We start from the raw sequence: 52,234 nt of genomic DNA, 5'->3' as shown, positions 1-52,234 counted from the left end.
CAGGTATTGATCATTTCTCGCGCATCACTGCCCAACACGTGTCCTCCGAGGGGCGTTGCGAGGAATGCGGCGCCCTAGTCACGGCAGCTAAGCCTCTGTGCCCCCGAGCTGCGGCCGCGCTCCGCGAGCTAGCGCGGCGCGATGGAACTGCAGACACATCGTCGAGAACGATTCGCTTTTCGGTCGCGACGTTGCTGCGTTCGGCGAGCGCACACCGACCAACCCCTGAGGGGCGTTGCTTCCGGTGCGGCTTCGTCTACACCGCCAAATGCCAAGACTGCCCGCAGCTGCGGAGTATCCGCCGCGAGTTGGAAGCACGCGGAATGATCCCGTTGACCGCACCCGAGCCGGGTGTGGGCACGTGCGCGGGCAAGTCCGCTTCCTGGGAACTGACGGGGCAGAACTTGGCATCGTGGCAGCGTGCGATCGATTCGTGCCACGAATGCCCGATCCTCACCCAGTGCCGCACCACGCTGCGCAATCGAATCGCTGGGGGTGAACCGCCGCAGGATCAGATCGTGGCGGGCGCCGCGTTCGACTACTACGGCAATCATGTACCCGCCGATCGGCTCCGGACGTATGCAGTCCTGCGTTCGAGGACTCCCCGAGGTCCCGCCAACCACGTCGCCGCTGGTGGTGATGCCGCATGACCGCCCGCCGATCAGCCCCGACGGTCTTGCCCTGCTCGATTGACCCGCAGTCGTGGGACATCGATGAGGGTTCGTACCGCGCCGGCCGCGACGCGCAGCGGGAATGCTTCCAGTGCCCGCGGCTCGCCGCGTGCCGCGCCGAAGTCGCAAAGATGATCGCCGCGGGAGATCCGCCGCAGTCGATGATCTGGGCCGGTGTCGCGTATCGGCACGACGGAACGGCCGTCGCCACTGATCGTGAGCTGCGGGTGTATTACAACCGCGTCGAAGGGCAACGGGCAATCGAGCGGGGGTCGGCGGCATGATCAGTCTTTCCGACCGTGTCCTGCTCATGGCGACCGGCGAGATCGAGTGCCCCGGTACCGAAGGCCCCGGGTCTCTGCGTTGGGGATGGCTCGCTGATCTCTACTCCCACCCAGTGTGGGGTCTGGTCACTATTCCGGGCTTCTCCACGGCCGTGGGACATACCGTCGCCACGTTGTGCCGCGATATGCCGACCGGCACGGTCGACCCCCTCGCTGCCAGGTGGGATGCGGTGGACCGGCTCGCTGCGATCGGCGCCAGCCGCGCTCAGTACGCTGCCCTCTATGCCTGGTCCGCGATCGCTGACTCCTCAGTTGACGCCCACGACTACCTGGGCGGCCATCAGTTCAGTGGTGCGGAAGCTGTCGCCGCCGCGTTCTGGGCGCACCTAGCCGCGAAACCGGCGCCGGTCGCCGAGACGTGCGTCGCCGCGGCCATCGAGGCCTGGGCGTCATGGCTGCACTGCCCCTCGACGAGAGGGGCAATCGCATGACGGGCCTCACCGCCACCGACCACGACGGGCGCACGTGGGAACTCATCGCGATTGAGAGCGTCATCTGCGCGCTACTCGTCGCCGACGCGCGCACGCCGACCGTGATGTCCGCCGCACACCTCATCGAGACACACGGCCCAATCCGACTCTCACCGAGCGTGTCTCGCCTCAGCCTGGGAGCACGCGACGCGCTCGTCGACGTCGTCGACCTCGTCGCATCAGAGCCCGAGACAGCCACGATTGAGCAGATCCGCGAGGTCGCCGCCGCGGCACACCGATTACTCGGTGTGCAGCCGGCACCGCGGTCGGCGTAACCGAGGCGGCTGCGGCCACAACCAACCCTTCACCGATCCCTTTCAGCGGACACGCGCGAACCTCCACGGTTCGCGGTGACCGCGCTAGTTGATCGGCACCCACCCACGCCCAAAGCGAGGCGATGCCCCTGACCGCGTAACCATCGCGCTACCCCGATAACCCAAATTTTAAAGCGCAGACCTCAGAAACACGAAAAACCCCTTGGTGGGGGGTGGTTTCAGATTCACGAACCGCTCCGCGACATGTTGTTGAGGAGGACTTGCCGGTCCTCCTCAACCAAGAGGGTGAAGGCCTTGCCGAGCCGTCACATTCTCTGAGGGTGAGTGCCGGAAGTTACCCGCTTCCGACACTCGTACTGCATTCCCCGAAGGGACTTACCTGTGGAAGGTACGTCTGATGCTAACGCATGCGCTGAATCAGCAACTACACAACCCGTTTCGCCCACCAACATCCGGTCAACCGTCAACGGCGGTACGCACATTCCGCAGTCGGCAGAAGTCGACACCTGGGAAGCGTCCGTCCACGCCGCCACCCAAGCCATCAACAACCTCCACGAGTACAACCGCGACACCGGGCAACGCGGCCGATCCTTCACCCTCCCGATCACACCCGGATGCGAAGCCACCATCCCCGTATGGTCCGGGCGCAGCGAATGGTTACGCCAACTCCGCCACCACATCACCCACACCCCCACCGGCCAAGCCGCACTCACCACCCACAGCATCGGCATCGAACGCCTGATGGCCGTCGCCACAGCCCACGCCCGATTCGCGGACTCCACCACCGGCCGCGGTGTCACCGCGTCCCGGAATCTCATTGCACACCACGCCGTAGTCTCACTCTCCGTCGTCAACCGCGCCCGCCGCGTCCTCAAAACCCTCCAGATGGGTGTCGAAGTCGAACGTGGCCGAACCCTGCGCACCCGTGAATACATGGCCGCCGAACTCCACCACGGTGGCCAACAACACCAAGCCGCATCCGTCTGGGCACTCAGCTCCCCGAAACACATCGTCGACGCCACTCCCCCACCCCCACAACGACCACCGCGTTCGCGCCGCACCCGCGCCGCCCGACGTCTCGCACGCCACCGCACCCGGCCCCAGCAATCCACCACCGCGGCCAGCACAGCTCATCCCCAGGCCACCGGTGCTGACACCCTATCCCCCGGTACTTACGTTCCTTCACATACTCTTTCGTTACGAAGTACTCACCAACGCGCACACGCGCGGCCTACCACATCCATCCCACAACCCCGCCCCCTCCACCTCCAACGAGCCGCCGCCACCCTCATCGCCCGCTCCCCCGTTCTCGCCCGCGGCCATATCGGCAACATCTGCGACACCATCCAGGCCGCCGGCATCGACACCACCCGCTGGACCGGCGATGACATCGCACAGACCCTCGACCGCGACACCACCCAACGCGGGTGGACCTGGCCTACCGCAGACCGGATCAGCTCACCGGTCGCCCTCCTCCGCTGGCGCCTGACCCACATCGACTGGACCGGCCCCTCCCCTAGCCAGCACCGCACCGCAGCCAACGCCCGGCGCCGCCGCGAACAACACGCCCGCCGCACCGCGATCCACCATCGCAACGCCATGCAAGCAACCCCGGAGCAGCGGGAATCCGCCCTCGCACAGATCCGCCGGACCCTGCGTCACACCACACATCGTCGAGTCGATCTCCGATGAGCCATCCAGAGGGACGTTCACCAGTTTCGCGGGTAGCCCTCCACCATCATCGAGCCGCCGCACCTCGGGTGACCGACCGAGTCCTACTGCTGTGGAACAACACCGGATGCGACATGGGGAACATCTCGATCGCAGTTGCGGCAGCGGACCGCTGCCACGGTGGGGCGAGTTCCCGGAAGCCGGGCGAGTCTCACGGCGTCCGCCCACCATTGGAGCGCGTCAGCGAGGTGCCGCTCAGTGTCGATACGGTGTCAGCCATGACGGACTGGGTGCAGGAAGCGCAAGACCTCACCGACCAGGTGCTGCGGCCCGCTGCGGCAGAGGTCGACAGGTCGGGGAAGATCCCGCTATCGCACTTCGAAGCCTTACGCGACCGGGGCTTCTACGGCCTCGCCTTCGCGACCAAAGATCCCGTTAACACCCTCGCCGACGTCGGCGAAATACTCATCAGCGGCTGCCTGGCGACCGCATTCGTCTGGGCACAACACCACGGCACCCTCCTCCGAATGATGATGTCGAGGAACAACACCCTCAAAGCCCGCTATCTCGCCGACCTGCGCAGCGGCGCCGTCACCGCCGGGGTCTCCGGCAGCGGCTACGCGAACCCGGACAACCCCGTCATCGTCGCGACCGAAACAGACGATGGATACACCATTACCGGGCAGGCACCGTTCGTGACCGGATGGGGCCTAGTCGACGTCCTCGGTGTCACCGCATACGACACCCGAGCACAGAAAACCGTCACCTTCCTCATGGACGCAACCGACGGTCGAGGTGCCCACGCGAAACGAATCTGCCTGTCCGCGGCCGACGCATCCAACACCGTCGAACTGACCTTCAACGGATACGAAGTCCCCCACGCCTCGGTCATCCACGTCCGAAAGGCTCGTCGCGGCGGACTCAGCATCGCGGACCGCGCCATTCTCCGGATCAACGGCTCCCTCGCCCTCGGCGTGGCACGAGCGTGCCTGACCGAAGCCGACCGCATCGGACACCCCTGCCCGCAACTGTGGGAAACACACACCACGATCCGCACAGCACTCGACAACGCGGCCACAGGCGACGGAGACATCTACAACGCCCGCGCCCAGGCCAGCCAATTCGCCGGCACCGCCGCCACCTACGTCGCCACCGCCGCGGGGAGCCGATCGGTCACACGCGGTGAGCCCACCGAGCGGTTGGTCCGGGAAGCCGCCTTCAGTGCCGTCTGCACCACCACCCCGGAAATCAAGTCCCGCATCCTGACCGCACGCCACCCCTAGTGGAACCGCCGGACCGAGACGCATGACGGCGATCCCAGACCCCGACTTCCCGCACCCTCAGTCCCATCGCAAGCCTCCCCGTCTCACTCCACCGGAACCGGCGATCAGGCGGAGCGACCCACCCCTCTGATCAGTCAGAACAACGCCCGAACCAGAAGAATCGTCCGCCAGGTCGCCGCCCACCGTGATGCACGGTGCATCACCCAACCCCGCCGTGAGTCCCACCTACCCCGGGGCGACCACTTCGCGGTAAGGCGACTTGGCGAATCTCGGCCAGTTACCCTTGCGCCCTCGAACCATGTGTGCAGCACCGCGCTCAGGGATGGTTCGAGAGCGGCTCAGCTAGGCGACTCGCAGCGGAGGCAGGAGTCAGCAAAAACCCGGCGGGTCGTATCCCGGAATGCCAAGTCTCGAGCCGACGGGATACGGCCCGCACCCTCCACGTTAAACCGCCTCCGGAGTGACCTCAATGGCCAGTTGGGGGCGGCTTTTTGTCGTTTAGGGGGACCTTCACCGCACCCGGCGGCGTGGCCTCGAAGGAGGACCGGCGATCGTCGGCGGGATTCGGGCGGACCTCCCGACAACAGGAACCCGACAGCACCTGTAGCTATCAGCTACACTTGTAGCAACTAGCTACAACACCCGGGGGTGAAGTGATGCAAAGTACCGCGGACAAGGTCACCCGCCTGGCAGCGGACCTGGTGGCCAGCGCCATGGCCGAGGGAGAACGGCAACACCGCACCGGACGCCAGCAACTCGAACACTGGGCCCGGGTGGGACGTGCGGTCTCGAGCCGGCAGACCGCGGCCCGGCGCCGAGTAGAAGACGCCCTCGCCGGCCGGTTGCCGATCGGTGAACTCGGACCCGAAGAAGGCACAGTGTTCAACGCCGAGATCAACGCGGCGATCGAGGAACAACTGGCCACCACCGATTACGGTGCCGCGCTCGCGGTCCAGGGCATCACCACGGTCGCGCTGTCCGAGGACGGTCAGATCATCGAGTACCGTCCCGACGGCACGCGCACAGTCCTGCCCGAGTGAAACGACTCGACCTGGTGGTCGGTTGCAACGGCGCCGGCAAGTCCACCTTCGTGGCCTTCACCCTCGCTCCACTACTGCCGGCCAACCCGTTCGTCAATGCCGACGAGATCGCCAAACAACGGTGGCCGGCGAATCCGGTCGCACACTCCTATGAGGCGGCGGAGATCGCCGCGAAGACCCGGGCACACCTGCTGACCCTGGGGAAATCGTTTATCGCCGAGACGGTGTTCTCCCATCCGTCGAAGCTGGAGCTGATCGACGAAGCACGCACACACGACTACACCGTCATCTTGCATGTGGTGATGATTCCCGAGGAGCTAGCGGTCCAGCGTGTGCGCTACCGGGTGCAAGCCGGCGGACACGAAGTGCCCGAAGACAAGATCCGCCAGCGATACCAGAGAATATGGGGTCTGCTCGCTAAGGCGTTCCCACGGTGCGATCACGTGACCGTGTACGACAACAGCTCGAGCACCGGCCCGCGCATCGTCGCCCAGTTCACCGACGGACACCTCGTCGGCGAAGCCACCTGGCCCGCATGGACACCCGTAGAACTGACCTCGCACACCAGCCGCGGCGAGCAACCATAGGCGCAGTCAACAGCCTGGCGGATCCGAACACCCAGAACATGAGGAACCAACAGGCACGGCCACCGACCACGACGCACCGAAAGTCACCGACTCCGACGAGACGGACACCTCCCTCGAACAGCTCACCGCCAACAGGAAAAACACCCGGTCCCCGTCGTGGACGTCAAGGACACCGACACCGCGCTGGAATGGGGTCTGGTCGTCGAAACCAGCTAGACGACCCGGTCCCCCGCGTTGGCGGATTCACCCCACCAGTGGCCGGCCGGTCCTCAGGATTGATAGCCGACCGACCTGTGTTGCTGGATGTGATTGGCGGAGACGCGCACGGCCGCGGACATGCAATGGCCGCAGACGCAGTCGCAACTATCGACAAAGTCTGCGAGCATAACCAGAGAGGCTGTTGGTTGGAAGCCGCGCCAAGCGGGTCTCGGGTCGCGGTCTTGCTGGACATGAGACGGTCGCGCGCTACCGACGTTTGGTGGTGGTCGGTGCAGATCATTACTGGTGGGTGCAGAGCGTCATGAGGCGCGTTTTCATGCGGGTCTCAATGCGACTGGCATGCCCGGATACGACCACGCTCCAAGCGTCGGTACCGCCACCACCATCCACGCGGCCACGCTCCATTCACCGCGCGGGCCCACGCCCACCCGCGCTCCATCCACCATCCAACCGAGGAAGACTTTGGTCAGAGTGATATGACCGGGGCCTTCTTGATGGGTGACGAGATTCAACGACCACCGAGCCCGCGTGTCTACCGCAGTTTCAGGCAAGTTGCGCTACCACTGTCGAAATGACGGAGATCTATGAGGCTGGACTACAGCGGGGCCGCCAGATCGGCGAGCGGCGATCTGCCGCCGACGGGACATGTGCTCGCGAGACGATCAATTCGGCGATTCTTGACGGGGTTGTCGGCGGTTGACGTTCCCCGTGCAAGCTCGAACTAGGACCGGAGGACCTTGTCGGTGCCCCACGCAAGAATCTGACCATGACATCTGAAGCGTCTGTCTCGGCCTAGAATCGGACCAAAGCGAAAGTGAGTGCTGTGCGTAGGTGCATCCCGATCGTAGATCTACTGTTGGGCGGTGTGGTGCTGACCGCTTCCGCAATTCTGTCCACATCGTTCGCAGTCCGCGATGGACAGGCCTCGGAGCGTTGGATATTCACTGCAATGACGGTCGTCTCGGTACTGGCACTCGGCGGTGCTGTGGTGTTCTCCGAGAACGTGTGGGTTCGACGATCGTCAGTAGCAGCACTCGGTCTGATCGGAACACTCGGCGCGATCGCCAATAACTTGCTGCTGGAGCCGCGAGAGGACCTCGCCTCCCCGCACCCTGATGTCGTAGGTTGGATGATGTTCGGAACGATCGCGCTGGCTGGTCCGGCGACGGCCCAATTGGTCTCGCTGGTCTATCGCGCCACCAGTGAATCCACCACCGACCGAAACGGCACCACCCTTTCCGAGGGCGCGCCCTCCCGGTGAGCCACCGACTATCCTCGTTCGCACACGAGCGGTGGGCTGGTTGGTCGATGGCTCGTCTGCGACCGATACCGACTTCCTCATCGATCCGTACACTTCAGCCCAGGAGACAACGCTTAGTTTGCATCACCACGGCGGAGATCGAGTCTCGCATCGTCTACCGCACCCAATTCCTAGATGGACCTCCATGCCGAGTCACATGATCCGGCACCCACACTCCGACCGGGTCAGACCTTCCCGACAGTCGAAGCACGCTGCCTATGCACTGTCAGTCTCAACGCCGGCGCCTACTCCCCGACCCGCTAGTGACGTCACTCGCCACCTTCGGGTTGTGACCTGTACGACCGGAGGTTACCGACGGGCCGCTCGGTGTGCGTGCAGTAGTGGCGAGGCGTCACACAAAACCCTGGAAATGATGTCCTAGATCTACTCCCCGGCCAACCGCTTCTCCGATTGCCCGCAGCTGCGGGATCGCGCCGACACCATCGAGTTTGCGGATCTGTTCCTGTTCGCGAACAGATGTGATGCCAGCGCGGTGTAGGGCTTCGCTGGATAGATCTGCGTCGTACCGCAGGTAGGTGAACAAACTTTCTCCAGCTACACTGGCACAATTGAGCCTGTCACCCACCTCGCTATCTATCGGGCGACCAGTGAGGCACCGGCCTAGGGATCGGCAGATGAGGTCTTGGCCGACCGCGGCGCCACGCATCAACACTGCGGGAAGGTTTTTGGCGTTGAAAAGTAGGTGGACATTCTTTGCGCGAAGTCCAGTGTGGACTGCAGCGGCCGATCCGGTGCCGACTGACACGATCAGCATATTCTGTTGTCCAACTGGCCATTGCAATCCGTACTCCGGAAGGGTGGCCATTAAGAACATTAGTAGTGCCGGGTTGTTGAACGGCGTCAGGCCCCCGTCTTGGAACACGAAGTCATCTGTGCCGATCCGCAAACTTTCCGGCGAAAAATACACTGGTGCAGCAGCACTTCCGCGGATCAGCTTCGTGAGCGGGAGATCGAGATTTCGGTCGGGCGCTGGCTTGAGGTATCGCTCGGCGCGATTGTACCGCGCCTTGGAGCAGTTACTCAGTGGCCACGCCGAATCGGAGACAGTGTTATGGAGGACCACCAGCAATAGTGATCGGAACTCTGGGTCGCCCAGTGTGAGGCCAGCACCGAAGAAGTCGTCGAGTTCACTCGTCAGCCTGCTGTCGCGATAGATCGAGCGAAGCCACATCGGAAACAGCCTTCGCTTGAATACCTTTGAGCCGAGAGTTTCGTACTTATCTTGTATTTCGCTGACCGACTTGCCGCGCGCGAGCGCAGCGGCGATGATCGCACCCGTACTGGTGCCGCCGATGTAGTCGAAGTAGTCACTGAGCACGAGATTGCAACCCCGATGCTGACGAAGCTTAGTTTCGATACTTCTCAGTATCTCGAGGGTGAGTGTGCCGCGGATGCCGCCGCCGTCGAGGGCAAGAAGCCTCTTTGGACCGGGCATGGTCTGCCTAGCTTCGTAGCGGCGGGCCGTCGGATCGACGACTCGGACGCGGGGGTCAGGTCCGGTATACCCGAGTCGGTGGACAAAATCACGTGTGCCACCGCGGCCATCTCCGTGCTGGCCATCCCACACCAGAAGCGCGTGTGGCCGCGGATCGAGCATACGTGCCCGTTCAATGATCCGAATGTTGGTTGCGGCGTAAACGTCGTAGCCTTGTGGAATCCCGCCGAAGTTGACAACTTCGACATCAGCGCGTGCCAGAAGCGACCTGAACCGTTGTTGCCATTGGGTGTCAGGAATCGTGACGGAGTGTTGCTCAAATTCAGTCGCAGGTAGGGCGAGGCAGAGCACCAGATGAGCCCCGCGGGCGAGTCCTGCTTCCGCGGCAATGATGTCCGTGCCCCGCGCACCGCCAGTGATCACGGTGGTCGACGGCCCCACGCCCCACATTTCGAATGTGTCATCGACCTCAGCTGCGACTCGCTCAACCTCTTGAGGCGGAAATCGCGGTCGGGACCGATCTGGGGTGTCTACCATGTGGCCGCTGACAACTACCACAGTTGGCATGTCAGGCATCACGGTCCGTACTCATCGACGCGCCCGGATCCGCCGCGTGCTTGGCTACTGATGGTGGTCTGTCCATCGGTGTGGGTGGGGATATCAGTTCCACAAGTCGGTCGAGAACGGAGTTCAGCTCCGCACGAATCTCGGGATCGACTTGTTGAGCGGTATCGATCTGCAGATCGCCGATCGTCGCCTCCAATTGCCAAGCTCCGGGTCCGTCTGCTTCGAACTGCGACGTCAGCTTTCGTGCCCCGATGAGATCGCCATTAAAGAACGCGATACCCAACATCGCGGACTTGGTCCACTCGTCCTCTGCGCCCAATTTATCTGCGCGCCTGCATGCTTCGGTCGTGATTATTGCTGCTTCCTCGGCGCGTTTCAGATCGCCCTGCAGACCGCGCTCACGATATAGGCGTGGAAGATTGGATGCAGGGTAATAGTTGTTCAGGTCGAGCAACATGCCGTTTTCGTAACTATCAATAGCCTTGGCGAGATAGTGACGCCGATGCTTGGGTGTAACTGCTGCCCGCAAGAGCTGCTTGTATCGGCCGCCCAGGAGGCCGTAACGTTCCGAAGTGGCGCCGTGCGTGGAGATGAACTGCTCAATGGCGGCCGCGGCGGCCGACACATCGCCCTTTTTCGCAAGCGCAAGTGCGCGTTGCTCAGCGACTATCGGATGGTGGATAAGGCGAGCGGGCAAGTTCCTGATGTAATTCAGTTCAAATGCCCAGTCTTTTCGCTCCTGTGCGGTCTCACACAGCAGCCTCAACAGTTGGAGGGCAACAGCGTCGCGCACGGCTGGTTCGTAACCGTATCGCTCCGCGACTGCGCGTGCCGCCGCGGCACGATCCGGCGCCGGAAGGCTGCGGACCTCCCGCACGTCGGCATCGAAGGCGAACAGCTGATCGACTGTGGCACGAAAGGCGGACATCTGGCTTAGATTGATGTGGTCAGGATAGCCGGTGACTGCGTCGAACACGGGGGACGTACTGTCAACGAAGCGCTTGAGTTCCTTAATCAGCTTGGTCCGGGCTTCGTTGGCGACATGCTCGGGGATGGACCCGTCGGTGAGCGGGAAACGCAACTGAGTCATTTGTGCGAGGTCAAACATCGGCCTAGCCCAATCCGCCGCGAGGAGAACGCAACCGCGCTGCTGTGCTGCATGTCGCACACCCACCTCGTAGTAGACGTTGGCATTCGGAAGAGTGAGGTCAGCGACAACCAGATCGGCTATCGTGAGCCGCTGAATCATCTCGGTGATAATCAGTGCCCCCAGGTCGCGGTCCGCCCTTACCGCCTCGTAACCGATCTCTCCAAGTACCGGCAGATACACCCTCTCCCACAGTGCGTCGAAGTCCACTGAGCCGGGGACGTGCAGTTCGGCCCGATCAACTGACTTCACTCCGAAGGGCATCACCATGAACGCGATTGGTTTCGGCATCACCGACGCCTTTCAGGATTCCGCCACGGCTACCCGTAATTCTTCATCCAATCCTATATTCCAGAGTAGTTGGGGCGGCGGGCAAATGCCACTGGTCGACCCTCGTCCTACATCCCGTGCCGGGACTTACCCTCAAGGTGCTCTGGCGGACTGTCTTGCGCGCCTTGCGAACCATCTATGGTCTGTCTGCGCCCCCGGATACGAGTAGTCCCGTCGGAGTCATCATTCGTCGGGCGGGATTGGTAGACCGCGACAAACCTCTGCATAGTCAATGCTCGGAGAGACCCATTCGTCCCACTGCTGGCGGCTCATATTGCTATTGAGCTTCCCACACAGAGCTCCATTGACATCTGATGGTGTCGCCCAGAATCGCAGGAGTCCGTCCCAACTCGCAGAAACAATCTGTCGATCGTCGGGGCTAAACGAGACACTTCGGACCAAACCTTGAGCGCCCACAAACGGCTGACCCACCGCCTCGTAGGTGTCGGCATCCCAGAGCCGCACTTCATTGTCACTCCCCGATGCAATCCATCGGCCGTCGTGTGCGAAGGCGACGCTCCACACCATATTGTTATCACCTTCGATTTCAGCGACCTTCTGCTGGCTGTCTGCATCCCACACGCGGAGTGCTGAGTCATAGCTCCCGGAGACAATGCGATGGCCGTCGGGACTGAAAGCGACGCCATACACCTCATACATCCCTGACTCAGTCATTGGATTGCCGAATGAGGATAGGTTGTTTGCACTCCACATTTTGATAGAGAAATCCCAGCTGCCGGAAACTATCTGTTGGCCGTTCGGACTGAATGCAACACTCCTGACTACCCCCGCATGTCCGTATATCGCACCGATCGGCCGGCCGGTTACCTCCCACAGACGTATTGCGCCGTCGCTGCCGCCCGACACGATCCGGGAACCGTCGTCATTGAACGCGACACTTTGCACCCAGTGCGGTTCGGTGGGCGGCGGCGGTGGGCGCGTCGGCGGTGCGCCAACTGGGGGGACCATCGGCAACACCACTGCTTGGCGGGTAGTCACGTCCCACAACCTCACTGCACCATCTTTTCCGGCGGAGACGAGACGCTTCCCATCCGGGCTGTAAGAGACGCTGAGTACTGCGTTCTCGCCACCACTCGGATCCCCGAATGGTGAACCAATCGGTTTGGTGGACTTCGCATCCCACGTTCGCACCGTGCCGTCCTCGCCGGCCGAAGCGACTTGCTGACCATCCGGACCGTAGGCGACAGCGTGGATCGAGCCCTGGCTCGTCTGGATCGGTGTGGCGGCGATCGGGTCCCATATGTGCACCGTACCGTCCCTACTGCCTGACACGATCTGGCGGCTGTTCGGGCTGAACGCGACGCCCATCACCGCACCACTGTTGATGATTGTCGGATCCCCAATCTCTTGGCGCGTTGCTAGGTCCCATATCTGAACTGCGCTGGCGCCACCGCCGGAGATGATTTGGCTTCCATCGGGGCTGAACGCGATGCTGTTCAGCACGCCGCCTACCGTTGCAAACGTCTGGTCCACTGGAAGGCCGTTCGCATCCCATATCCGAATAGTGCCGTCGAGGTCGCCGGAGGCGATGCGATCACCGGCAGGGTTGTACGCGACGCTCAACACCTTCGTGCCGGTCCGTGCCTCACCGACCTGCCGACCGCTGGTGTCCCAGACCCGAAGATTGCCGTCTTCATCACCGGAAGCGATGCGATCACCGGCGGGGTTGAATGCGACGCTTCGGACAATTCCTCCGCCGTCCCTGATCGGTTCGATAGCCGGTCGGCCGCTCGACGTCTCCCACAGCCGAATTGTGGAATCCTCTCCGCCGGAGACAATGAGCCGACTGTCACTGCTGACATCGACGCTATGTACCGCCTCATCGTGCTTCATCGGCGCCCCGATCGGATCGCCAGTCTTGGCATCCCACAGCCGCACGTTCCGGTCCCCGCCGCCGGTTACAATCCACTTGCCGTTCGGGCTAAATGCAATGCCGCGCACCGGGTACTTCTCGTGGTGCAGCTCACCTACCTGCTGACCGCTGCCAGCATTCCAGAGGTACACAGTGGCGTTGTCGCTGCCCGAGGCGATCTGTTGACTATCGGGGCTTACAGCCACTGCATCAACGGGTGAAGGAGTCTCGATGACCCGGACTTGGTCACGCCGTCCATTCACCAGGTCATATGCTGCGCCGTCGATCCGAGCATTCACAAGAGCATCGCCATCTGCCTTCTCTCGCAGCTCCGTGGCTGCGAGAACTTGTTGCAGTGCCTGAACATCACTTCCCGACCGATCACCGGCGACAATCTGCTCGGCCTCGGAAATCAACCGCAGAGCGGTTGCCTGGTTTGTGCGCTCCTCAGCTTGGTTCCTCGCCTGTACAGCGCCTACCAACCCATACACGGCGACCAACGCAATTACCGCTGTGACCGCCAGTACAATTCTCAACGCTCGTGATCGCTTACGGAGAACCACCGCGTGGCGTTGCGCCTCGGTGGCGAGGGCTTTGGCGGCATGCTCCCGGTCCCGCGCGGCCTGCAGCTCCATCTCTTGTCGACGTTTTTCCTCTTTTTGCCGCGCATCTTCACGCTGTCGCGACGCGCTAAGGTACTCGCGCGTCGATCTCAATCTGTCCTCGAAACCCACATGAGTTGCGAGTCTCTCGAATTCGCTAAGACGTTCCCCTTCGAGTAGCCACGCATCATGGCGATGGTTCGTTCGCCAGTCCGCGGCGGCACGCTCGAGGATGTCAGCGTCCTTTAGGTTCCGGCTTTCGGTTTGTAGCCATTCGGCAAGTTCACGCCATTGACGAAGCAAACTTTCCAAGGCGACCTCGAACACAGGCTGTCCGTCGCGAATATCCCTGACCAGCAACCGTTTCTCGACGAACGCGTCGATCAGCGTGGAGCTAGCCGGCGGCAGGTCGGACCCGCGGGCGAGGCGTCTCATCGGCTGGTCGTTGTCTGGGTTGATTGTGGCCAGCCACGGGATGAACGCATCGTGCAAGGTGTCGAGTTGAGCCTTCCGGGCAGCAGGGTCGGGATTGAGCAGGAGGTCGATCTCGGTCTGCACCACTCGTGGCATTCCACCCATCGTCTCGTACTCGGCCACGGTCAGATTCCCGTCATCGCCGAAGTCACAGTAGAGACGCTGCAAGGTGAGGGCCAGCAGCGGCAGGGTGTCCGCCCCCTCGGAACTGTCTTTCAGCAGGCGGTCGACCAGCGCTGGTTCGATTGTCAATCTTCGTCCGGCCTCGGTCGCGCGCCGGGCCGGGCCGGTGATGACCTCCTTGAACTCGGCCGGTGGCATCGACTTGAGTTCGTCGAACACCACACTTTGTACCGCGGCCAACTCCGGTGCTGTTTGTAGCGGCTCGTAGCGGTCGGCGCGGATGGTAACCGCAACAATCAACCCGGGGGCAGCCTCGGCGTCTTGGCGTAATAGTGCTGCCAGGATCTGCAGGAATCGTGGGGCCTGCGGTCCCGAATCGGCGCTAAAGAGTTCCTCACCCTGGTCGAGCGGCAAGATCAGCGTCGGCGCCGGTGCTTCCGGGGGCGCATCGAGCAGACGGGCGCGTGCCGCCTGTCGGGCTTCGGCGAACCACGCAAGCAGCCGGTCGACGTCGGATTCGAGGCAGGCAGCCTTGATCTCCCCCAATTGCGGCTGTAACAGCCCCAGGCCGGCGCGAAGACTATAGAGGGAATGGGCGAGCCCGAGCTCACCGGTGAGTACGGCCCGTTCGGGGCGCACGATGTTCAGCGGCAAGAACGCGCGGTCGTCGCGACGCAGCCGCGGTAGCAAACCGGCCCGCAGAAACGACGACTTTCCAGTTCCCGAGGGGCCTAGAATTACCAGCAACGACTCCACACCGGAAACGCGCATACCCCGCACCGCATCCAATCCGCGCAGAATCTGACCGTCCCTCCCGAAAAAGACCGCAGCATCGGCCTCATCTAGTGGTTCCCAACCCCGGTACGGAGCCCGTTCCGGGTCCGCCGGCGGCGGCCACGGAAAATACTCTGCTCCGATCCCCAACGCACGCAGCCCGTCAAGCAACCGGTGCAGACCATCGACCGTGAGTACCACCGGGTCCCCACCATCAACGACAATCTCGATGGTGGGGCCATCGCCGAACAGGTCGCAACGCTGCCAGTCGCCGGTGATACCAGTGTCCGGAACCGGCTCGAGCCGGGCGCATACGATCGCCTTGTTCAACGCGTCCGCGTACCGGAACTCGTACGTGCATTCACGCGAGGAGTGCCAGCTCGCGGAGAGCAGGCATATCACCGCCTCGCAGCGGTTGCTCGCCCGCTGCAACGCCTGCTTCCAACGCTCACCCGGCCGGATCCCGGTGTGCGGATCCAAATCCAGAAAGATCTCGCCAGCCAAACCCGGTTCCTGCTCGATCAGCCACCTTTTCACCGCGATAGCGGCTCGCGAATCCCGGCTCGAATGACTCAGAAAGACGCGCGACATACCATCACCCGCCAAACCCAAATGAGGCTACAACTTCCTGCGGGATCAACTGTCTCGGCGAGCCGACCACGATTGACGATTCGGTGGGCCGATGCCTCCCGGGGCGGCGAAACCGTGCCGCCGTTGCTTTGAAGTAGTCGCAGACCATAACCAGTAGCGCACTACCAACCGTCCGATGACCTGACGCTGTACGGCAACGAGCCTGCCCGAACCTCAAAAGCCGTGTTGCCGTGCACAAAGGGATCACTACTCCAGCACTTCGCGCCCGCCCGCGCGCGGCGACGAAGCCTTCCACCAGGACACAGGAAGGCCATCCGCTGCTGGACGTGCTCGGTTCCGGCTGGGATCTCGCCCATCCGGATAGCACAAATTGTCAAAACCGGTTGGTTTCTAACTTGATCGTCCTCCCCCGCTCTGGCATTGTCACGGGTCCTTTGCAGCTCAAACCATATTTAAATGTCTACCGCGAGCGTCCATCACCGAATACCCCGACTCGGACACCGCTTCCCACAACTGCGGGAAGCATCTCTCTAACCGAGAGTTGTAGGCGCGGTCGGCGGTGAGATGGCGCGCCTTCCCGATGCTGTCGCCGAGTGCCTGGACTCCGGGCAGGCCGATGACTCCCTTGTTCGCCCCCGCCGGCGAGAGGTTCATCGCCCGGGACACGTGCACAACCGGGCCACGGCCGGGAGCGGACGGTACCTCCGTGATCACGTGCAGGTCGAAGCCGCAGAAGAATATAACTTCCTCGAACTCACCACTACGCCAGCCCATTCGGGCGTCTATACCGATCGTGTAGATGTAGCGGGCATCCGACCCGGCCGGGGCGTCCAGCAGGTGACACCACAACGTGGCATCGCGCAGGGCCTGCGCGACGGCGCGCTCGTCCCACTCCGGATGGCGCGGCGACCGGCACGCCTCCATCAACCGCCGCAACGCGTCGTTGACGCTCTTGGAGCTGATCTCGACGTGCGCGGGCAGTCCCACCTCCCGGCGTTGCGAGTTCGACCATCCCCGCACAACTTCCGCGACCTTCGTCTGATGCAAGGGCAACCCGAGCATCGGGGTCAGCAGGTATCCGGCCAGGAACGCATCCGCGTTGAACACTCTCTTGGCTCCGCGATGGTGGTCGAACACCTCCCGCACGAACTCACGCGCTTCACAGTGTTCGATCCCCACGATCACCCGATCGAACTGCCACGGCTCGGTCCGGTGAACAGTGGTGGACACCTCGTGCAATCGACGAACCCTGCCCTTCCCGCTCACCATGGCACCGCCTTCGCGAGGGCGTCGAGTTCGGCCGCCATCCACGACCGCCGCGGCCTGCGTTCCAGACTGCGCGAGAGCGCAACGATCTGACGTTCGCCGATCACCCCCGACAGATCCCGGAACACCGGCAGCGGCACCGTTTGCAGCATCACCAACACCCACGTGCACCGCAACCTCGACGAGGTCACCGGCCGCAGACCGGGCGGGAGATCACAATGCTCCAACACTTCCCCGACGAACTCGACCCGCGGCACCGGATCCCGGAACAGGTGCCCTCCGCCCGCATGCTCCGCGGACCCGAGCACCGCCTCGCGGTACGCCGGCCGGACCGGAACCTGCCGTGCCCGCCGCCCTGACACGGTGACAATCACATGTTCGCCGCGGACCCGCACATCCGCCGCACCGACATTGACCATCTCGGCGCCGGCCAGGCCGGCGGCGACACCGACGGCCACCGCCGCGGCCAGGCCCCGGCGACGGACCACACTCGCCTGCCGCGGCGCCCACCACAGCAACGTCTCCACCTGCTCGCTCGTGTATGGCCTCGACACCGGGCTGTGCGGCAACGCCTGACGGGGCGGCTCCCACGGCGCCACCCGCGTGATCCGCCGCGACAACGCTGTCAGCGCCGACCGGCGACAGGACCGTGTCGCGTCCGCCAACCCGGGGACGGTGACCGCGTACCGGTTCACCGTCGCCGGATGAAAGATCTGCTCGACCTCCAGCGGCAACCCCTGCTCGACCGCCCACGCCACCATCGACGTCACAGTCGAGATCCGGTTCAACCACTGCCGCGAGTTCCGGGACGGTGAGAACCCCCGCCGGACGACGTCACGCACGAACGCCGCGATCGCCTCCCATTCCTGCGCCGGCATCCGCGGGGTGTACTGCTCGATGATCTCCTCCGATGTCCGCGGCGCCATCACTGCCGCCCCCTCCCGCCAACCGCCGCCACCCAGGCGACCCGACCTCCGGCGCAGGAAGATACGGCCGAAGATCCGAGAAGGATTTCCCGCTCACGATCCCGGCGGCCGCGAAGATCTCCGCCACACCACAATCGGACAACACACCGGTCAGCCACGTCGACCGCAACCGCGCCACCGCCAACCGCGGCAACCCGGCCGGGTACTCGAACGAGGCAAGCAACGCCGCCGCCTGATCCCGGCCCGCCCGGTGCGAGGCCACCAACGGCCCCGCCCCGGCCCCGGCCGCGACCTTCTCCAGCCGATCCACCCACCCCGCCCTCACCGGAACCACCCGACCCGACGCCTCCGACCCGAGCCGCACCGCCACCACGCCGTCGACCCGGGTGACCTCCGATCTGGTCACCGCGAACAATTCGCCCGAGCGGGCACCCACCCCCACCGTCAACGCCAGAACCGCGGTCAACGCCTGCACCCGAAACGGCCCATTCTGCGACAGGGCGGCCGCCCAGTACGACTCGACCTGCTCGTGCATGTACGGCGCGGACAGGCCCTGCCGCGACCCGGGAGCGCCGGCTGCGGGCCACGGTGCCCGCCGCGTCACCGCCCGCGCCACCCTGCGCAGCCGCGAGACCTCCGCCGACCGCGAGGTCGGCGCCAACTCCCGCATCCCGGTCACCCGATACCGCTCGAGCACCTCCGGAACCAGCACCGTCTCCCGGTCGAGGTCGTACCCCACATCGATCGCCCACACCGCGAACCGCGACAGCGCCTTCAACGCGTTCGCCGCCTGACTATGCAACGCAGGGCCGAATAATTCGACGGTCTCACGCACCCACGGCGCCACCACCGACCACACGGCCGGGTCGACCGATCGTGGTTCAAAACACCGGATACGCGCTGCAATGACAGCGGCGTCATCAGCGCGCCGTTTGTAGGCCGTCATCGGTGATCACCCATTTTCTCGAACCGGTGACTTCCGAAAGCTCCGTCGCCGATCAAAGCGCAAGCGAGTATCGTCATGAGTGTCCACTCCTCATGAATCACATGGGGCCAGCTGCACCACAGCTGACGAATTCGAAAGACACCGACCGTTATTCGGTGTCTTTCGGTGCGTTGGTAAGAGTTGAGCGGATCACCTTCTTCCCACTTCGGGGATATGAAGTTGGATGTTCACGTTTGTGTGTGTGAAGGCAGATCCGATACCTTCACGCTAACGCAGCGACGCCACCCAGAAAAGCCTTGACCAGGGGAAACATACGCATCGCGAATTGATGGCCTCACCCTGAACCCGAGTAGCGTGAACAGCACACACAGGGGCTGACCAAGGAGATGTCAATGGTCAACACCAACCCCGCATCCGACACGGCAGCGCACACCCTCATCACCGAGCTGAGATCACTCCTCGGCACGAAACTCGTTGCATACCTTGCCGAAGCACCCGACACCGCCACCGTCCACGGATGGGTGGACGGCATCACCCCACTCCCGGACGCAGTGATCCTCAACCGACTCCACGTCGCCCTCGACGCCGCACGACGAATCAGCGCACGCGACACCCCCGCCGTCATCCAAACCTGGTTCCAAGGACGAAACCCCGCACTCGACAACCAACCACCCGCACAGCTACTACGCGAAGCGAACCTCGACAGTGTCCGCGACACCATCCGCGATGCCGCAACCGAATTCGCTACCCATGGCTCCTGACCACACGGCCGGTCACCAGAAACAAACGCACCCCCCAACAGCCCCCCATGAGACATCCCCGACTACGGGGTCGTGCGCCAGTCGCGCACCATGTGTGCGCGTCGCACACTGCGCCGGGCTCACCAGTGCGAAACTGAGATCTCGATTGCTGTGACTTCAGTCAGGCACTCAGTGGCCCGCGTCGAACATTCCCCCAAAATAAATTGCTAGACATACGTTCCCAAAGTTCGGATAACGGACCTTATGTCACTTAGAATGCCCCAGTTTCATGCCGAATGACCGACCCGTCCTGGGCGAGCGCGAGGGCGCCGGTCTACGCAGGGTGTCGACTTGGTGTGGTGGTCTGCGCTGGAGACGCGCGCGTAGCCGACCGGCATGTGTCGAAATGTCCCGGGCTGAGGTTTTTCGACATAGTTTCGACGCAGGTTACCGACGCTTTTCAGGCGATTTCCGCAGTTCGTAGCGGTTGTCGCATAACCATCGATTCTCGGCAGTGTCCTGCAGCGGTTAGCGATGGGACAGTTCTTCGTTAGGGCTTGGCGGGTGTCTCGAATGCTGTCCCAAGGGGCCGGTGACGTCGATGCATATGGGCGTGAATTGGTCCATGAGGGCACGTGCTGGGGGCGTGAGATGCGTTCGTCGGCAGACCGCGGCAGGGTCCGACGTCGCCAACGCCGTCCTCGACGGCGCCGACGCGGTGATGCTCTCCGGCGAAACCTCCATCGGCAAGTACCCGATCGAAACCGTGCGCACCATGGCCCGCATCCTCGGCGCCGTCGAACAGGAATCGACCACCGTTCCCGCCCTCACCCACGTACCTCGCACCAGGGGTGGCGTGCTGTCCTTCGCCGCCCGCGACATCGGGGAGCGGCTGAACGCGAAAGCCCTCGTCGCCTTCACCCAATCCGGCGAGACTGTGCGGCGCCTCGCCCGCCTACACACCCCGCTACCGTTGCTGGCCTTCACCCCCGTCGCCCAGGTCCGCAACGAACTCGCCCTCACCTGGGGCACCGAAATGGTCCTCGTCGACGCCGTCCACACCACCGACGACATGATCCGCCAAGTCGATGCCGCCCTCCTCCGGCTCGATCGATACCAGCGCGGCGATCTCGTCGTCATTGTCGCCGGCTCTCCACCAACACCGTCGGATCCACCAACCTCATCCACGTCCACCGCATCGGCGCCGACGACTACACCCACTGACACGGGCGACACCTCAAAGGGCCAGTGCGGAGCGTCACGTACTGGTGCCACCGGAGATCAGGGGTTCCAGACCATCGTTTTGCTGGTGCAGCCGCCGGCCGTTGTTGCGCAGGCCGAGCACCAGCGGGTCGGACCGAGTTCGTTGAATTCCATCCGCCGGAAGAGGGTCGGCAGCTTCCGCTTCTTTCTAGATGGGCAACGGTGGGAATGGTCCGACGCTGTCGCCCAGATGCACGGCTACCTGCGTGGCGAGGTGACACCCACGACCGAGCTGCTGCTGTCCCGCAAGCATCTCGAGGACCACCCGCACGTGGCGCGGGTCCTGGACCGGATGATCAGCGCCGCCGAACCGTTTAGCAGCACATACCGCATCCTCGACACCGCCGGCCGGCAGCCGCGGGAACCGCCGGAGGCGCATGAACCTGACAGCGGGTACGGATTCGCTCGGTGGTCTGTACCCGCTGGCCGGCCGTGTCATGGCCGCGTGGAGGGCATGGAGCCTTCGGCTGACAGGGGCGTGTTGTCCAGGAACCGCCTGATGACGTTCTCGGTCATGCGTGAGACGTTGTTGTCGTAGTCGTTGTGAGAGAGGCTGCCGCACCACGCGATCGAACTCGTCGAGAATACGGCGCCACCGTTGTGGGTGGGAAAGTAGACGATGTCGCCGCGGGCTTGGTAGTCCATCGTTGCGCCCATGTGCGGCATAGTGAACTGCACTTCTTCCGACACACGGGGGTAATTATCGGAGTGTCCTTCGCTGGTGGCCAGGAGCCGACTACCTGGAGGAGTTCCGAGCGTCAGATCGTAGCGGTCGAGTTCGAAGCCCGACGCGCCCCCGCCTTCCAAACCGAAGTCCCCGATCTTCTCGTCAGGCTTGATCCCGTCGACAATGAACGCGACAGCGGGTTCAGCGGCGTCCTCGGTTTGCACGAAATAGGACGAGTAATCGAATCCCTGCGTTGCGAATCCGACGCCGACCAACTTCTGCGGCGCACGGCCTCGCCAACGCCACAGACCGCCGCGCTCACCGTTTGTCTGCAGGTGAAGCTCGCCCGGCTGCGCCTGCCAGGCACGGATTCCGGACTCACCGCGCCTGACCTCGATCACGTGGGACTTCTCGGGGTGCCAGTTGGTGACCCAGTAGAAGCCATTTCCTCCGAGGTACAGTGCCCGACCACCCTGTGTGAGGTATTGCTCCCAGGCATCGAGTGTTTCGCGTGTGATGTATTCCGGGTGAGAGCCGGTGAGCACAACCTGATATTGGCTGAGCAGTTCAACGCCTTCCTGGTGGACCTCCAGGTCGGTTACGACGTCGAATTCGATGCCTTTCTCGGTGAGCCAGTCGACGAGGTGCAGATCCGCGGGGAACTGCCAGGGGCCGCCGAGTGATGTGCGCTTGTCTGGGCGCAGATTGACGATGGGCCGCCGCAAGGAGGAAAGGTGGACGCCACTTCCGTCAGAGTGGAGGTCGTACAGCGACAAGCCGAGCTCTGGGTGCTCGTGGAGGTAGAGGTCGGATGCTCCGAGGACGGGCGTCTGTCCGAAGATCGACTGCGCGAACGCCCCACCTGGGGCAAGGTGTTCGTTGGCGTATGCAAGGTAGCTTGCGGTCGGTATTACCAGGACAACATCTGCGGTCGCAGATCCGCGCGGAGGTAGAACGAAGAATGGCTGGCGGTCGACTTCGTCGTCCTGCGTTATCCGTAGTGCGTAGGCGCCGCTCGGAAGATCATCAGGGACCGTCCATGTGAGGTCGGTGTCCCAGCCGCAGTCCTCGAGGTCGTCGTCGTGGAAGTGGATGGCGGCGTATTCGCTAGGGACGAGTGTGAATCGCTCGTCGACGCCCAACCAGAGCCGACCGGTCATACCCCGGGCCGGACCTTGCTGACAGGTTCCGTGCAGTGCCCACGGGCCACGGTCGCGGACTCGGTCGGTTGTCACGCCGGTGCTGGTGATGTCGGCGGCGAAGTCCCACAGTGCGACCAAGTGCGTGCGAGTCTCGCTGCCGTCGCGTAGCGCACAGATTTCGTCGTCGGTCAGGACGCGGCTCCAGACTGCCGGGCGTTCGATTTTTCCGTTGAAGTGCGCTTCGAACCGGTTTCCGGCGTTGGCTGCGGCAATGAGGAACGGCGTCGGTGCTACGCCTAGTTCACGGTCGAGGGTGCCCTCGCTGTTGCCGGGGCCGCTGATCGGCACGGTGCTCGCCACCAGGCTGTTGGTCGAGGTGATTACCGACTCGGCCCAAACCCTGCCGATCCGGGTCTGGGGGTCGTAGGTGGCGCCCACCGAGTACCAACATGAGCCATAGAGCGGGTCACCCGTGGAGATCACCGACGAGCCGGTGCCGTCGCCGATGCGGAGGGTTACCCCTTCGGGACCGACCTCGAGGGCGTATCCGGTCTCGGTGTCGAGTGCGTAGCGACCGAGCACAACCTGCCGTGGCTGCTCGGCGGTTGTCGGAAACACGAACGCGTGCAGGGAGAATGCTCCTGTCAGTGAGAGTCGATCGCTGGGGTCGTCCACGCGGATGAAGGACCCGGGGTCGATGTCCTGGGCCCGGGCCGGGTATTGCCCACTAGCGACCGACTTGATGATGTGCTCGCGGAATCCGGGACCTTCGGGATTGCGGTCGCCATGCTGGAGTCGGACGATTTCGGCGGTGAATTCACCGGGGATCAGGCTGCTGACCTTGAACTCGATCGGTTCGCTCGGCGCGACGGATAGCCGGTCGGAGTAGGACAGTAGACGGGGCTGGCGGGCGTTGGTCATGGTAGGGCTCCAATGTCGTTCAGGCGGCGGAGAAAGATTGCGTGAAGGACGTCTTTCTCTGATGGGTAGACGTTGTCGAGCACGGTGATCGGTGTGCCGCGGTCGCCGTTCAGCATGCCGATGCGGTACGCCGAGAACGGTTCTGCGGCGACTACGATGTATTTTCCGGCGATCAGTCCGCGTCGAAAGTATGCGAGGACGCGCTGGAGGGCGTCACTGTGCATGCCGTTCGGATCGGCCGCGTGTTCTGCGATGATCTCGGGAGTTACCAGTGCTCTGATGCGCTCACGGCTCTGCGCGTCGAATTGGTGGTATACCAGGGCATCTCTGTCGATTGTCGTCATCTTCCTCTTCTTTCCTTACCGATTCGCAGGTGTGTTCACGGTGGTGTCCGTGACTCGTCGGCATCGTGTTCCACTAGGTGCGACCGGTGTCATCTGCGTCGGTGACCAGCGATGCATCTGAGGTCCGGGACCGAAGCTTGTGACTGCGCTTGCGGTATTGCTCCCGCTGGGCGCTGTGGCGAGATCAGCCATTTGCCAAGCCGCGAACGTTGTTGAATAGCTGGAGGACTCCCGTTTCGGCGAGATAATCGTTTCCAACTGTCTGCGTGCCGAACACGGTCTCTCCCTCAACTACAGGTACGAGAGGCGGAAGCTGGTAGGCATCCGGTTGTCCGTCGCGGTAATAGTCGGACAACGGTGCCACGATGCTGTCTTCGATGGCGAAGTCCTTGGTGAGCACTGCCTCCGGCGCGATTGTCTGGAACGGCAGCTCTTTGCCGTTCTTCTCGGCGGCTGCCATTGCCATCATGTACTGGCCCCAGTGTCCGAAGAAGAGGTCACCTTCGGCAACCCATGCTGGGTTGCTGCGCAGTTGTGTGAGGGCCTCGCCGGTGCCCCCGATGCCGGCGATCAGGGTGTCGTTTCCGCGCCCGGCCTGGTCAATGGCTTGCCATGCGCCGAGGGATGAATCGTCGGCGACGCTGTAGGTGATGAGGTTGCGGTCCGACGGGATGCCGGCGAGGGCGTTTTTGACCACGTCAAATGAGGGGCTGCGCTGGGCCTTACCGTCGACCTGCACCATGGAGTCACCGAGCTGTGTTGTGGTCACGGACAGGTCGGAGACGTCGCTGATGGTTCTCAAGCCTGGAACCCAGTTCGTGATTTCTTTGTAGAAGTAGCTGTTGCAGTTGTTGATCTGCTCACCGAAGCTGGGGGCGTTGACGAGAAGTACTGTGGTGTTCTCGCCGGTCCATCCCCGCTCGCGGGCGGCTTTGCCCACTGCCTTGGCAGTGTCGGTGCACAGTTGCGGGTTGCTGAGGTTGAGCCAGGAGCAGTAGCCGGGGTTGGGTTCGGTCACACTGGGTGTGTTGACAGCGATACAGGGGATGTCGGCGTTCTGGTAGATCTTCTCGACGGAGCCGTAGATTCCGGCGATCGGGTTGTACGAGAGTACGAAGTCAGGTTTGCTCTGCGCGACCAGTCGCGCGTTCGACGACACTGTCGACGCATCCAGGGCGTTGTCGTACGTCTCGAGCTTGACTCCCGATGTGCTGGCAGCAGCTTTCACACCGTCCTGGAGGAGGACGTAGAGGGGTGCGGCGTCTGTGGCGTTTGTGTACGCCATCGAGAGTCCGGCGATCGACGTTTCCGCGGCGGCACCGGAGACTGCGGGGGCGTCATCTGTCGCACACGACGCCGTGCTCGTGATGCCGAGGATGATTCCAATCGCGATCAAAGATCGGTGGGCGCGGTTCCATCGTGTGCGGTTCGGTCTTGTTGTCATCGGTTCCTCGCTTCGCGCGCGACGTGGGGTGGCGCATCTTCCGGCAGATGCGGACTCGGGGTGAATCTCTGTGTGGGCCTATGTTCAGGATGAGGCGGTCACTTGGGTCCGGAGGTTGCTGAGGCCGACCGCGGCCAAGAGGACGACCCCGGTGACGATCTGCTGGTAGAAGGCCGAGACATGGAGGAGGGTCAGTCCGTTGGCCAGGACACCGAGGACCAGAACGCCGGCCAGGGTTCCGAGGGCACCGCCCGAGCCTCCTTTCAACGAGCCGCCGCCCAGTACGACCGCGGCGACCGACAGCAGCGCTGCGGTTGTTCCGAGGTTGCCGTCGCCTGCGAGGAGTTGGCTGGCGAGGATGACTCCGCCGACTGCGGCCAAGGTGCCGCTGAATGCGTAGACGCTGATGGTGATCGCGTCGACTCGCATTCCCGCGAGCCAACTTGCTTCTCGATTGCCTCCGAGTGCGTACAGGGACCGACCATAGGTGGTGAAGCGCAACACCACGGTGATCGCAACGAATGCGCTACCCGTGAGCCACACCTGGTTCGGAACGAGCCCGATATCGGTGTCGGCGAGGAATCCGGCAGTGAGGTTGGCGATCGGGATACTCTGGCCCTCCGCGAGGGTGAATGCCAGACCTCCGGAGATCGAGAGCATCCCGAGGGTGGTGATCAGCGGGTTGATCTTCCCCTTGGTGACGATCACGCCGTTGATGACGCCGACCAGCACGCCCACCAGCACCGCTCCGAGGATCGACAGGAGAACGGATGTGCCGGTATTGACGAGTTCTGCGAAGACCACTGCGGCCAGCGGCGCAACCCCTGCGACGGAGAGGTCGAATCCCCCGGCGATGATCACCAGAGTCTGGCCGAGCGCGACAAGACCGATGAAGGAGATCCCGGTCAGAATCCCGATGGCATTGCCGCTGGAGATAAATGCCGGCGACAGCGAGGAGAAAACGCCGATCAGAATGACCAGGAACGCGGAGATACCCAACGACTGCACAAGGACATTGCGGGTTCTGGCACTCCGATGCCGTGCAATGGAGGGTGCAGTGCCCTCCTGACTTCCTGCCTCGCGAGTTGTAATGGCTGAGCGCACTGTTTCTCCTACATCATGCTGCCGCAAGGCGGACGACTTGTTCTTGTGTGATTGCATCCCCACCGAGTTCGGCGACGAGCGTTCCGTTTCGGATAATCAGCAGTCGGTCGCTGACATCGACGGCTTCTTCGACATCGGAGGTGATGACCAGGACGGCAACGCCGTCATCTGCGAGGGCGCGGAGCGTTTCGTGCATCTCGTGTCGGGCGCCGATGTCGACGCCTCGCGTCGGCTCGTGTACGACCAGCGCCGACGGCTCGGTTGCCAAGCGGCTCGCGAGCAGCACCTTTTGTTGGTTACCTCCGGAGAGCTCATTGACAGATTGATGCAGGGATGAGGCCTTGAGATGGAAGCGTTCCGCCCAATATGCCGCTAGATCGTCCTCGCGGCGGGCGGTGATGAATCCCGCGGTTGCCAGTCTTCGACGTATCAGCATGCTGATCGACCCGGACACGGACATCGGCAGAACCAGCCCCTCGTTCTTGCGGTCCGGGGGTAGGTAAGAGATCCCAGAAGACATCGCTTCTCTGGGAGTGCGGAAGATCCGCAGATCTTTTCCGCTGATAGTGAGCTTGCCGGCTATCTCGGGTCGCCGCCCGCCTAGTCCCTCGGCCACCAGTTCCGACCCGCCGCCACGGATTCCGTAGATTCCGACGACCTCACCCGCGTGCAGTGCGAAAGACACATCGGACAGTCCGGGTCTCCCGCCGACATTCCAGCTATCTACAGTGAGTACCCGCTCTCCCCCACCCGAGCGTTTTCGCCTCATCTCCAGGACGTGACTCGTGGCGCCGAGCATCTGCTCGATGAATGTGGTGCTGGACGTGGTGCGGGGACTTGCGGAAAACACTCGTTCACCATCACGGAAGACATCGATGCGATCCGCATGCTCACTGATCTGATCAAGATGGTGGGAGATGACAATGATGCCGATCCCTTGTTGCCGCAGGTCACGGAGGATGCCGTACAACTTGGCACTCTCGTCCGCGGTGAGTGCCGCGGTGGGCTCGTCGAGGATGAGGACCTTGGATTCGCGTCCGAGTGCCTTGACGATCTCTACGATTTGACGATCGGCGAGGCTGAGACTCGCCATCGTGCGATCAACCGCAACCTCGAGTCCGACGCGTTGCATGACGCCGAGCGCTTCGTTTCTGATCGCCTTGCGGGTCGTGAAGCCCTTCCGACTGGGCAGCCGGTTCAGCATGACGTTCTCGGCAACCGCCAAGTCCGGAACATATGCCAGCTCTTGCGGGATGAGCGCGATCCCGTGGTTCAGCGCTTCGCGCGGAGATCCGAAGCTAGACTCAATGCCGCCGAGCTGCAGAGTCCCCGTGTCCGATCGCTCGGCTCCGGTGAGAATCTTGGCGAAAGTCGATTTGCCCGCCCCGTTCTCCCCGATGATCGCCACACATTCCCCGGCCGCCAGCTCGAAGTCGGTAGGTTTCAGCGCCTGGTTTCCACCGAACTTCTTGCTGATACCGATCGCACGTAAGGCCATCTCAGTCGGGTCGGCGTTCGCGACCGACCGCCCATCCATATCACTCGTGCTGGTCATTCAGGACGCCTCCGCGCCGGGTCGCCCACCGCGGGTGAGCGGGGTCAGTCGTGCTCGCCGCGATCCGGGAGCGAGTCTGTAGGGATGCATGCTGTGTTCCTTCCGCGACTTCGGGTCGAGGCGTGAGATCCACTTCGAGATGCCACCGTCAGCTGATTCGGCGGTCGACGCTCGGCCCGGTGCAGCAAGCGTATGGACCGTTTGTACCTGGGGGAATCCGCATATTTACGTATTGACCAGCCGGAAGAATTAACACAAAAGGTAGTGTGGTCGAGACAATAGACCCTTATGCTGTATGGCATGGATCACACACTCTGGAGTGTCGTGCTGAGTCAATCGGCCACCACTCCCGTCGCAGACCGATGCCGTAGCGTCGTGGACCTGGTCATCCGCACAACTCAGGCCACCTCCGTGACGGTCTGCGCGGTGTCACCTCACGACAGCACTCATCATGCTCTGCTGAATGTCGGATACCCGGACGACGTCCTCGAATACATTCTGGCCCCCCGGTTCACGGAGGGATGTCCTGGATTTCGCAGCGTACGGAACAATCCTGACGTCATCTACAGCTGGGACGACCTACCGAACTTCCGCGACACCTACACGGCAGTCGGTGTATTCCAACCATCGGGTTTCAACAACGGCGTATCAGTGATGCTGCGAGACAACACCGGCCGCACGATAGGCGTCGTCCACGCCAGCGTCCATGACAGCGACTTCCAACCCGACACCAAGGAAACGCTCGCCTCCATACGTCCTCTACTGACGGAATGGACGGCCTTGATATCCAGGTTCGCGGATGCACACCTGTCCCCCCGAGAACACGAAGTGCTGTCACTCATGCGCGATGGCCTTTCCAACGCAGAGATCGCCAAAGCGTTGACACTCGCCCCACGCACCGTCTCCACCCATGTCGAGCGCGTGCTGCACAAACTCCGGACCACCAATCGCACCGAGGCTGCCGTCCTCGCGGAACGCGCCGGCCTCCCCCGTTCGGCGCATGTCCGGCGACAGCCGGCTGGCTACGCTCTCGGCCTCCCCGCAGGGCAACCGCGGGACCACCTCGCGCTGACCTCGGCGAGTCGTTGAGGCGCACCTGGGCATCCCGCGAACATCCGGACACCATGGTCGCCCTGGAAATCCACCCGTTCGTCCGTGCGAAACCCCCGCCCACTCGGCCGACGGCGACCCTCCAGCCTGCTCACGCAGATCGCGTCGCCACATTCTCCAACGCACCTCCGCCCGCGAACCTTCGTGTGAGTGCCCGCCCCGGTCGACTCGAGTCACACTAATGGTCGAAAAAGTACGCCAAAAGGTGTAGCGTTCCGTTTTGAACCGCCTAATTACCTGCTCAACAGTAGGTTTCGATGTAATGCTGCGATCGCCCGAGGAGGGCTGTAGCTTCCGCGCGGCCCGGATCAGCGGTCGAAATTCGTATCACCATACGCCGCGGAGGCGGCATCTCAACTCTCACGAGAGGACGACACCGTGTCAGACCATGAGGATCCACCAACGGATGGCTTGCGCCCCAATGCTGTACGGCACTGTCGGTATCGTGTTCTTCGTGCTCGCGTTTGCAGCACCATTGGCCGCGATCGCCGGCGTAGCTCCCATCGTTTTCGGAACCGCGGGCAGTGTCGGCGCCCCCGGCATCTATGCAGTGTGCACTCTTGTGCTGCTGGTGTTTTCAGTGGGCTTCGCTGCAATGAGTCGGCGGCATTCCGGACCGGGGGGTTTCGCTGTCTACGTGGCGAAGGCGTTCGGCTCGAGACCCGGTTTCAGTGCGTCCTTCGTGGCTATTCTCGGATACAACGCCTTCCTGAGCGGCAACTTGGGCTTGTTCGGGTACATGATGTCGCAATTGTGCGAGCGCAAGCTGTCGGTGGACGTCCCTTGGTGGGTATTTGCCCTCGCGGCAGTTGCCTTGATGTGTGTGCTTGGCTATCGCGAGATTGATCTGAGCGTCAAGGTGCTCGGTGTGCTGCTGATCGTCGAAATGGCCATCATCCTGGTCCTGGATGTCGCGACGTTGCTCCGCGGTGGCTACGACGGCATCAATTTCGACGGGTTCACGATTCGTGCGATGTCGAGTGGTGCACCGGGCATCGTGTTCCTGGTGGCATTTGCGTGCTTCGTCGGGTTCGAGGCGACGACTCTCTACGGTGAAGAGGCGCGTGACAGGCGGCGCACCATCCCCCGGGCCACTTACATCGCGGTGCTCGTGGTCGGTGTCTTCTACACGTTGGTGATGTGGATATTCCAGATTGGCTATGGAAACGAGGAAGCCGCGCAGGTGGCGACCGAGGACCCCGGTAACTTCTTGTTCGCGATCAACACCCACTATGTGGGCAGCTGGTCGACCGATGCCATGGAGTGGCTCCTTGCCACCAGCATTTTTGCGGCGGTCTTGTCCATGCACAATGCGCTGTCACGGTACCTCTTCGCGTTAGGCAGGGATGGAGCGTTACCGTCGCCGGTCGGCAGACCTCACCCTCGGTACCGCTCACCGCACCGGGCGAACCTGATCCAGACGGCCGTGACTTTGTCGATCGTCAGCGTCTTTGCGCTCTTCGGAGCCGACCCGTACGTGCAGCTGTACTCGTGGCTCGTAGGCGTCGGTTCGGTCTCGATCCTGGTGCTCTACATGGCCTCGTCGCTTGCGGTGTGCTTCGTGCTTCGCTCCACCCGCGATGAGAACCGGCTATGGGTGACAACGATCGCCCCCGTCATCGCTTTCGTGGCGATCGGGTTCTTCCTGTGGCTCGCCATCGACAACTACGAGTCCCTGACCGGTTCGAATTCCGCGCTCGTGAACCATCTCTGGCTTCTCATTCCGCTATTCGCCGTAATCGGGGCAGCGGTGACCCGCAACATCACATTCGGTGCCGATACCCCAATCGAACAGAAGGAAACAGCATGACCGAGTATGTCGAAACACCTCGCGGCCGCTTCGGCGTCGAGTTCAGTGGTGATCGTTCGGGACCGACCCTGATGTTCGTCGCAGGACTCGGTGACGACATGTCGTCCTGGGCGACCGTGATCGATGCCTTTGCCGACTACCACTGCGTGGTCTACGACAACCGCGGTATCGGGACCAGCCCCATTACCGAAGGCCCCTATCGCATCGAACAACTGGCGGACGATGCCCACGCCATTCACAGCTCCCTCGACCTGGGCCCGGTTGTCGCGATCGGATCGTCGATGGGTGGTGCCATCTGCCAGGAGTGGGCACTCAAGTACCCCGACGACCTCACCGGTCTGGTACTGACGAACACGTGGTCCGAGCAGCAGGTGTTCTGTGATGTCATCTTCGAACATTGGCAGGCACTGGCCGCCAAGGGGCTCGCGACCGAACTCATCGATTCGTTGCTGCTGTTCTGCCTCTCCGCCCCTTTTCTGCAGGCCCACCCGGAGGCGGCCCGAGAGTTCCGCCAGATGCCCGTCCCGGACCTCGGAGGGTTCCACGCGGCCGCGCAGGCATGTCGCGATCATGAGACGTTGTCCCGTTTGTCCGGTGTTCAGCAACCCACGCTCGTCATCGGTGCAACATACGACATCCTCACCCGCCCCGAACTTTCCGAGCGGCTAGCTGGACAGTTGCCCAACGCGACCTTGGAGATGGTAGACGCCGCGCACATGATTTTCGCGGAGGCACCGGGGCCGTGGCAGCGGGTGGTTCGGGCATGGCTCGACAAGCGATTTCCCACGGGTGCTACCCCCGGATGGACTGGAACTCGCTGACATCGGGCGAACAGGACCACCTTGCACACCTGAGCGCGCTGAGGCCGCGGCTGGCCGCGGCGATCTGGTCGCGTGCAGTGCGCGGGGTTTCGGTCCCGCGCCGACGGCGGGTCTACCGCTCGTGGCCTTTGGGCGGCCGACCCGCGGGCCTCGGGTCGGCGCGCGCGGACTATCCTGAGTGAAGCGTCTCAGAGGTGGTGACGGCCGATGGCGGACGACCCGGGGGCCACGCAGCGCGAGCCGGACATCGCGGTCGAGTTGGCCGTCGCCGGCTTCGACGAGGCCGAGGAGATCGGACGCGGGGGGTTCGGGGTCGTCTACCGCTGCCTTCAGGAGGATCTCGACCGCACGGTGGCCGTGAAGGTCCTCACCACGGACCTCGATCCTGAGAACCTCGCGCGTTTCGTGCGCGAGCAGCGGGCGATGGGCCGGATGTCCGGGCACCCGAACATCGTCGACCTCTACCAGGTCGGGGTCACCGGGAGGGGGCGCCCCTTCCTCGTCATGCCGTATCACTCGCACGGGTCTCTGGATGCGCTGATCCGCCGGACCGGGCCGATCGGGTGGGCGCAGGTGCTGCGGCTGGGGATCAAGATCGCCGGGGCGCTCGAGACCGCCCACCGCGGCGGCACGCTGCACCGGGATGTCAAGCCGGCGAACATCCTGCTGACCGATTACGACGAGCCTCAACTCACCGACTTCGGGATCGCGCGGATCGCGGGTGGGTTCGAGACCACGGCGGGGTCGATTACGGGCTCGCCGGCGTTCACCGCGCCTGAGGTGCTCGAGGGGCGCCCCCCAACGGTCGCCTCGGACGTGTACAGCCTGGGGTCGACGTTGTTCTGTGCGCTCACCGGACATGCCGCGTTCGAGCGGCACAGCGGCGAGCAGGTGATCGCCCAGTTCCTGCGGATCTCCACGCAGCCCGTCCCTGACCTGCGCGACGCCGATGTCCCCGACGACGTCTGCAACGCCGTGGAACAGGCGATGTCCCGCGCCGTGGAAGAGCGGCCGGGCAGTGCGGCCGAGTTCGGGAACGAGCTTCGTGCCACCCAGCGCCGCAACGGGATCGTCGTCGACGATCTGCATGTTCCCGCCGAGCGTGCCGGTGATCCTCGCTCCACCCCCGGCGCGGGGATGGGGCATGCCGCGCAGCGGCCTCCGCGGGTGTACCCCATGTCGTCACCACGCACCCCGCCGGTGCCGGTGACCAAGTTCCGTCCGCCCACCACTACCCGGCAGTTGGTGCGCCGTGATCGGCTCCTCGACATGTTGCGGACTGCCGGGGAGCGTCGGTTGGTCTTGGTTCACGCACCTGCGGGATTCGGGAAGAGCAGCCTCGTCGCGCAGTGGCGCGACGAACTGGTCGCCGACGGAATCACCGTCGCCTGGCTGACGGTCGACCGAGACGACAACAATGGGGCGTGGTTTCTCTCGCACCTGGTGGAGGCGATCCGGTTGGTCCGCCCGGGGGTGGTTGGCGAGCTCGGGCAGGCACTCGAGGAGCACGGGCAGGCGGTGGAGCGGTTCGTGGTGACCTCGCTGATCAACCGGCTCCACGACAGTGGGGAGCCCCTCGTGGTCGTGATCGACGACTGGCATCGGGTGACCGCCGCAGAGCCGATCGCGACGGTGGAGTTCCTGCTCGACAACGGTTGTCATCACCTGCGGATCGTGGTGGCCAGCCGCAGCCGGTCGAATCTGCCGTTGAGCCGAATGCGGGTGCACGACGAGCTGCGGGAGGTCGGTGCCGAGGATTTGAGTTTCGATTTTCCCGAATCCCGCCGCTTCTTCGGTGGTCCGGGGCAGGTCGCACTGACCGATTCCGACGTCGAGGAACTGCGGGCGTCGACGGACGGCTGGGTCGCGGCGCTGCAGCTGGCGTCACTGTCGCTGAGGGAGGCCGGTGACGCGGCGGGGCTGGTCGAACAGTTCCGTGCGGGGAACGACACCCTGGGTGAGTATCTCGCCGAGAACGTGCTCGACGCCCTCGAGCCCGATGTGCTCGATTTCGTCCTCGTCACCGCGATCCCGGACCGGGTGTGCGGCGACCTGGCGTCCGCGTTGGCCGAGGTCCCCGACGGTGCGGTCCGCCTCGAGCGCGTCGTCGCCCGTGATCTGTTCCTGGACCGCACGGGCGACGACCGCCGGTGGTATCGCTATCACAACCTGTTCGCGCCGGTGCTCCGGCAGCGGCTCGAACGGGATCATCCTGGACGGATTGCGCAGTTGCACCGCACTGCGTCCGCGTGGTTCCGGGAGCGGCACATGCTCGGTGAGGCCCTCGACCATCTTCTCGCCGCCGGCGACAGGCGGGGGGCGTTGGATCTGCTCGAGCACGACGACCTGTATCTGCTCGATCGGTCGCAGATGTCGACGCTGCTCGGCTTTGATCGCGAAGTTGCCGGCGGATCTGGTGCTGTCGAGTCCGCGACTGCAGTTGACGATCGGATGGGCGAATGCCGAGCTGCAGCGTATCGACGTCGCCGTCGAGGCTCGGCGGCACGCGCTCGAGCTGATCGACCTCCTTGACCTCCCCACCGACGTGCGCTCGCGGAGGCGGGTGGAAGCCGATGTTCTCCAAGCGAATATCGACGCCACCACGGACCGGGTCGCTGGGATCACGGACTTGGTCGCCGAATGCCTGGCCAACCCGGCTGGGCAACATCCGTTCGTGGTGTCGATGGCCGCACTGCTTGTCACTATCGCCGACACGTACGAGTTCCGCTTTCGGGATGCCTATCGCCGACAGACCTGGGCAGCTCCGTACCACAGCAGAACGACTGGCCCGTATACCGTTGCCTACGGGTATTGCTTTGCCGGTATGGCGAAAGCGGAACAACTGGACCTGACCGGTGCATCGGAGTTGTACCGCAGGGCCTTTCAACTTGTCCGCGATGCCGGAAACACGCAATCTCAGCACGCCCGGCTCACCCGTGCTCTGCTCGCCGAGATGTTGTACGAGCAGAACCGTCTCGCCGAGGCCGACGAGTTGCTCAGCGAGACGTTCGACCCGGCCGCGCTCGGTGGCGCTCCGGATTTCATGATTCGCCACTATTGTCTGCGCGCGCGAATCCTCTGTGCCCGCGGTGACCGTGTCGGCGCGGCGAAGGAGCTCGACGACGGTGTCGGGACCGCAGCCCGGTTCTCGCTTCCACGGCTGCGGGCGGCCGTCGACACCGAACGTATCCGGCTCGGTCTTCCGCCGCGCCGTGGATTCGTCGCTGTCACCCGCAACTCGCACCCGGAACCGGTCGACGGAATCGAGCAGATCACCGCGCAGCTCGAGGACGAGACGGCCATCCTGCTGCTGCGTAACGGTGACCCCACGGCGAGCCGGCTCGCCTGCCACTGGGCGGAGGAGTGGGTGGGTGCGCTCGCCGGGACCGGACGTGAACTGGCGCGGCTGTACGCCATGCGCCTGCTGGCCTCGTGTCTGTGGGCGGCCGGGCGCGCCGACGACGCCGAGGCGGCACTGGTTCCCGTCGCGGTCGAGTGCGCCCGGCACGACCTGGTCCGATTCCTCGCGGACGGCGGCACAGACGTTGTCGCCGCCACCGCCGGTCTGCGTACCCACCTGGCAGAGCCGAAATGGGCCGACCTCTACCCCGGCCTGTCCGGCGCGTTCCTCGACACCGCGCTTGCCGCTGCCGCTGAGGTTCACTGACACCGTTTGCGCGGCAGAGGGCAGATTTCCGTTCCTTGTTCGGCAGTCACGCATCGGCTAGCGCGAAACCGACTCCCCGAACGGTCTGCAGTGCGTGGGACGCACCGATGCTGCCGAGCTTTCGGCGCAGCGACCAGATGTGCGCGTTGAGGACGTTCGTCGTCGTCGTCTCCTCGGCGATGCCCCACACCAACATCAGGAGGTGACGACGGGGGACGACCCGCCCCTCACCGTCGGCCAGAACTGCCAACAGATCGAATTCGGTCGGGGTCAGGGCCGTGTGCAGCCCCAGACGTTCGACGATGTTGCACTCCCGCTGCAGGACCAGTCCCTGGGTGCTGCCAACCGGGCGTTGCGAAGCTCGTTGCATTCGCCGGAGGATTGCCCGAGTCCACGCGACCAGTTCTCTCGCGGTCAGGGAGGCATCGAGGACGTGATCGGCCCCCGATTCGAAGAAGGCGACGCGGTCGTCGACCGACTCGACACTGCCGACGACGATGGCGGCGTTCACACGTGTGGCCCTGAGAGCCTGCACGGTGTCGATTCCTCCTCTGAGGTGTGATTGCACTCGGATGACCACCACGCCGGGGCACAACCTGCTGGCGCGGAATTGGTCGACAACGCCGTAATCGACGGTCGAGTCGACCAGGAGAACACATGAGGGAACTCCGGCAGTGGACGATCTCATCAGCTTCCGGATCGGCTCGCCGGACAGTTCGACCGCACGCCGCCACCCTTGCTCGGGGCTCGCGGCCACCGCCGGCGATCTTGCGTCCTCACGTCGTCTGCCGATACCTTTCGGCTCGCTCTCCTGCACTCTCAGCGGTTCCGACCCGCTCCCTCAGAAGCCTCAGGGCCCCTGTTCGCTGCCCCGTCTCCGACCAGCGCCGTGGCGCCGGGCTTCCTCGCCCCCCTCTTACCCGTGGCGAAGCTGCGGAGAAGTTCGAGGGCATGCGGCTCGTTCCGCCACAGCACTTCCGGATGCCACTGCACCGCGACGAGGCGGTCGGACGCGATCTCGAAAGCCTCGACGAGACCGTCGTCGGTGTAGGCGACCGCTCGCGCCGACGGCGCCAGGGACTTGATTCCCTGATGGTGCTGACTGTTGACGGGGACGATCCCGTCGATCCCCATCCAGTCGGCGAGGAGAGTGTCCGCTTCCACCTGCACCGAGTGCAGGCTGTCGATCAGGGCTTCCTCGCTGTGCCAGTGCCCGGTGCGCCCGACCCAGTCCCGGGCCAGATCAGCGTAGAGCGTGCCGCCGAGCGCGACATTGGCCAACTGCGCTCCGCGACAGATGGCGAGGATGGGAATCCCACGCGCACGCGCGATCTCGAGTGCGGCGAGTTCGTTCGCATCTCGATGGGGATTGATCTTCTGGATACGCGGGTCGTCGGGTGAGCCGCCGTACAGGGAAGGGTCGACGTCCACTCCCCCGCTGATGAGCAGACCGTCGACAGACTCGAGAATCGCGGGGAGGTCGGTTCGCGGTTTACCGCAATCGACGGCGACCGGTGCTGCGCCGGCGACGACGATGCCGCGGAACATCTCCTTCCAGTGGACGAACCCGGGCAGTTCGTCGAAGTCGAGCGTGACTGCGATGACAGGGATCTCTGTGCTCATCGACATTTCCTCCTTCCTGCACTGCCTGTGCAGGATCGATTCACCCGCGGCTACCCGATGTGCAGCTCAGAAGACCGACCAGCCGGCCAGCCGGGCGAACTCCTCGATCGCCGCCACTCCACCGGCGGAGTTACCGTCGGTGTCGAGCGGAGGGCTCCACACGCAGACGGTGCCTAGCCCCGGCATGATGGCAAGGACGCCCCCACCGATGCCGCTCTTGGCGGGCAGGCCGATCCGGTATGCGACGTCGCCGGCCGCGCCGTACATGCCGGACATCAGCAGAACCGCGTTGACCCGGCGGACGGATCCGCTGTCGAGGACGGTCGCGTCGGCCGAGCGGTCGGCCAGGAAGAGTGCCGACTTCGCGACCGTTTCCACGGACGCGGCGATCGCACACTGGGCGAAGTACTGCGTGAGCACTCGATCTATCCCGTTGACGAGTTTGCCGTGCTCGGCGAGGACGTGGGCGATGGCCGCGTTGCGGTGGTCGGCGACAGTCTCCGAGAGCGCGACGCGACCGTCGGAGTTGATCACCGCGGTACCGGAGGTCGAGGCCAGGAGATCGATGGTGGCACCCACCGCGTCCCCGGTGAGCTCGAGCAGCCGGTCGGTGACCACGAGGGCGCCCGGATTGACGAAGGGGTTGCGTGGTCGGCCGAGGTTGCGTTCGAGCTCGGCCACCGAGCCATAGCCGGAGTCGGTCGGCCCCCATCCGATGTGGTCCCACACCGCGGGGTTGCGTTGCAGGAGTGCACACAGGGCGAAGAGCTTGGAGAGGCTCTGGATCGAGAACGGTTCGGTTCCGTCCCCGGCGGTGAGCACGCAGCCGTCCACGGTCGCCACGGCCATGCCGAACTTCGTCGGTGGCACCGAGCTGAGCGCCGGTACCTGGGTCGAGACGTGCCCGGCCACCGCGGCGGCGCGACCGTGCTCGGCAGCGATGTCGAGATACTCCTGGAGCTGATCGATGCGCGTCTCGAGTCGCGCGAGATGAACGGAGATTTCGCACCTCGGATTTCACTGGGGCACAACGGCGTAAAGAGCGAACCCTTTTGGACGGCGCGTGTGGCGATCTGGCACCTGATACGGCAGCCGAGCCGTGCGCACAAAAACCGATCCCGTCGACCAACCGGTGGCCACAGGACTGACAAGACGACACTAAACGCATCAATAGAACTAGTCAATAGACCATTTCCCGACCGGCGCCGGCCGGGACGCGGCGTATGTCGGCGATGTTTCGGCCAGAAGAAAATGTGTCTCAAACCACTTTTTCTGGTCTACTGGTCTTGTCTTTAGGCCTTTTACGGTCTTAGGCTCATCGAGCAGACAAAGCGAAAGGTAGATCCCGCATGATCGCCAACTCACACCCTCCAGAGGGCCCCTCCCCCACCGGCCCCGCGGCCGAACCCGCTCAACTCAAGCGTGGCGCGATCGGTCTCGTCGGTGTCGTCTTCATGGTGGTGGCGTTCTCGGCACCGATCACCGCGATGACCGGCAATCTGCCCGTCGCGGTCGGATTCGGCAACGGCATCGGGGCACCGGCCGGCTTCATCATCGCCACCGTGGTGCTGACGATCTTCAGCGTCGGATTCGTGGCGTTGGCCAAGCACATCACCGCGGCGGGCGCCTTCTACACGTTCGTCTCCCGCGGGTGGTCGAAAATTCCCGGCCTGGCAGCGGGCGTGATGTCGATGGCGACCTACATGATCATGGAAGCCGGTCTCGTCGGGATCTTCTCCGCGTTCGCCAAGCAGGCGGTCAGTTCCCAGTTCGGCCTCGATCTGCCGTGGGAGCTGTATGGATTCGGTTGTGTGGTGGTGATCGCGGTCCTGTCGCACAAGGACATCTCGGTCGCCGCCAAGGTCCTCGGTGTGGTGCTGGTCTGTGAGATCGGGATGCTGACGATCACCGCTGTTCGGTCTTTGAGCACCGGTGGACCCGACGGCATCATCTGGTCCTCCCTCAATCCCGCCAGCGCACTGAGCACGAACGGAGTTGCCGGAGGAGTAGTCGGGTTGGGCCTGTTGATGGCGTTCTGGTCTTGGGTCGGGTTCGAATCGACCGCCATCTACGGCGAGGAATCCAAGGACCCGAAGAAGATCGTCCCGCGAGCGACGATGATCGCCGTCATCGGCATCGGCGTCTTCTATACCTTCATCTCCTGGGGCGTGGTCACCGGTAACGGTGCACATCAAGCCGTCGAACGCGCCTCCGGACCCAATCCCTTCGAGCTGCTGTATGCACCGACACGCGAGTACGTCGGCGCGTGGGGTGTGACGGTCTTCGAATGGCTTGTCCTCGGCGGGTCCTTCGCCTGCGCTCTGGCCATCCACAACTCCGCTGCGCGGTATCTGTTCGCGTTCGGCCGCGACGGGCTGCTGTGGCGCCGGCTCGGTGAGGCTCACCCGAAGCATGCCTCGCCGTGGATCGCTTCGCTCACCCAGAGCATCTTCGCCGCGCTCATCCTGGTGCTCTGCTCACTGACCAACTCCGATCCCTACTCCGTGCTCTTCGTGCTGGTCGGTGTCCTGGCGACGCTGTGCCTGCTGATCGTGCAGACGATGTGTTCGATTTCGGTCATCGTCTACTTCCACGTCCGCAAGCAGCACCCGGAAACCGCGAACTGGTGGCGCACGCTGGTGAGCCCGATCATCGGTGGCCTCGGCATGGTGTTCGTGATCTATCTGATGGCGACCAACATGAAGGCGGCAGCCGGATCGGCATCGGACTCGCTGTTCTTCAAGGCGATCCCGTGGATCGTGGTCGGTTTGTTCTTCGGCTCGATGGCACTGGCTGTGTACTGGCGCGCCAAGAAGCCGCACCTGTACGCGCGGATCGGCAGCACCGTCTTCGACGACGAGCCCGACCACTCTTTTCTGACCGAGCCGGCACCCGAGCCCGCCTGATCTACTCCCGTGTGTGGCCCCCTCGTCGCGGCGAGGGGGCCACACACGGTCATGACCCGTACCCAGCGACCCGAAAGGAAATGATGAAGCAGACTTCGAACTCGGTGAAAGTGCTCGTGACCGGCGGCAGCCAGGGCATCGGGCTGGGCATCGCGGAGGTGTTCGCCGCCGCCGGTGCCCAGGTCGCGATCGCGGGCCGCAATCCCGCGAAGCTGGAGAAGGCACGCGCACGGCTGGCCGAACTGGGCGCGACGGTCGCGGCGATCGTCGCCGACGTCGCCGACGTCGCCGACCGCCGATCGTGTGCGCGGATGGCCGCCGAAGCGGACGAGCTGCTCGGTGGCCTCGACGTGTTGTGCGCCAACGCCGGAATCTATCCGGAGCAGACGCTCGAGCAGATCACCCCGGAAGACCTCGATGACGTGTTCGCGACCAACGTGCACGGCATGATCTTCAGCATCCAGGCGTGCCTGGATGCGCTGACCCGATCCGGCCGCGGACGGATCGTGGTGACCTCGTCGATCACCGGACTGATCACCGGATTTCCCGGATTGAGCCACTACGGAGCGAGCAAGGCCGCCCAGCTGGGCTTCGTCCGCTCGGCAGCACTGGAACTCGCCTCCCGCAAGATCACCGTCAATGCCGTCCTTCCCGGCAGCATCCGCACCGAAGGACTCGACGGTCTCGGCACCGACACCATCGCCCGGATGGAAGCGTGCATCCCGCAACGTCGACTTGGTGCCACTTCCGACATCGGGCACGCCGCATTGTATTTCGCCAGTGAGGGCGCAGGCTTCGTAACCGGTCAGACACTGACCGTCGACGGGGGCCAGACCCTTCCGGAGGTGCCCGACGCCGTACTCAGCGCTTGAGCCAGGATTCGAGCGTGTTCCTGGTGCCGAGGATATGCTCTTCCATTTGAGCGGCCGCGACCTCCGGGTCGCGGCTCTCGATGGCCTCGAGGATCGCCTCGTGATGGTCGTTCGCGTTGGGCTCGAGGCGGCCGAAGATCGCTCCCGTCGGAAGCCACATCTTGCGTCGTGCGTCGGCCACCGACTCGAGCAGATAGTCGTTGCGGCAGGCCTGGGCGATCCCCATGTGGAACGCGGAGTCGAGAGTCTGGAACTCGGTGACCCGGTGCGCGGACTGGTCCTGCATCGCGGCGTCGAGGGCGCTGTCCATACTTTCGAGCAACGATCGCAGCTTCGTGAGGTCGGCTGCTCGACGGCGCAGCGCGGCCAGACGGGTCGCCCCGGTCTCCACCACGATCCGGTAGTCGAACGCATCGCGGACCGCGGTCTTGTTCTGGCGCATCAGCCGGCGGGTCTCGGCCGGGTCGTAGGTAGGAGCCTGCACGGTGAATCCGCCGCCGCGCCCGCGGCGAACAGCGATCAGGCCTTCCCGCTCGAGCACTGCCACCGCGGCCCGCACCACAGTGCGCGAGACGTCGAGCATTTCCGACAGCTCCCGCTCGGTGGGAAGCCGGTCGCCGGGCCGGAACTGACCCAACTCGAGCGCCCGGCGCATCTGATCGACGACGAGTTCGTGTGCAGGGATCTGCCGGATCGGACCGAATCCGGACGGCGATGCCGTGGCTGTTGTCATACGAGGCTCCTTCCCCTCGCCCCAATCTAGCGCACCACTCACCCTCATGTTATTTGCTCCAGCCTTTAGACCAACACGACAACCGGTGGCCGTCACAGTCATGCAAATAAAAGACCTAAAAACTTGACCAATCGGCCTTTGTTGGTGAAACTGGGTCCATCGTGGTGACCACGGTCACGTGTTTGGAAAGGAACCCGAAGTGGGCAACAAGGTAATCGTCACAGGCGGCGCAGGAGTCATCGGACAGGCGATCTGCCGCCGATTGCTGCAGAGCAACTACATCCCGATCGCGGCGGACGTGAAACAGGCGATCGACGCGTTCGACCCGAAGCAGGATGGACTGGAGGGCACCATCGCCGTGGCGATGGACGTCACCAGCCGTGAAAGCGTCGAGAGCGCGGTCAATTCCGTGACCTCCGAGGGCGAGACTCTTGCCGGTGTGGTCAACTGCGCCGGCATCCTGCGCGACTCATTCCTCGGTGAGCTGGACGAGGCCAAGCTCGAGCTGATGTTCCAGGTGAACATCGCCGGTATGGCCCGGGTCATCGACGTGACCGCCCCGCTGTTGACCGAGGGCTCCGCCATCGTCAACGTCGGCAGCCTCACCGGTCATTTCGGCCGGTTCCGCGGCGCGTCGGTGTATGGCGCCACCAAGGCCGGCATTGCCGCGTACACCCGCTACCTGGCCGAGGAGTTGGCCCCCCGCGGCATCCGAGTCAACAACATCGCCCCCGGCGTCATCCGCGCCCCCATGAGCCCGTCGATGGCGCGGGTCTCCGGAGGCGAAGAGGTCAGCGCCGGCTACGCGATGCTCAAGCGCATCGGTGAACCCGAGGAAGTGGCCGAGGCCGTGGAATTCTTCCTGTCCCCGCGCGCCTCCTTCATCACCGCGCAGACCCTCCTCGTCGACGGCGGTGTCACCGCATGGTGACCGCGAACGATCTCGCGACCGCTCCCGCCGAGATCTGGGGCGGGTCGGTCGAGGCCGCCAACGATGAGGCGTTTCGCCGCCTCAACGACGCCGACCCGTGGGTGGTCGACGTCCGGCCCGCACGCGAGGTGCTCCCCGGCTACCGGGACAACCTGGTGCTCACCTCTGGCGCTCCGATGCCGTGGGAGGCCTACGTCGGTGGGCAGCGTGAAGCGCTGATCGGTGGAGCGCTGTTCGAGGGCCTGGCCGCTTACCGCGACGAGGCGATCGCGCGGTTCGCCGACGGCAGCATCGAAATCGGCGCCTGTCACGACTACAACGCGGTCGGCTCGCTCGCCGGTATTTACACCGCGTCGATGCCGGTATTCGTCGTCGAGAACCGGACCCACGGGAACGTCGGGTTCTGCAACTTCTACGAGGGCAAGGAACCGCGCCGGCTGAACTACGGCTGCTACGACGAGGGCGTCCACGAACGGCTCGAGCACGTCAACACGGTTCTCGCGCCCGTCGTCGGTGAGGCGATCCGCCGCCGCGGCGGCATCGCGCTCAAACCGATGATCGCCCGGGCGCTGCGGATGGGCGACGAGGTGCACAGCCGCAACGCGGCGGCCTCGATCCTGTTCAACCGGGAAATCCTGCCGTCGGTGCTGGACATGATCGAGGATTCTGTGCCGGGGGTCCGCGAGACCATGCTCCACCTCGCCGAGAACGACTACTTCTTCCTCCGCCTGTCGATGGCGGCGGCGAAGGCCTCCGCCGACGCAATGGTCGTCCCCGGCTCCACCCTCGTCTCCGCCATGGCGTTCAGCTGCCGCGGCTTCGCAATCAAACTCGCCGGCCTCGGCAACACCTGGTTCGAAGGACCTCCGCCGATCCACCAGGGCAAGCTGTTTGCCGGGCACAGCGAGGACGAGATCACTTGGATGGGCGGGGAAAGCCCGATCACCGAGACCGTCGGACTCGGCGGCTTCGCGCAGGCCTGTGCCTTGTCGCTGCAGGATTATCAGGGCGGATCCCCCGAGGTGATGATCGAACGCAACCGGGAAATGTACGAGATCACCCACGGCGAGAACAGCACCTACCGCATTGCACTGTTCGGTTTCCGCGGCACCCCCACCGGCGTCGACTCCCGCAAGGTCCTCGACACCTCCGTCCTTCCCGTCATGGATGTCGGTCTCGCCGGACGGGACGGGGGCCAGATCGGCGCCGGAGTGATCCGCGCACCCCGCGAGTGCTTCGTGGCAGCGCTGGACGAGCACGGCAGAAGGTATGGTCAATCATGACCGCGAGCGTGCCGGACCGGCGGTCGTTACCGCTGACGTTCACCGGGCAGGTGGCGTTGGTGACCGGGGCCGCCTCGGGTATCGGCCGCGCCACCGCCGCCGCGCTCATGGCCGCCGGAATCCGAACGATCTGCCTGGACCTGCGTGAGCCCGAGCCCTTTCCCGGAGTTCCCACCGTCCTGCAGGTCCGCTGCGCGGCCGACGTCACCGACGTCACCGCGTTGCGGGCGGTGATCACCGAAAATACCGGCCAGGAAGGGTTGAGCTACGTCGTCAACTGCGCGGGGGTTCTCGACGACACCGGATTCGCGAACGTCTCCCGCCAGTCGTGGCTGCGGTGCCTGGAAGTGAACCTCATCGGTGCCTACAACGTCATCGATGCGGCCGGGGACCTGCTGCGCAAGTCCGAGGCCGGTGGGGTGGTCAACGTGACCTCGATCGAAGGCGCCCGGGTGGTGGCGTTGAGCAACCCGGACCCCACTCCCCAGTACGCCGCGTCCAAGGCCGGGCTGGCCATGCTGACCCAGTCCGCGGCCCGGGCATTCGCCGCCGACGGGGTCCGCGTCAACAGCGTCTCGCCGGGCTTCGTTGCCACGCCGATGGCGCTGGCGGCCGCGCACGAGGACACCGACGCTCTCCCGCCGTCACTGGCTCCGCGCGTTCCGCTCGGTCGTTTCGCGCGACCGGAGGAGATCGCCGATGCGGTCGTCTTCCTGCTCAGCGATCAGGCTCGGTTCATCACCGGGTCCGATCTCCGCATCGATGGAGGATTCACTCTCACATGAGCACCCTGAAGCCAGTCTCACCCGTGGTGGCGTACGAGGCGTCACTCGGGAGAAACGCACGCGTCGGCAGTTGGGAAGAACTGGCCCAAGGGACCTTCCGCACCGCCGTCGATCGGTTCCGCCGAGGGCTGTGCGACGATGCGGCCGCTCTGGTCGAGGTCACCGTCCTCGAGGCCGAGGAACTGCGCGAAATCTACGAACAGTGGCCGGACCGGGCGATCGAGTGGATGTCGACACACGGCGCTTCGGCGGACGACGTCGACGCGGCGGTTCGCCGTCTCACCGATCTGATCGGTGAGACGGCGATGGCCGGAATCGAGGCGGAGTGGGGACAGTTCGTCGAGGCGGTCGACGTGGCGAGCGAACAGTGCCGCCGCAACGACCCCGCAGCGCCTGGAAGCATCGAGAATGCCCGACTGGTCTGGTTGGGTATCCACGACCGGGCGGTCGACCGTATCTCCGGGACGATCGACATCGCGGTCCGCCTGATCGGTGAGTCGTCACTCGGTGACCTGTGGAATTTCCTGATGGGCGATTGGTACGACATCCATGCCCGTCGCTACTCGCTGACGAACCAGAGTTGGAACGAATCGGCGCACCAACTGATGGTCGCTATCGTCGACGGGTTCCATGCCCACCTGACCGGGGTCTCCCGACAGGGTGACATCGAGTTGATCGACGAGCCCGATCGCATCGGTTTCCGATTCGCTCCGTGTGGGTCCGGCGGTCGCTCGCTCGATCCCGACATCACCGCCGACGAGCCCCGGGCCGATGCCCCGTTCGGCTTCGCCGTCACCACCGAACCCCATGACTGGGCGTGGAACAAACGCGGCATCTGCTCCTATTGCGTCCACTGCTGTCTGCTCAACGAGGTGATCCCCATCGACCGCCTGGGCTACCCGACCAGAGTGATCGACCCACCGACCTGGCCGGAGAGCCGTGCCGACGCCACCTGCACCTGGTGGGTCTACAAACACCCCTCACTCGTACCCGATGACGTCTACCGCCGCGTCGGACGCAACCCTGAACTCCGCCCGAAGGACCACAACCATGTCTAATCACGTTTCGATGACGCAGCTCGAGGTCCCCGACTACGACCTGGGCCTGCGTGGCAAGCTCGTCAAGTCGGACAAGACGGTCAGTCCTGCGAGTCTCGCCTTCTGCACCATCATCTACGGTCTCTCGTTGACCGACGAGGTGACCGACACGCCGTTCAGCAACGCCGAGAACGGCTACCCCGACATGACACTCGTCCCTGACGAGAGCACCCGGATAGAACTGCCGTGGCGTCCGGGGACGCAGGCGGTGATCGGCGACCATGTCGCACCCGATGGGCGTCCCTTCGAGGCGTCGCCTCGTGGGGTACTCAAGTCGCTGATCGAACGGTACCGCGCACTCGATCTCGAGCCCGTGCTCGGCTACGAGTACGAGGTGTGGATCTTCGAGGAGAACAAGGACTGCGAGCGCGGCGATCTGACGCGGTTCCAGCCCTTCGGGGCGACGGAGAACGCCTACAGCCTCACCCGTTCAGCGGAGATCGACCGCTTCGCCCAGCAGTTCATCGACCGGATGAACGAGATCGGCATCGAGATCGAGGCCTTCCATGCCGAACTCGGACCGGGTTTCTTCGAATTCACTCTGACCCCGCAGCCCGCGCTGCGTGCGGCGGACAACGCCGCTCGCGCACGCCAGTACCTCCGTGATCTGTGCGCCGAGCACGGACTTCGTGCGAGCTTCATGGCCAAACCGTTCGCCGACAAGTCCGGCGCCGGCGGGCATGTCCACTCGAGTCTCGCCCGCGGCGGCCAGAATGTCTTCGCGTCCGAACCCGGCAAGCTCTCCCCGGAGGGCAGTCACTATCTCGCCGGCCTGGTCAGCTCGATGCCCGACCTGGCGCTGATGTTCAATCCGTTCGTCAATTCCTACAAGCGCATCGCGCCGGGAATGTTCGTTGCGGAGAAGGCAGCCTGGGGATACGACGACCGCAACGTGGCCTGCCGCGTGCTTCTCGGCGGGATCGGGTCGGCGCGCGTCGAACACCGCCGTCCCGGTGCGGATGCCAACCCTTACATCGTCGCCGATGCGTTGCTGGCCGGGGGTCTCGACGGCATCCAGCGATCCATGGACCTGCCCCACTCTGGATCACGTGATGCCGGCGCGGTCGACCTGCCGAGCAATCTCGCTCAGGCCGTGGCGCTGTTCGAATCGTCGGCACTGGCCGCCGACCTGCTCGGCAAGACCTTCACCCAGTCGTATGCCGCGACCCGACGAGCCGAACTCGAGCGCTTCGAGCAGTGGATGCACAACTCGATCACCGACTGGGAACTGTCCCGGCACCTGGAGCACCAGTGAGCACACACATTCAGACCCTCGACCTCGACCAGTTCGAGGCACTCGCCTCCGCCGGGGAGATCGACACAGTGGTCTGCGCGACCCCAGACCCGTACGGGCGACTGGTCGGTAAACGACTGACCATCCAGGCCTTCCGCTCGTTGGGATTGAACGGTGACGGGATCAACGCAAGCAGTTTCATCTTCGCTGTCGACCTCGAGATGACTCCGCTCAACCTCCCGGTGTCGAACTCCGCCAACGGGTGGGCCGACATCCGACTGGTTCCAGACCTGACCACCCTGCGGCGGGTGCCCTGGGAACCCAACACCGCGCTGGTGATCTGCGACGCCTACGAGTGCGGCTCGGACACGATGCTCAGCGTGGCGCCCCGCACCATCTTGAAGAGGCAGATCGAGCGTGCCCACCGAGAAGGATTGGTGTTCAAGTTCGCCTCGGAACTCGAGTTCTTCCTCGCCGCAGTCGCACCCAACGACGCGTGGCGGGCGGGCTATCAGGACCTGAAGATGCTCTCGAACTACCGATCTGACTATCAGATGATCCAGTCCGGGCGGGACGACTGGTTCATCCGCCAGATCCGTAACCAGATGCCGGCATTCGGGATCTCGGTCGAATCATCCAAGCCCGAGTGGGGTCTCGGCCAGCAGGAGATCACCCTCGACTACTGCGACACCCTCGAGATGGCCGACCGCCATGTTCTGTTCAAGTACGGGATCAAGCAGCTCGCGCACCAAGCCGACTTGACGGTGACGTTCATGGCCAAACCGAAGATCGACGACGTCGGCTCCTCCTGCCATCTGCACGTGAGCATGTGGTCGATCGAAACAGGAAAGCCCCTGTGCTGGTCGGAGACCGCCGACGGTGGAATGTCAGCGCAGTTCGGCTCGTTCGTGGCCGGCCAACTTCACAACGCCGTCGACATCAGCTTGCTGTTCGCCCCGACAATCAACTCATACAAGCGGTTTCAGCCGGACCAGTTCGCCGGATCCGCCATCGCGCTCGGTGAAGACAACCGTTCGTGCGCCTTCCGCCTGGTCGGGCACGGACCCTCCTTCCGGGTCGAGAACCGGATCCCCGGTGCCGATGTCAATCCGTACTACGCCTACTCGGGCACCATCGCAGCCGGGCTCGACGGCATCGAGCGCCAACTGCCGACGCCCGCAATCTTCAGCGGAAACGCCTGGGAAGGACGCGAGGTCGAACTCGTCCCGACGTCGATGCACCGCGCGATCGATCTGTTCGCCAAGAACAAAATGGCGCGTGCCGCCTTCGGCGACGACGTCTACGAGCATCTCCTCGCCTTCGCCCAGGCGGAGTTGACCTCCTTCGATTCTCACACGGTGACCGACTGGGAAACTCGCCGCTATTACGAACGCATCTAACACCGATTCCACGAAAGGACCGCCATGACATTGGATCCCATCGCCCAGAAGATGATCGACGACTCCCGAGCGTCCGGACGACCGAATGCCCACCTGCTGCCCGTGGAGACTGCACGGCAGAATTTCGAAGACACCTTCGCAGCCCTGACCAAACCCGAAATCCATCGCACCGTCGACGTCGAGATCCCGATCCGCGACGGCGAGAGGATCCGCGGCCGGCTCTACCTGCCCAGCGAGGCGACTGACCTGCCGCTCACTGTGTACTTCCACGGTGGCGGTTGGCTGCTCGGCAGCGTCGACTCCCACGACGTCACCACCCGGTTGCTGGCGACGACGTCCGGCAGTGCCGTGCTGTCGGTCGACTACCGGCGTGGTCCCGACTACCGCTTTCCCACCGCCGTCCACGATGCGATCGACGCCCTCGAATGGGCAATCAGCGACGACGCCCAGCTGCCTGTCGACATCTCCCGCGTTGCCGCCGCCGGAGACAGTGCCGGCGGCAACCTCGCAGCCGCGCTGGCGTTGCACGTGCGCGACACCGGCACAGTACGTCTGCGGCACCAGTTGCTCGTCTACCCCGTCACCACCTGTGACCTCGACCGCGGATTCGACGACGAGTACCAGGGAATCATGCTCGAGCGCGACGAGATGCAGTGGCACCAGGACAACTACCTGCCCTCTTCCGACTTCGCGCAGGACCCGCGGGTGGACGTCCTGTCCGCCGATCTGAGCGGGTTGCCCGACACCACAGTCATCCTCGCCGAATGCGATCCGATCCGCCCGCAGGGCGAGCTTTTCGCCGAAGCAGCACAGGCCGCGGGTGTCGCGGTCGAGGTGCATCAGACACCTGGCATGGTGCACGGCTTCTTCGGCCTCGACGAGGTGTTCCCCGCGGCCACCGCCGCCATGGAGTTCGCCGGTTCCCGGCTGGCTCGCGCCTTCGATCAGGAACTCGTGCGATGACCCGGACTGCGCTCGTCACCGGCGCGGCCGGCGGGATCGGGCTGGCTACGGTACATCGTCTGGCCAAAGACGGTGTGCGGGTCGTGGCCACCGACGTCAAAGACCGCGTCGACAATCTGCCCAGCGGCGTCGAATACGTGGCTTTTGATCTCCTGGGCACCGAGGGCTTCGACGACCTTTTTACGTCCTTCTCCGGCGACGGCCTGGACTACCTGGTCAATGCGGCCGGAGTCGCGTTCTTCGATCGCGACGGATCGACGTTCGACATCGACGAATCCATCTGGGACACCACCCTCGGCATCAACCTGCACGGGCTTCGGAAGGTGACCAAGGCAGCGATCCCTCATTTGCGACGTGGTCAGGGCCGTAGCATCGTCAATGTGGCAAGCACCGCTGGCGTCCGCGGGATGGATTCTCCCCTCGACGCCTACCAGGTGAGTAAGGCCGCAGTGGTCTCCTTGACCCATGCCCTGGCGTTGCAACTCGGCCCCGAGGGAATTCGGGCCAACACCGTGTGTCCCGGAGCGATCCTCACCCCGATGATCGACTACCTCTATGAGCGCGCACCCGAGCGCCGCACCGAAATGGAGAACCGGACACCGCTGCGCCGGCTGGGCCTGCCCGAGGACATCGCGGCCGCGGTCGCCTTCCTGCTCTCCGATGAGGCGTCCTTCATCACGGCCGTCGACCTGGTGGTCGACGGCGGTTGGACCGCACAGATCAAGTAGCGGCGCTGCGTGGTCGGGACTCGGAGATCCGATCCCGGCCACGCTCACACGCGCACTACCCCGGGGAGAGCCGGTCCATCCCGGCCGCCCCGAAAACCCACCTGCATCAGCAAATTTCCCTCCGGGGATTGACATCTACCTTTAAGGCCTAAATACTGAACCAATAGAGGTTTGGGGTTGGTCCACAAGGTCCCAGACTCCGGCACCAGTACCAAGCTTTCAGACAGGAGAACGCCATGGCACCCAGCGCACGCGGGCGGACCACAGCACGAGTTGCCATCATCGGTTCCGGATTCAGCGGCATCGCAGCCGCGATCGCGCTGAAGAAGAAGGGGATCGAGGACTTCATCATCTTCGAGCAGTCCCCCGGACTCGGCGGCACCTGGTGGCACAACCGGTACCCGGGCGCCGAGGTCGACCTCGAGTCCCACATCTACTCGTTCTCCTACGAGCGCTACGACTGGAGCCGCACCCACGCCGGCTGGCAGGAACTGCAGGGTTACCTCGAGCACGTCGCCCGTAAGTGGGACCTGCACAAGCACATCCTCTTCAACGAGAAGGTCGAAAGCGTGACCTGGTCGGACGAGAATCACGACTACATCGTGGCCACCGAATCCGGCACCGATCACGGACGGTTCATGTCCGTCATCAGCGCGGTCGGCTTCCTCAACATCCCGTTGGTGCCGCCGTTCGCTCGCGGCGAGAGCGACTACGAGGGCGCCCTCTGCCACACCTCGCGGTGGATCGACGGCCTCGATCTGACCGACAAGTCGATCGGCGTGGTCGGTACCGGCTCGTCGGCGGTCCAGGTGGTCACCGAGGCCGAAAAGGCCGGCTCCGAGGTCAAAATCTTCCAGCTCGAGCCCAACTGGTTGCTCCCCAAGAAGAGCCGGGACTTCACCGACCAGGAGCGCAAGCTCAACCGCTTTGCACCGATCTACGCCTGGCGGCGGTTCAAGCTGTACGCCGACTACGACAAGCGGCAATACCGGGCCAGCCATGCTCGCTCCGACGGACGTACCAACAAGATCAAGCGTCAACAGTCGCTGGCGTTCATGCAGCACGAACTCGGCGACCGCCCCGATCTTATGGAGCTGGTCACCCCGAAATTCGCCTACGAGGCCCGGCGCACCGTGGTCAGTGACACCTACTACGCGGCGCTCAAGAGTCCCAAGGTCAGCCTCGTGCCGCACGGGGTCAAGGGTCTGACGCGCACCGGCGCCGTCGACGCCAACGGCGACGAGCACGACCTCGATGTCATCATCCTCGCAACCGGGTTCGACGCAGCGAACTACCTCGGCAACTATCGGGTTCGAGGCGAGAACGGTGCCGACCTGCACGGCCACTGGGAAGGCGAGCCCGAGGCCTTCCTCGGGATGATGGTGCCCGGGTTCCCGAACTTCTTCATCATGTACGGCCCTAACACCAACTCCATTCCGCTGGTGTCCTTCTACGAGGCGCAGGCCGGCTTCGCTGCCGGTCTGATCTCCCGCGCCGCCAAGAAGGGCCGCACCAAGATCTCGGTGCGGCGCTCGGCGTTCCTGATCTACAACGACTGGGTACAGAGCGCGTTGGGTAAGACGGTGTGGGCGACAACCCGCAACTACTTCCAGTCCGGAAGCGGCAAGATCGTCTCCCAGTGGCCGTTCAGCGCATCGGCCTACATCGCGGCGACGAAGTTGCTGCGCCGGTTCGCCGTCAAGATCGACTGACGGACCTGAACTTGCCGGCATCCGCGCCCCCAGCCTGATCGGGTGCCGGCATCCTGCTCCAGCCGTTGGACACCGGCTGGACCGAGGAGGGGAGCTACTCGGAGCTTTCCCTCCCACATCGGCGCCACAGCGCTGTTCGGAGAACAGCCCGCCGCGACACCACCGTGTCGCGGCGGGTCGAGCTGTCTCTACCCGCACAGTCCGGCCGCCGACCGCCGATCGGGCGAACCGACACCGCCGGCGACGACAGTGTTGGACATGCGATTTCTGTCCCTCGGTGGATTCCTCCTCCACATGCCACTCCGCATTCACAGCAGTCGAGAAAGAGGCAGTCACAGTGACCAGCGCAGCAGAAACCTCCGAACTAGCGGCGTTCGCGCCGAGTCCCGAGTTCACCGCCACGGCGAACGCCGGCCCCGAGCTTCAGGCTGCCGCCGACGAAGA

Annotated in this window: 40 protein-coding genes and 2 pseudogenes; 27 read left to right on the top strand and 15 right to left on the bottom strand. The window is 64.1% G+C overall.

What is annotated here, in order from left to right; genetic code table 11:
* The first annotated feature begins 323 nt into the window (after window positions 1–323).
* The 9 genes from AZG88_RS25125 (at window position 324) to AZG88_RS25085 (ending at window position 7,821) form a co-directional block, all read left to right on the top strand.
* Window positions 324–650: a hypothetical protein gene (locus tag AZG88_RS25125; RefSeq protein WP_061699538.1), complete on the top strand. Its 327-nt coding sequence runs from the start codon at window positions 324–326 to the stop codon at window positions 648–650.
* Entirely contained in the window at window positions 647–955 is a 309-nt protein-coding gene (locus tag AZG88_RS25120; RefSeq protein WP_061699537.1) for a hypothetical protein, read from the top strand. The genes AZG88_RS25125 and AZG88_RS25120 overlap by 4 nt, the downstream gene beginning before the upstream one ends.
* Entirely contained in the window at window positions 952–1,446 is a 495-nt protein-coding gene (locus AZG88_RS25115) for a hypothetical protein (protein WP_061699536.1), read from the top strand. Before AZG88_RS25120 ends, AZG88_RS25115 begins: the two co-directional genes overlap by 4 nt.
* Entirely contained in the window at window positions 1,443–1,760 is a 318-nt protein-coding gene (locus AZG88_RS25110) for a hypothetical protein (protein ID WP_061699535.1), read from the top strand. The genes AZG88_RS25115 and AZG88_RS25110 overlap by 4 nt, the downstream gene beginning before the upstream one ends.
* Before the next feature lie 381 nt (window positions 1,761–2,141).
* On the top strand, window positions 2,142–3,452 hold the full coding sequence (locus tag AZG88_RS25105; RefSeq protein WP_061699534.1) for a hypothetical protein: 1,311 nt from the start codon (window positions 2,142–2,144) through the stop codon (window positions 3,450–3,452).
* Window positions 3,453–3,709: 257 nt separating this feature from the next.
* Window positions 3,710–4,714 carry an acyl-CoA dehydrogenase family protein gene (locus tag AZG88_RS25100; protein ID WP_061699541.1) on the top strand — a complete coding sequence of 335 codons (1,005 nt, stop codon included), beginning with the start codon at window positions 3,710–3,712 and terminating at the stop codon, window positions 4,712–4,714.
* A gap of 656 nt (window positions 4,715–5,370) precedes the next feature.
* Window positions 5,371–5,754 carry a TA system antitoxin ParD family protein gene (locus AZG88_RS25095; protein ID WP_061699533.1) on the top strand — a complete coding sequence of 128 codons (384 nt, stop codon included), beginning with the start codon at window positions 5,371–5,373 and terminating at the stop codon, window positions 5,752–5,754.
* On the top strand, window positions 5,751–6,341 hold the full coding sequence (locus AZG88_RS25090; protein WP_061699532.1) for a zeta toxin family protein: 591 nt from the start codon (window positions 5,751–5,753) through the stop codon (window positions 6,339–6,341). Before AZG88_RS25095 ends, AZG88_RS25090 begins: the two co-directional genes overlap by 4 nt.
* Window positions 6,342–7,425: 1,084 nt before the next feature.
* Window positions 7,426–7,821 carry a hypothetical protein gene (locus AZG88_RS25085; RefSeq protein ID WP_156517610.1) on the top strand — a complete coding sequence of 132 codons (396 nt, stop codon included), beginning with the start codon at window positions 7,426–7,428 and terminating at the stop codon, window positions 7,819–7,821.
* 391 nt (window positions 7,822–8,212) lie between these two features.
* Here the strand turns inward: AZG88_RS25085 and AZG88_RS25080 are convergent, their stop codons facing one another.
* From AZG88_RS25080 to AZG88_RS25050, 6 genes are all read right to left on the bottom strand, one after another.
* Window positions 8,213–9,766 (bottom strand): patatin-like phospholipase family protein, encoded by a 1,554-nt coding sequence (locus tag AZG88_RS25080; protein ID WP_231914187.1) that lies wholly within the window; start codon window positions 9,764–9,766, stop codon window positions 8,213–8,215.
* A 118-nt stretch (window positions 9,767–9,884) separates the two neighbouring features.
* Entirely contained in the window at window positions 9,885–11,321 is a 1,437-nt protein-coding gene (locus AZG88_RS25070; RefSeq protein WP_061699528.1) for a tetratricopeptide repeat-containing protein, read from the bottom strand.
* Between the two features lie 222 nt (window positions 11,322–11,543).
* Entirely contained in the window at window positions 11,544–15,797 is a 4,254-nt protein-coding gene (locus AZG88_RS25065) for an nSTAND1 domain-containing NTPase (RefSeq protein ID WP_061699527.1), read from the bottom strand.
* A 441-nt stretch (window positions 15,798–16,238) separates the two neighbouring features.
* Window positions 16,239–17,027 (bottom strand): hypothetical protein, encoded by a 789-nt coding sequence (locus tag AZG88_RS25060; protein WP_231914186.1) that lies wholly within the window; start codon window positions 17,025–17,027, stop codon window positions 16,239–16,241.
* 32 nt (window positions 17,028–17,059) lie between these two features.
* On the bottom strand, window positions 17,060–17,989 hold the full coding sequence (locus AZG88_RS25055) for a hypothetical protein (protein ID WP_061699525.1): 930 nt from the start codon (window positions 17,987–17,989) through the stop codon (window positions 17,060–17,062).
* Window positions 17,898–18,824, bottom strand: coding sequence for a hypothetical protein (locus AZG88_RS25050; RefSeq protein WP_231914185.1), 927 nt, complete (start codon window positions 18,822–18,824; stop codon window positions 17,898–17,900). The genes AZG88_RS25055 and AZG88_RS25050 overlap by 92 nt, the downstream gene beginning before the upstream one ends.
* 503 nt (window positions 18,825–19,327) lie before the next feature.
* Here AZG88_RS25050 and AZG88_RS25045 point away from each other — a divergent pair.
* From AZG88_RS25045 to AZG88_RS50445, 3 genes and pseudogenes are all read left to right on the top strand, one after another.
* The gene (locus AZG88_RS25045; protein WP_061699524.1) at window positions 19,328–19,696 is read left to right on the top strand and encodes an antitoxin Xre/MbcA/ParS toxin-binding domain-containing protein; all 369 of its coding nucleotides are present in this window, start codon (window positions 19,328–19,330) and stop codon (window positions 19,694–19,696) included.
* 649 nt (window positions 19,697–20,345) lie between these two features.
* Window positions 20,346–20,899, top strand: a pseudogene (locus AZG88_RS50450) (pyruvate kinase); the annotation flags it as partial.
* Between the two features lie 85 nt (window positions 20,900–20,984).
* Complete coding sequence (locus tag AZG88_RS50445) at window positions 20,985–21,476, top strand: PAS domain-containing protein (RefSeq protein ID WP_082833468.1); 492 nt, start codon at window positions 20,985–20,987, stop codon at window positions 21,474–21,476.
* On the opposite strand, the gene AZG88_RS25035 is transcribed toward AZG88_RS50445, so the two are convergent.
* The 5 genes from AZG88_RS25035 to AZG88_RS25015 all read right to left on the bottom strand — a co-directional run bounded on the left by AZG88_RS25035 (window position 21,374) and on the right by AZG88_RS25015 (window position 28,058).
* Window positions 21,374–23,668 (bottom strand): N,N-dimethylformamidase beta subunit family domain-containing protein, encoded by a 2,295-nt coding sequence (locus AZG88_RS25035; protein ID WP_061699522.1) that lies wholly within the window; start codon window positions 23,666–23,668, stop codon window positions 21,374–21,376. The genes AZG88_RS50445 and AZG88_RS25035 overlap by 103 nt on opposite strands.
* Window positions 23,665–24,012 (bottom strand): hypothetical protein, encoded by a 348-nt coding sequence (locus AZG88_RS25030; RefSeq protein WP_061044881.1) that lies wholly within the window; start codon window positions 24,010–24,012, stop codon window positions 23,665–23,667. Before AZG88_RS25030 ends, AZG88_RS25035 begins: the two co-directional genes overlap by 4 nt.
* Window positions 24,013–24,196: 184 nt before the next feature.
* A complete protein-coding gene (locus tag AZG88_RS25025; RefSeq protein WP_269455063.1) occupies window positions 24,197–25,297 on the bottom strand; it encodes a sugar ABC transporter substrate-binding protein in 1,101 nt (366 codons plus the stop codon).
* Between the two features lie 243 nt (window positions 25,298–25,540).
* Complete coding sequence (locus AZG88_RS25020) at window positions 25,541–26,464, bottom strand: ABC transporter permease (protein ID WP_061699520.1); 924 nt, start codon at window positions 26,462–26,464, stop codon at window positions 25,541–25,543.
* Between the two features lie 109 nt (window positions 26,465–26,573).
* Window positions 26,574–28,058, bottom strand: coding sequence for a sugar ABC transporter ATP-binding protein (locus AZG88_RS25015; RefSeq protein ID WP_063886878.1), 1,485 nt, complete (start codon window positions 28,056–28,058; stop codon window positions 26,574–26,576).
* Between the two features lie 357 nt (window positions 28,059–28,415).
* On the opposite strand from AZG88_RS25015, the gene AZG88_RS25010 reads away from it, so the two are divergent.
* The 4 genes and pseudogenes from AZG88_RS25010 to AZG88_RS24995 all read left to right on the top strand — a co-directional run bounded on the left by AZG88_RS25010 (window position 28,416) and on the right by AZG88_RS24995 (window position 35,523).
* The gene (locus AZG88_RS25010) at window positions 28,416–29,204 is read left to right on the top strand and encodes a helix-turn-helix transcriptional regulator (protein ID WP_197487932.1); all 789 of its coding nucleotides are present in this window, start codon (window positions 28,416–28,418) and stop codon (window positions 29,202–29,204) included.
* 442 nt (window positions 29,205–29,646) lie between these two features.
* The gene (locus tag AZG88_RS25005; RefSeq protein WP_197487931.1) at window positions 29,647–31,035 is read left to right on the top strand and encodes an APC family permease; all 1,389 of its coding nucleotides are present in this window, start codon (window positions 29,647–29,649) and stop codon (window positions 31,033–31,035) included.
* On the top strand, window positions 31,032–31,856 hold the full coding sequence (locus tag AZG88_RS25000) for an alpha/beta fold hydrolase (RefSeq protein WP_061044876.1): 825 nt from the start codon (window positions 31,032–31,034) through the stop codon (window positions 31,854–31,856). Before AZG88_RS25005 ends, AZG88_RS25000 begins: the two co-directional genes overlap by 4 nt.
* Before the next feature lie 207 nt (window positions 31,857–32,063).
* A pseudogene (locus tag AZG88_RS24995) lies at window positions 32,064–35,523 on the top strand (protein kinase domain-containing protein).
* 46 nt (window positions 35,524–35,569) lie between these two features.
* Here AZG88_RS24995 and AZG88_RS24990 read toward each other — a convergent pair.
* From AZG88_RS24990 to glsA, 3 genes are all read right to left on the bottom strand, one after another.
* Window positions 35,570–36,058, bottom strand: a complete 489-nt coding sequence (locus AZG88_RS24990; protein WP_197487930.1) for a response regulator transcription factor — start codon at window positions 36,056–36,058, stop codon at window positions 35,570–35,572.
* A gap of 284 nt (window positions 36,059–36,342) precedes the next feature.
* Complete coding sequence (locus AZG88_RS24985) at window positions 36,343–37,146, bottom strand: gamma-glutamyl-gamma-aminobutyrate hydrolase family protein (protein WP_197487929.1); 804 nt, start codon at window positions 37,144–37,146, stop codon at window positions 36,343–36,345.
* Between the two features lie 66 nt (window positions 37,147–37,212).
* Window positions 37,213–38,088, bottom strand: coding sequence for a glutaminase A (gene glsA, locus AZG88_RS24980; protein ID WP_269455062.1), 876 nt, complete (start codon window positions 38,086–38,088; stop codon window positions 37,213–37,215).
* A 407-nt stretch (window positions 38,089–38,495) separates the two neighbouring features.
* Here glsA and AZG88_RS24975 point away from each other — a divergent pair, with 407 nt between their 5' ends.
* Complete coding sequence (locus tag AZG88_RS24975) at window positions 38,496–40,052, top strand: APC family permease (protein WP_082833463.1); 1,557 nt, start codon at window positions 38,496–38,498, stop codon at window positions 40,050–40,052.
* An 83-nt stretch (window positions 40,053–40,135) separates the two neighbouring features.
* Complete coding sequence (gene fabG / locus AZG88_RS24970) at window positions 40,136–40,924, top strand: 3-oxoacyl-ACP reductase FabG (protein WP_061699539.1); 789 nt, start codon at window positions 40,136–40,138, stop codon at window positions 40,922–40,924.
* On the opposite strand, the gene AZG88_RS24965 is transcribed toward fabG, so the two are convergent.
* Window positions 40,914–41,657, bottom strand: a complete 744-nt coding sequence (locus tag AZG88_RS24965; protein ID WP_061699513.1) for a FadR/GntR family transcriptional regulator — start codon at window positions 41,655–41,657, stop codon at window positions 40,914–40,916. The genes fabG and AZG88_RS24965 overlap by 11 nt on opposite strands.
* Window positions 41,658–41,856: 199 nt before the next feature.
* Here AZG88_RS24965 and AZG88_RS24960 point away from each other — a divergent pair, with 199 nt between their 5' ends.
* The 9 genes from AZG88_RS24960 (at window position 41,857) to AZG88_RS24920 (ending at window position 51,790) form a co-directional block, all read left to right on the top strand.
* Complete coding sequence (locus tag AZG88_RS24960) at window positions 41,857–42,588, top strand: SDR family NAD(P)-dependent oxidoreductase (protein WP_061044870.1); 732 nt, start codon at window positions 41,857–41,859, stop codon at window positions 42,586–42,588.
* Window positions 42,582–43,871, top strand: coding sequence for a DUF1116 domain-containing protein (locus AZG88_RS24955; RefSeq protein WP_061699512.1), 1,290 nt, complete (start codon window positions 42,582–42,584; stop codon window positions 43,869–43,871). Before AZG88_RS24960 ends, AZG88_RS24955 begins: the two co-directional genes overlap by 7 nt.
* Window positions 43,868–44,656, top strand: coding sequence for an SDR family NAD(P)-dependent oxidoreductase (locus AZG88_RS24950; RefSeq protein WP_061699511.1), 789 nt, complete (start codon window positions 43,868–43,870; stop codon window positions 44,654–44,656). Before AZG88_RS24955 ends, AZG88_RS24950 begins: the two co-directional genes overlap by 4 nt.
* Complete coding sequence (locus tag AZG88_RS24945) at window positions 44,653–45,714, top strand: hypothetical protein (protein WP_061044867.1); 1,062 nt, start codon at window positions 44,653–44,655, stop codon at window positions 45,712–45,714. Before AZG88_RS24950 ends, AZG88_RS24945 begins: the two co-directional genes overlap by 4 nt.
* A complete protein-coding gene (locus tag AZG88_RS24940) occupies window positions 45,707–47,008 on the top strand; it encodes a glutamine synthetase family protein (RefSeq protein WP_061699510.1) in 1,302 nt (433 codons plus the stop codon). The genes AZG88_RS24945 and AZG88_RS24940 overlap by 8 nt, the downstream gene beginning before the upstream one ends.
* Complete coding sequence (locus AZG88_RS24935) at window positions 47,005–48,387, top strand: glutamine synthetase family protein (protein WP_061699509.1); 1,383 nt, start codon at window positions 47,005–47,007, stop codon at window positions 48,385–48,387. Before AZG88_RS24940 ends, AZG88_RS24935 begins: the two co-directional genes overlap by 4 nt.
* Window positions 48,388–48,411: 24 nt before the next feature.
* Complete coding sequence (locus tag AZG88_RS24930; protein ID WP_061699508.1) at window positions 48,412–49,350, top strand: alpha/beta hydrolase; 939 nt, start codon at window positions 48,412–48,414, stop codon at window positions 49,348–49,350.
* Window positions 49,347–50,078, top strand: a complete 732-nt coding sequence (locus AZG88_RS24925) for an SDR family NAD(P)-dependent oxidoreductase (protein ID WP_061699507.1) — start codon at window positions 49,347–49,349, stop codon at window positions 50,076–50,078. Before AZG88_RS24930 ends, AZG88_RS24925 begins: the two co-directional genes overlap by 4 nt.
* A 236-nt stretch (window positions 50,079–50,314) precedes the next feature.
* Complete coding sequence (locus AZG88_RS24920) at window positions 50,315–51,790, top strand: flavin-containing monooxygenase (RefSeq protein WP_061044862.1); 1,476 nt, start codon at window positions 50,315–50,317, stop codon at window positions 51,788–51,790.
* Window positions 51,791–52,234 lie beyond the last annotated feature (444 nt).

The organism is Rhodococcus sp. LB1 (assembly GCF_001583455.1).
GTDB lineage: Bacteria > Actinomycetota > Actinomycetes > Mycobacteriales > Mycobacteriaceae > Rhodococcus_F > Rhodococcus_F opacus.
This window is presented reverse-complemented; position numbering and strand designations above follow the sequence as displayed.

Coding starts and splice junctions, on each gene's coding strand:
- AZG88_RS25125 (WP_061699538.1), top strand. CDS start 324: ATGATCCCGTTGACCGCACCCGAGCCGGGTGTGGGCACGTGCGCGGGC.
- AZG88_RS25120 (WP_061699537.1), top strand. CDS start 647: ATGACCGCCCGCCGATCAGCCCCGACGGTCTTGCCCTGCTCGATTGAC.
- AZG88_RS25115 (WP_061699536.1), top strand. CDS start 952: ATGATCAGTCTTTCCGACCGTGTCCTGCTCATGGCGACCGGCGAGATC.
- AZG88_RS25110 (WP_061699535.1), top strand. CDS start 1,443: ATGACGGGCCTCACCGCCACCGACCACGACGGGCGCACGTGGGAACTC.
- AZG88_RS25100 (WP_061699541.1), top strand. CDS start 3,710: ATGACGGACTGGGTGCAGGAAGCGCAAGACCTCACCGACCAGGTGCTG.
- AZG88_RS25095 (WP_061699533.1), top strand. CDS start 5,371: ATGCAAAGTACCGCGGACAAGGTCACCCGCCTGGCAGCGGACCTGGTG.
- AZG88_RS25080 (WP_231914187.1), bottom strand. CDS start 9,766: ATGTGGGGCGTGGGGCCGTCGACCACCGTGATCACTGGCGGTGCGCGG.
- AZG88_RS25070 (WP_061699528.1), bottom strand. CDS start 11,321: ATGCCGAAACCAATCGCGTTCATGGTGATGCCCTTCGGAGTGAAGTCA.
- AZG88_RS25065 (WP_061699527.1), bottom strand. CDS start 15,797: ATGTCGCGCGTCTTTCTGAGTCATTCGAGCCGGGATTCGCGAGCCGCT.
- AZG88_RS25055 (WP_061699525.1), bottom strand. CDS start 17,989: ATGGCGCCGCGGACATCGGAGGAGATCATCGAGCAGTACACCCCGCGG.
- AZG88_RS25045 (WP_061699524.1), top strand. CDS start 19,328: ATGGTCAACACCAACCCCGCATCCGACACGGCAGCGCACACCCTCATC.
- AZG88_RS25035 (WP_061699522.1), bottom strand. CDS start 23,668: ATGACCAACGCCCGCCAGCCCCGTCTACTGTCCTACTCCGACCGGCTA.
- AZG88_RS25030 (WP_061044881.1), bottom strand. CDS start 24,012: ATGACGACAATCGACAGAGATGCCCTGGTATACCACCAATTCGACGCG.
- AZG88_RS25025 (WP_269455063.1), bottom strand. CDS start 25,297: ATGGCGTACACAAACGCCACAGACGCCGCACCCCTCTACGTCCTCCTC.
- AZG88_RS25015 (WP_063886878.1), bottom strand. CDS start 28,058: ATGGCCTTACGTGCGATCGGTATCAGCAAGAAGTTCGGTGGAAACCAG.
- AZG88_RS25010 (WP_197487932.1), top strand. CDS start 28,416: ATGGATCACACACTCTGGAGTGTCGTGCTGAGTCAATCGGCCACCACT.
- AZG88_RS25005 (WP_197487931.1), top strand. CDS start 29,647: ATGCTGTACGGCACTGTCGGTATCGTGTTCTTCGTGCTCGCGTTTGCA.
- AZG88_RS25000 (WP_061044876.1), top strand. CDS start 31,032: ATGACCGAGTATGTCGAAACACCTCGCGGCCGCTTCGGCGTCGAGTTC.
- AZG88_RS24985 (WP_197487929.1), bottom strand. CDS start 37,146: ATGAGCACAGAGATCCCTGTCATCGCAGTCACGCTCGACTTCGACGAA.
- AZG88_RS24975 (WP_082833463.1), top strand. CDS start 38,496: ATGATCGCCAACTCACACCCTCCAGAGGGCCCCTCCCCCACCGGCCCC.
- fabG (WP_061699539.1), top strand. CDS start 40,136: ATGAAGCAGACTTCGAACTCGGTGAAAGTGCTCGTGACCGGCGGCAGC.
- AZG88_RS24965 (WP_061699513.1), bottom strand. CDS start 41,657: ATGACAACAGCCACGGCATCGCCGTCCGGATTCGGTCCGATCCGGCAG.
- AZG88_RS24955 (WP_061699512.1), top strand. CDS start 42,582: ATGGTGACCGCGAACGATCTCGCGACCGCTCCCGCCGAGATCTGGGGC.
- AZG88_RS24950 (WP_061699511.1), top strand. CDS start 43,868: ATGACCGCGAGCGTGCCGGACCGGCGGTCGTTACCGCTGACGTTCACC.
- AZG88_RS24945 (WP_061044867.1), top strand. CDS start 44,653: ATGAGCACCCTGAAGCCAGTCTCACCCGTGGTGGCGTACGAGGCGTCA.
- AZG88_RS24940 (WP_061699510.1), top strand. CDS start 45,707: ATGTCTAATCACGTTTCGATGACGCAGCTCGAGGTCCCCGACTACGAC.
- AZG88_RS24930 (WP_061699508.1), top strand. CDS start 48,412: ATGACATTGGATCCCATCGCCCAGAAGATGATCGACGACTCCCGAGCG.
- AZG88_RS24925 (WP_061699507.1), top strand. CDS start 49,347: ATGACCCGGACTGCGCTCGTCACCGGCGCGGCCGGCGGGATCGGGCTG.
- AZG88_RS24920 (WP_061044862.1), top strand. CDS start 50,315: ATGGCACCCAGCGCACGCGGGCGGACCACAGCACGAGTTGCCATCATC.